The sequence below is a fragment of the Variovorax trehalosi genome (assembly GCF_051216415.1).
GTDB lineage: Bacteria > Pseudomonadota > Gammaproteobacteria > Burkholderiales > Burkholderiaceae_C > Variovorax.
This window is the reverse complement of record NZ_JBPJZG010000004.1, coordinates 223,411-279,466: the sequence shown is the minus strand read 5'-3', so window position 1 is coordinate 279,466 and position 56,056 is coordinate 223,411. Positions and strand designations below refer to the sequence as shown.

Sequence of the window (56,056 nt, the reverse complement as noted above, 5' to 3'; positions counted from 1 at the left end):
AGGCGGTCGGAGACGTTGTCTTCCACCAGCGTGACCGAGCCGCAGTGATCGCAGGTGTATTCATTGAGGCCGGTGCGCTTGAGCACGCTGCTGCCGCATTCGCCGCACTTGAGCGTCTGGAGATCGATGGTCATGAAGCGCTTTCGTCGTTCTTGTTGTCGTCGTCCGCGTGGTAGGCATTCTTCAATGCCGCACGCAGACCCTCCACATCGCCCGCCGCCACTTCGCGCACGCCGGGCAGTCCGGCGAGGCCGCAGGCGCTCGATGCCACCACCGGCAGGCCGGCCGCCAGGGCGCGCAGCAGCGCGCGCGGTGCGTGCTCGATGTGCGCGGGCAGCACCACCACGCGGGCGCCGCTCAAGCCGTCGACCCGCCAGTGCATGTGCTCGACGCTGTCGATGCCGCGCCAGAGCTGCGCATCGTCCGACGGCGATCCGAGCACGCGCAGGCGGCACGGCCAGCCTTGCAGCGCCGCGGCCAGTTCGCGCGCGCCCTTTCGCGCGAGCGCACTCGCGGCGAACACGATCAGCGGTGGCGCGGCAACCGCAACATCGATGCCGCGAGCGGCAGGCAGCATCCAATCGAGCCGCAACGATGCCGCCCGCGGCGCCATCGCGGCCAGATGCGCGCCCACCCCGGCATGCGGCGTGACCACCATCTCAGCCCGCACCAACGCCGCGGCCTCGGCCTGCACGAACGCGGCATCCGCACGAAAGTCGCGCAGCGTGGCGTCGTCGGGCCAGCGTCGTGCGGCCGCATCGAGCCGGCGTTCGATCTCCGCCATCGGCAAGGCGCTGGCCAGCACCGTGGTGCGGCGGCCGTCGAGCGCGCCGAGCTGCTGCAGATGCGGCAGCAGCGCTTGATCGATCACGAGTTGCGTGTGCTCGGGCTTCAGGCGTGCGGCGAAGGCCAGCGCCAGCCAGCGTTGCCCGTCGATCAGGCTGCCCTGCCGCCGGCCCGCGTGCCGCGCCCAAAGACGCTGCCACACGGTGCGGCGCAGGCTGGTCCACCACGGCGACTGAACGGAGGCGGCGCCATCCGCGACGGCTTCCCTGCGCCAGCCCGTGGCCGGCCCGGCGCGCCAGAACGCAAGCCGCAGCGGCACCGGCTGCATGCGGTCGGCGCCGGCATGGTGTTCGCCGAGATAGCGCGCGAACTCGGGCGTCCATGCATCGAGCAGGACGGCCGTGCGCCCCTGTTGCGCCACGGCAGGGAGCGAGCGATGCCGGAAGCAGGCCGTCTGGTCGCAGCTGAGGCAGCCACGCGCCAGCGGCAGTGGCGCTGCAGTGCTGGCGCCCTCTTCCCCCGCTCGTCGCAGCGCCATCGGCACAGCGGGCATCGCGAGCGGCGAGCGCGCGCGGATGCGCAGCACCAGCTCGTCGGAAGTCAGCTCGACCTCGAGCCGCCACGCGTGCTTTGCGCGCAGCTTGAGATCGACGTAGTTCCAGAACACCGTCGCATCCACGGCATCGCCCGGCGCATCGGCGGCCTGTTCGATGCGCGCCGTGTGCCCGTGGCGCTCCACCAGTTCGAGCCCGGCGCGGGACGCCACGGTGGCGAGCGCATTCGAGAGTTGGCAGAGGCCCCCGGCCAGCGTGGGCACCACGCAGCCGCCGCGCAGTTCGCGGCCCTGCACGAAGCCGCGCGAAGCGCTCGGCCGGCCCAGCTGGCGCCAGAAGCTCAGCAGTTCGCCGGCCGGCACCTCGATGGCGTCGAAGGCACCGCGCGCCACGCGCAGGTTCTGCACCTTGCCGGCCACCAGGGGAAATTCGTCCGCGCGTCCGTCGGACCACAGCGGGGTGCGGTACTGCGCGAGCACCGGCGCGTCGGCCAATGCATGGGCATCGCCATGCCAGCGCCGGGCTGAAGGCCGCAGCGCCTCGCGCAGCGCGTGGGCACTGGCCAGCAGACGGGAGCGCAGCCAGAAATCGATGGCCTCGATGCGGCGCGGCGGCTGCCAGGCCCGCACGCTCACACCGAAGGGCCTCGCTTGCGCCATTGGCCGAGGTCGACCTCGATGCGTTCGTTGATGTTGCCGCTCCAGTGCGCCTCGAAACCGGCCGCGCGCAGTAGCTCGACGATGCGGTGGCCGATCACCACGGTGTTGGCCTCGCGCTGCTCGATCTCGGGAATCATCCCGCCGCTGAATGCCAGATGCAGACGGCCGGTGTGCACGGCCGTGTCCAGGTCCTGCGAGTGATAGAAGCAGCAGCCCCGAATGCCGGAGGCGAGGCGCCCCGCCGCACGCCAATGCTCGCGCACGTCGTCGTGGCCGTCGGAAAGCGTGTTGCCGGCGCGGTGCAGGGCGATGACCTTTTCGCTGCGCAGCTGGGCGAACACGGCTTCGAGCCGGTCGTACTCGGTCTCTGCCGGCCACTCGGCCTCGGCCGCGTGCTTGGCGGCGCAGATGCTGGCCGCCTCGGCCTTGACCCAGGCCCTGTCTTCGCTCGTGAGCTCGTCGGGGTCGAGATACTCGTCGGTGATCATCCACTCGACATCGGCATCGGGATAGAAGCCGCACCACACCAGATCGTGAATGCGTCCGCGCGTATCTTCAGGGGCTAGTGTTAGAGCCATGCGTGTTGGGTTGTCGCGTCACGGGCGACGGGTCATGCTTTCATTTTTCCTGGCGGAAACGTCGTCGTATTTTCGCGTGTCCGCACCACAGTGGCGCAGTAATGCGAAAGCATGAAGTCGGGAGGTCATCCCTTCCGCGTCGCCATCATGATTGATGCGCTGCGGCAAGGCAATGCGCCTTTTGGCCCCCTCGCCGTCCGCCGCACGGCCGGCCTGCACGAACTTTCGGCCTGGTGGCGCACCGGCATGGGGCCACATGGAAACGCCGGATGCATGGCTATGCTCGTCGCCTCTTCCATGGCCCGCCTTCATCCGTCCGTCGCACGCATCGCCCATCTGTCCACGCAGACGCCGGGGTACGGGTACGTCTCGCCCGATGGACGCTACCAGGCGGTGGAGGTCGGCGGCGACACGTTGATCGTCGATCTGCGGGAACGGCTGATGCACCGGGCGCCCGGCGTGTACCCGCGCGGCTTCGAGGAGGCGGCGGCCGATGGCGCGAAAGGCACCACGCTGCGGGTGGAAGGCGAGGAAACCGCCACCGCCTACCTGCCGGCGTGGGCCGATCTCCAATGGATTGCGCTGGAAAACGCAGCCGACGACTTCTGGACACCATGGCCCGATCCTCGATCGGCCAGCCTGCCACCGGTCGATGAAACGCTGCCCACCGAATGGACCTCCGATGCACCGCAAGCCATGGAACGCGTGCGCAGATCCATCGGCGACTGGGTGGCGTGGCTCATTGCGCTTGCGTTGCTGGCCTTTTTCGCGGTCTTCGGCCTCAGGGCGATGACCTGGGCGCTGGCCGGCGGGTGGCAGTGGCTCTGGATGGCGGTCGGCCTGCCGGTGTTCGCGATGTTCTCGGTGCTGACGGTGGTGTTCGTCGCCACGACCTGGCGCGAGCGGCGCCGCGTGCGCGTGGCATTGAGCGGCATGTCGCTGGAACGCGGGGAAGGCTTTCGCGTCGGCGAGCCGCTCGAACTGCGCCTGCTCGCGACCGTGCCCGAGGCCCACAGCGGCGAGCGCACGGTGGCGCCGGAGCGCATCGCCGTGCGGCTGATGCGGCGGGCGGTCCACAGCGAAACCGATGGCCACTGGACCCTGGCGGACGAATGCTGCGACGAGGCGGTTGCCGTGCGCGACGACACGACGCGCGCCGGCCGGGTGCTCTATGGGTGCGAGCTTTGCGCGCGCCCCGCTCCCAACGACGCGCCGGCGCAGTGGTTCGTCACGCTGCACGAAGCGGCCGGGCCGGACAGCGCGCCCTTCGTCCTCGCCGGCCTGCGGCTGCTGGCCGCGCGCTGACCCAGGCGTCCGAAACGAGACGACAAGAAAAAGCCGGCCCCTGCTTTCGCAGGGCCGGCTTCGACAAGAGCTGGTGCTCCTGGAGGATTACAGCGGCAGTGCGTCGCCGCGAGCGGCAGCGCGGGCTGCGGCGCGGACGGCATTGCGGTCCACGGTGCTGGCGACCAGCGGAGCCACGCCAGCCGATGCGCCTTCGGCGTACGGGTCGGCGCTGTGTGCGGCGGCAACGGCTTCCGAACGGACGGCAGCGCGGCTGGTCGACGAGACGAACACTTGCGCAGGACCTGCATTGGCGCCGGTGGCGTACGGGTTGGCGCTGTGCGCGGCAACCACGGCCTGGCTGGCGACGTCGGCGCGGCTGGCGGCCGAGGTCAGTTGGTGCACGCCGTCATAGCTTTCAGCGTGGGCGGCACCGGCAACAGCCATCAGGGCAACAGCAACGGCGGAGAGGATCTTCGAGGCGGTCATTTGGATTTCCTTCAATTCAGTTCAGTTTTTGCTTCGGATGATTTCGAACCGGTCTTGGGTGGGTCACCGTCCCTCCGGGGGCGGCCACCTCGCTCGGGGCCCTGTTCACCCAGATCGGCTTGGGGGCCGTCTGTGGATGTATTGTGCGACGCCATCTACGTGAAAACCCTTAGCAAAAGGAACCGCGGCGTTCACGGAACGGAAACAATCAATGCTCAAAGGTCAGCGAACTTCGGTTTGACCTACAGTTCGCGCATGGAAACGACGCCTCTCCCGCCCCTTGCCTCCTGGGGCACGCCGGACTCGGTCTTCGACCTGCTGGAAGGCACTTGGGACATGGACCGCACGATCGAGGGCAAGGCCACGATGGTCGGGACCGCCCGGTTCGCGCGGCTCGACACCGACCAGCTGAAATACCGCGAAGAGGGCCGGATTCAGTTGCCCGATGGGCAGGCGTTAGACGGGCACCGGGAGTACGTCTTCGAACGCAGCCCGGACGGTTTCTCGGTCTTCTTCGCCGAGACCCCGCTGCGCCTCTTCCACGCCATCGCCATCGTGCGAGAAGGCGACGAACTCGTGGGATCGGCCGGCCACCTCTGCATTGCCGACCAGTACGACAGCGTCTACCGGTTCCGTGCGGACGGCTCGTTCGTCATCGAGCACCTGGTGAAGGGCCCGCGCAAGGACTACCTCTCGCGCACCGTGTTCAAGCGGCGCGGCCTGTAGCGATCCGTCAATCCCGGTCGAGCCGCCAGCTCGGCATGCCGCGCATCACCGTCTGCACGAGCATGGCGCAGATGCCGCACTTGATGAGGTCGCCGGGAATGAAGACCAGCATCGCCAGCGCCGCCTGCGTGAGCGACATGTGGGCGATCAGCGAGAGCCCCACGATGCCGAAGGCATAGACCACGACGATGCCGCCGACCACCGACGCGAAAAACGCCGCGGCCAGCAGCCCCTTGCCGGTCGCGCCGGCCATGCGGCGCATCAGGAGGCCGCAGGCAAAGGCGCCGAACATCCAGCCAAACAGGAAGCCCCCGGCCGGCGCGACGAACACCGCCAGCCCGCCGCGCCCGCCCGGCAGCAGCGGCAGTCCGAGCGCCACCGCCAGCAGGAACAGCGCAATCGCGAAGAAGCCGCGCCGCGGCCCCAGCAGGCAGCCGGCCAGCATCACGCCCAGCGACTGCAGCGTGATCGGCACGCCGAACGGCAGATCGACCTTCGGGATCAGGCCGAACACCGCCATCAGTGCGGCGAACAGCGCGATGTACGAGAGCGAGCGGGACGAGGTGATGGAGCCGGTGGTGGTCATGTCGGATTCGGAAGAGGGGTGTTCGTCGGATTCTGCGCCGCGCGCGGGCTAGCGCCCCAGCCGCGCAGCCAGCGCATCGGCCACCCGTTCGGCGGTCTGCAGCGTGCGGATGGTCAGTGGCGCCAGCAGCCGCAGCCCGCCGCCGTGGCCCGCGCGAGCGCGGTAGGCGTCGTCCAGACGCTGCCACTGCACATAGAAGTTCTCGGCAAAGCGAAGCATCAGGCCGATGCCGAGAGCGATCCGCTCGGTCGGCACGCCGAAGCGCTGCAGCGGCTGCATCACGGTCTCGAGCACGGCCAGCAGGTCTTCGAAGCGCGTGGTGAGCGTCAGCATCAGCGCGAGCACGGTCGCGCTGGCCAGGCGCAGCGCGCTCGCCACGCCGAGCAAGGTCGTTCCCAGGAACCAGTGAAAGCCCACGATCAGCGCGCAGGCGATCGCGATGCCCGCCAGCATCCGCACACGCAGCCACGCCGTGCGGCCGAGCGATGCGAAGAGCAGCAGCACCACGATGCACGCGATGCCCAGGTGCACGGGCCGCTCGACCAGCACCAGCAGCGTGCCGCACACCGACAGCACCGCGAGCTTGACCCACGCCGGCAGCGCGTGCATCCAGGTCGGATGCGACGAATAGAGGCTACGCACGGCCGGCGCCCCGCTCGGCCTCGGCGCGCTGGCGCACGTTCTCGGCATAGGCCTCGCAGACTTCGCGCCCCGGCCCGTCGGCGCGCACCCTGCCCTGTTCGAGCCACAGCACGCGCTCGAAGTCGTATACGTGTTCGAGCAAGTGCGTGGAGACGACGATCTGCTGGCCGGTGGCTTCGAGCTGCGCCGCCAGCCGCGCCTGGCTCAGCAGGTCGAGGCTCGCGAAGGGCTCGTCGAGCAGCAGCGTGGCGGGCTGGCCGATCTGCAGCGCGAGCAGGCACACCTGCTGCCGCTGCCCCTGGCTGAGTTCGCCGATGGCGCGCCCGGCCCACGCCGCGAGCCCGCGCTGCGCCAGAAACTCACGCGCCCGCTCGCGTGCCACGTGCCGCGTTTCACCGCGCGCGGTGAGGCTGAACGCAAGCTCCTCGGCCACGGTGGGAAAGATGATCTGGTCGTCGGGGTTCTGGAACATCAGCCCCACATGCTGCGAGAGCTGGCGGCGGTCGGCCTGGGCCCCCTGTGTATCGCAGCCATGCACCACGACGCGCCCCTGCTGCGGCTGGTCGAGCCCGCTGATGAGGCGGAACAGGCTGCTCTTGCCAGCGCCGTTGTCGCCGACGAGGCCGATGCGCGCTTCGTCGAGGCTGAGCGTCAGGCCGTCGAAAACGCGCTGTTCGCCGCGAACCAGCGTGACCGATTCGAGGCGGATGCTGTACGGGACGAGGGGGTCGGTAGGGGTCGGCTGCGGCAAGGGGTCGCCACTGTACCCCAAGCCCTTCCTGCGCCTTTCTCAGGCCGCGCTGAAAAAAAATGCGTTGACCTCGCCTGCGGACAGCATCCCCGCGCCCATCGCACGAAAGCCGGCGTCGCTGCCGTCGAAGGCCTCGACGGCGATGCGGTCGAGCAGTCCGAGCGCCGCCTGCAGCGGGCCGCAGCCCAGGCTGATGCGGCGCGCGCCGGCACCTGCGAGCACCACGACCGACGGCGCCTGGCTGTGGCCGGCATAGACGTTCACCGGCAACGGCACCTCGGCAGCGAGACCTGCGATTTCATCGAGCTTCGACATGCCCGGCACGAAGATGCCGTCGGCGCCGGCCGATGCGTAGAGCCGGGCGCGCCGCAGCGTGTCTTGGTAGCGGGCGGCGGGATCGTCGTTGGCGACGAAATAGGTGTCGGTGCGGGCGTTGATGAAGAAGCGCGCATCGAGCCGGCGCAGCGCCTCGATGCGTTCGCACAGGATCTCCGGCGGCGCGAGCTCCCGCGTTCCGGGCAGCGTGCCGTCTTCGATGTTCACGCCGACCACGCCCATGTCGATGAGCGCGCGCACCACCTCGCATACGGCCTGCGTGCTGTCGCCGAACCCGCGTTCGATGTCGACGGTGACTGGCAGGCTGGTCACGCGGCAGATGCGCGCGGTGGCCGCGAGCAGTTCGTCCACCGGCATGCGCTCGCCGTCCGAATAGCCCAGCGCCCATGCGATGCCTGCGCTGGTGGTGGCGATGGCCTTGGCCCCGGCGCGCTCGACGATGCTCGCGCTGACCGCGTCCCACGCGTTCACGAGCACCAGGGGCGCGGGGCCTGCATGCAGCCGGTGGAAGGTTTCCGTTCGCTGTTGTCTTGTTTCGATGGAGGGCATGGTGTGTCGTCTGGATCGATGGATATGAGAAGGAGCGTAGCGGCGCCCAGCCCCTGGAACTTGGAGAAAACTGCGGCCCGGCGCGCTGCGGCTACAGTAGTCGCCCCGAATCGAAGGAACATCAGCCATGGGCGCACAGTGGAAAGCAAAGCACAAGGACCTGGCCGCCAATGCCAAGGGCCGCCTGTTCGGAAAGCTCGCCAAGGAAATCATGATGGCCGCGCGCAACGGCGCCGACCCGGCCTCCAATTCGCGCCTGCGGCTGGTGGTGGAGCAGGCCCGCAAGGTCTCGATGCCCAAGGACACGCTGGACCGGGCCATCAAGAAGGGTGCGGGCCTCACGGGCGAAGCGGTGCATTTCGAACACGTGATCTACGAAGGCTTCGCGCCCCACCGCGTGCCGGTGATGGTCGAGTGCCTCACCGACAACGTGAACCGCACCGCGCCTGAAATGCGCGTGCTGTTCCGCAAGGGGCAACTGGGCACCTCGGGCTCGGTATCGTGGGATTTCGACCACGTCGGCATGATCGAAGCCGAGCCCGCGAATGCGACGGCCGACGCCGAAGTCGCCGCCATCGAGGCCGGTGCGCAGGACTTCGAGCCGGCTGGCGAAAGCAACGCCGCCGTGTTCCTGACCGACCCGACCGACCTGGACCTCGTGAGCCGCGCGCTGCCGGCGCAAGGCTTCACCGTGCTGTCGGCCAAGCTCGGCTACAAGCCGAAGAACCCGGTCGATCCGGCGAGCCTGAGCGCCGCGGACCTGGAGGAAGTCGAAGTCTTCCTCGCGGCCATCGACGCGAACGACGATGTGCAGAACGTGTACGTGGGCCTGGCGGGCTGAAGCCCTCTGCTGTTGTTGCGGGAGATGCAAGTGACGAGCCCCGACGCATCGACCGCCCGCACCCTCGCCGGCAAGTGCCTGTGCGGCGCCGTCCACTACGCGGTGGCCGACGAATTCACCTATGCCCTCAACTGCCACTGCGCGGACTGCCGGCGCGCGACGGGCTCGGCCTTCAAGCCCTTTGCCGGCATCGAACGGCACAAGCTGGCGCTCACGCAGGGCGCGGACCAGATCCTGATCCACGGCGAGGCAGACGCCGGCGACATCCACTGCGGCAAGTGCGGCTCGTTCCTTTATTCGGTGGTGCGCGAGGGCATGTTCGTGCATGTCACCCTGGGCACGCTGGTCGACGATCCGGCCATCCGCCCCAGCGCGCACATCTTCGTCGGCTCGAAGGCGCCTTGGTTCACCATCCACGACGACCTCCCCCAGCACCAGGGGCACGCGGGCGCCGACTGAGCGCGGGCTTCAAGCCTTCCGCGGCTTGCGCTGCAGCGGCAGCCACAGCGTGAACAACGTGCCCGTCGGCCCCGAGCGCCAGCTGACGCCCCCGCCTACGGCCTGCGCGCGGCGCAGCTGGTTCTGCATGCCGCGCCCGCCGGCCTCGGCCATCGCCTTGTCGACGTCGAAGCCCTGGCCGTTGTCCTGGATGGTCACGCGCACGCCGTCGGCCTCGGGCATGGTGCCCACGCGGATCTCGGTGGCACGCGTGTGGCGCAGGATGTTGGCGATGCTCTCCTGCACGATGCGCAGGATATGCAGCGCGCTGGTCGGGTCGAGCCAGTCGATCGGCGGGATCTCCTGCACCTCCCAGCGCAGCACGACGCCGGAGCCCTCGAGCCGGGGACCGAGGCGGTAGCGCAGCGTGGCCAGCAGGAGCAGCAGGTCTTCCTCGAGCGGCTCCATCGAATCGATGGTGAGCTTCAGGTCGTCCAGACAGCTTCTGAGGATGTGCGACACCTTCTCGTCGCTGAGGCGCCCGTTCTCCACCGAACGGATCGCGCTGATGAGCGATGAGCCCAGGCCATCGTGCATGTCCTGCATCAGCCGCTGGCGCTCGTCGCCGATGGTCTGGCGCTTCTCCACCTCGCGCAGCCGGCGGTGGCTCTGCTCGAGCTCGGCCTCGCGGGCCTGCAGGCGCTCGGCGAGGCTGGCGTTGACCAGCTCCACCTCGGCGATGGCGTTGACGTAGCGCCGGTACATCAGCGTGCCGAAGACTGCGAAGGTCACGGCGTTGGTGTAGGACCCCAAATACCAACCCTCGGGGCTCGCGAAGTTGTTCTGCAGCAGCCAGTCGGACAGGCCCAGCAGCACGCACACACCGATACCGGCTGCCACCAATCGGCCCTCGTTCGAGCGGCGCCAGGCGCTGATGCCGCCCACCAGCGCAACGGCACCTCCCATGAAGGCCGCACCGATGTAGATGATCGGTGTGACCTGCGGGGTGTTCGTCAAGATGCCGAGGCCCGGCAGCGTCAGCACGCCGATCAGCGCGGTCCAGCCGACCACGCCGTACGTCAGCCACTTGAGCCGGCGGCCGTGCAACTGGCGCAGCGCGAAGTGCACCACCGCGACCAGCCAGAACAGCGAGTTGACCGTGAGCCACGCGAACCAGTCGTTGGCCACCGGCAGGCCTACGTAGAAATGCAGGCTGCGCAGGAACGAGGTGGTCGCGAGGTTGAAGAAAAGCAGGTAGCCGGTTTCGTGCCGGCGCCGGAACCACACGAACAGCGCGAACAGGCCCACGGCCATGAAGGCAGCGCCGAGCATGGCGGGCAGGTCCTGCTGGAACCACAGGCGCTTGTCATAGCGGTCCTTCAGCGAATCGACCGGGCCCAGCCACAGCGAGGACACCGCCACCTGTGCATTGCGGGTGTGCTCCAGGCGGATGAGGATTTCCTTCAGCGGCACCGCATCGGGCGTCTTCTCGATCACCACCCACAGCGGCGTGCGGGTGCTGTTCCACAGCGGCCCGTTCTCCTGCGCGCGGTGGACCAGCCGGCCGTCGGCATACACCGCGATGGTGCCGTCGGTCTTGATGCGCACGCCGTACAGCGCGAGCGGACCGGTGGAAACGGGCAGGTCGCGCACCGACACGCGCAGCCAGGTGGTGCGCGTCGCGCTGGCGATGAAGCGGCCGTCGGCCTGGCGCAGCAGCGCGATGGGCAGGGACAGGGGCAGCTCGATGGGCTGCCAGGTGTCGGGTAACGCCCGGCTGTCCATGACGATCGAGGGTTCGCGAAAGCCCGGCGCCTCGGTGACCTGCCAGTCGGCGTGGGTGATCCGGGTCGCCGGCACGCCCGGCGCGGCGGAGGGGCCGCCGAAGAAGACGATCATGACCGCCAGGAGGGCGATGGAGACGGCCAGCACCACGTTGGCCCAGAGGGGAGCCGCGCGGTATTTCGAGAAGCCGTCGAAGAACCACGCATGCAGTTGGCGCACCACGGGGAAGTTCATCGGGGCGCGGACTGCGGGACGGGGTTCAAGTTATTGCCGGGGACGAGGATGTCCGGGGCAAGACGCATGACCGAAGCGGCAATGAGGGGGCTTCGGTCATGCAGGAGAGAGCCGTCGGATCAGAACGGGATGTCGTCATCCATGTCGTCGAAGCCCGACGACGACTTGGCCGGTGCCTGGCGCGGCGCGGCCGAGGGCGCCCGGGGTGCCGCAGCCGGAGCGCGGGGAGCGTAACCGCCGCCGCCGCCACCATTGCCACCCTGCGAGTAGCCACCGCCCCCGCCGCCTTGCGAATACCCGCCGTCATCTTCCGGACCGCCCGACGGGCCGCCCTGGCCCTGGCGGCTGCCCAGCATCTGCATCTGGTCGGCGCGGATTTCGGTGGTGTACTTTTCGATGCCGTCCTTGTCGGTCCACTTGCGCGTGCGCAAGGAGCCTTCGACATAGACCTGCGAGCCCTTGCGCAGGTACTGGCCGGCGATTTCGGCCAGGCGGCCGTTGAAGACGATGCGGTGCCACTCTGTGGCTTCGCGCATTTCGCCGCTTTGCTTGTCTTTCCAGCGATCGGTGGTGGCCACTGTGACGTTCGCGACCTGGTCGCCGCTCGGGAAGGTACGCATTTCGGGGTCGCGCCCCAGATTGCCGACGACGATGACTTTATTGACCGATGCCATATGCACTGCCCCTGATAAGTAGATGAAGGAGGAGGAAAAAGAACCGGAGATTGTGCCCCAAGGCAGCCGGCCGGAGCCTGCGCCATCGCGCCCGGATGCCAGAATGGACCGCACCGATGAACCGAGAACCCGACTTTTTCGAGCATCTGCGCGCCGAGCTGCGCGGCGGCCGCGTCTGGCTCGACCGGGCCATCGTGTTGGGCTACGCCATTGCGGCCGGGCTCTTCGTGGTGGGCTTCACCTTCGCGAGCGACTGGGTCTTCGGCCAGTTCCACGCCTTCTACCGCACCTGGCCCTGGGCCGTGCTGCTGACGACGCCGCTCATCACCGCGGGCGTCGTCTGGGCCACGCTGCGGTTCTTTCCCGGCGCGGGCGGCTCGGGCATTCCGCAGATCAAGGCAGCACTGCACCCGGCGCTGCCCGAAGAACGGCGCTTCGTCTTCGCGTCGCTCCGGCTCACGGTCGCCAAGATCGGCCTGGGCGTGGCCGGCTTCGCGGCGGGCCTGTCGATCGGACGCGAGGGGCCTTCAGTGCAGGTCGCGGCCGGCGTGATGCAGCACGCGCGGCGCTGGCTCTCCCCCAACACCGCCATCGACGGGCGCGCGCTGCTGGTGGCCGGCGGGGCGGCCGGCATCGCGGCGGCCTTCAACGCGCCGCTCGCGGGCGTGGTGTTCGCCATCGAGGAGCTGTCGGGGCGGCTGGAGGCGCGCTCCAGCGGCCTGATCATCACGGCCATCGTGCTGGCGGGCCTGGTGGCGGTGTCGGCCTTCGGCAATACCAGCTACTTCGGCGTGATCCGCGTGCCACGCCTGGGCTGGGACGCGCTCGGGCCCGGCCTGCTGGTCACCCTCTTGAGCGGCGCGGCCGGCGGATTGTTTGCACGGCTCCTGACCGCTTCGCTGACCGGGGCGCCGGGGCGCTTCAACCGCTGGCGGGCGCGCTTTCCGGTGCGCTTCGCGGCCTGCGGCGGGCTGGCGGTGGCGGTCATCGGGCTGGCGACGGGCGGCGTCACCTTCGGCGCGGGTTCGGAGGCGGTCAAGCAGATGCTGCAGGGCCACGACGAACTGACGCCGCTCTACACGGTGCTGAAATTCATCGCCACCTGGCTCACGGCCTGGTGCGGCGTGCCGGGCGGCATCTTCGCGCCTTCGCTGTCGATCGGCGCGGGCATCGGCGACGCGGTGGCCCGGCTGGCCAGCAGCGACCTGGGACCGGCGCTCATCGCCATGGGCATGGCCGGCTTCCTGGCCGCGGTGACCCAGGCCCCGCTCACCGCATTCATCATCGTGATGGAGATGGTCGACGGCCATTCGATGGTGCTCAGCCTGATGGCCGCGGCCATGCTGGCCAGCCTGGTCTCGCGGATGATCAGCCGGCCGCTGTACGACACGCTGGCCGAGTACATGGTGGGCAAGGCGATCGGCAGCTCGGAACCCGTGCATCCGCCGCCGGAAGCCCCCACGCCCGAACCGCCGGAACCCGCCCGCTCGCCATGAAATCGCCGGCGGTCTATCATGTCCGGTTGCCCTCGGACGATCGCCCCCTTGAATTCCAAAGCCACTGAAGACTCCGCGGAGCGCGCACGCGACGCGGAAATCGAACGCGACACCTACCTCGGCGCGGTGCTGGCGCAGCAGCGCATCAGCATCCGCGGTGCGCGCACCCACAACCTGAAGAACGTCGATCTCGACATTCCGCGCAACAAGCTGGTGGTGATCACCGGCCTGTCGGGCTCGGGCAAGTCGAGCCTGGCCTTCGACACCCTGTATGCCGAAGGGCAGCGGCGCTACGTCGAGAGCCTCTCGGCCTATGCGCGGCAGTTCCTGCAGCTCATGGACAAGCCCGATGTGGACGTGATCGAGGGCCTGTCGCCCGCGATCAGCATCGAGCAGAAGGCCACCAGCCACAACCCGCGCTCCACCGTGGGCACGGTGACCGAGATCCACGACTACCTGCGCCTGCTGTACGCGCGCGCCGGCACGCCCTACTGCCCCGACCACCACCTGCCGCTGCAGGCGCAGACGGTCTCGCAGATGGTCGATGCGACACTGGCCATTCCCGACGAGCCGCGCCTGATGATCCTCGCGCCCGTGGCGCGCGAGAAAAAAGGCGAATTCCTCGAACTCTTCGCCGAGATGCAGGCTGCGGGCTACGTACGCTTTCGGGTCGACGGCCAGACCTACGAATACAACGATCTCCCCAAGCTCAAGAAGACCGAGAAGCACGACATCGACGTGGTCATCGACCGCCTGCGCGCGCGCCCCGACATGCAGCAGCGCCTGGCCGAGAGCTTCGAGGCCGCGCTGCGCCTGGCCGAAGGCCGGGCGATTGCGCTGGAGCTGGGCGCCGAAGGTGTCGCCGACAAGGAGCACCTGTTCAACGCCAAGTTCGCCTGCCCGATCTGCCATTACTCGCTCTCGGAACTGGAGCCGCGCCTCTTCTCGTTCAACTCGCCCGTGGGCGCGTGCCCGAGCTGCGACGGCCTCGGCCACCGCGAGGTGTTCGACCCGGCGCGCGTCGTCGCCTTCCCGTCGCTGTCGATTGCCAGCGGCGCCATCAAGGGCTGGGACCGCCGCAACGGCTATTACTTCAGCATGATCGAGAGCGTCGCGAAGCACTACAAGTTCGACGTCGACGCACCCTTCGAATCGCTGCCCGCCTCGGTGCAGCAGGTGCTGCTGAACGGCTCGGCGGCCGAAGAGATCAAGTTCAACTACACCATGGAGTCGGGCAACTTCGCGGGCAAGAAGCTCACGAAGAAGCATCCCTTCGAGGGAATCATTCCCAACATGACGCGGCGCTACCGCGAGACCGATTCGGTGATGGTGCGCGAGGACCTCGCACGCTTTCGCAACCTGCAGCCGTGCCCCGACTGCGGCGGCTCGCGCCTTCGGCGCGAGGCGCGCAATGTGTTCCTGGTGGATGAATCAGCACGCCCGGCCGATGGCGGCGAGCCGCCGCGCATGGCGATCTTCGAGCTGAGCCACCTCACGCTGCGCGATTCGCTCGCCTGGTTCCAGACGCTCAAGCTGCGCGGCGCCAAGGCCGACATCGCCGACAAGGTGGTGCGCGAGATCGGCCTGCGCCTGAAATTCCTCAACGACGTGGGCCTCAACTACCTGAGCCTGGACCGCAGCGCCGAGACGCTCTCGGGCGGCGAGGCGCAGCGCATTCGCCTGGCCTCGCAGATCGGCTCGGGCCTCACGGGCGTGATGTACGTGCTCGACGAGCCCAGCATCGGCCTGCACCAGCGCGACAACGACCGGCTCATCGGCACGCTGAAGCACCTGCGCGACATCGGCAACAGCGTGATCGTGGTCGAGCACGACGAGGACATGATCCACGCCGCCGACCACGTGATCGACATGGGCCCCGGTGCCGGCGTGCACGGCGGCCGCGTGATGGCGCAGGGCACCTATGCCGAGGTGTCGGCCAACCCCGATTCGCTCACCGGCCAGTACCTCTCGGGCACGAAGAAGATCGAAGTGCCGAAGCACCGCACCGCGTGGCTGCCGGCCGTGAAGAAGCCGGCTTTCAACGAAGGCAAGAAAGCCTCGCGCTTTCCACAGAGCCCCGCGGCCGAGCGTCGCGCGGCGCGCGAAGCAGCGCACATCGCTTCGCAGACCGACCTGCAGGAGATCCGCGTGGTCGGCGCCACCGGCAACAACCTGAAGAAGGTGAGCGTGGCCTTCCCGGTCGGCCTCCTGACCTGCGTGACCGGCGTCTCGGGCTCGGGCAAGTCGACGCTGGTGAACGACACGCTTTACACCGCCGTAGCGCGCACGCTGTACCGCGCACATGAAGAACCGGCCGCGCACGAGTCGGTCGAGGGCATCGAGTACTTCGACAAGGTCATCAACGTCGACCAGAGCCCCATCGGCCGCACGCCGCGCAGCAACCCGGCCACCTACACGGGCCTCTTCACACCCATCCGCGAGCTGATGGCCGAGACCAACACCGCGCGCGAGCGCGGCTACGGCCCGGGCCGGTTCAGCTTCAACGTGGCGGGCGGGCGCTGCGAGGCCTGCCAGGGCGACGGCGTGGTGAAGGTCGAGATGCACTTTTTGCCCGACGTGTACGTGCCCTGCGAGGTCTGCCACGGCCAGCGCTACAACCGCGAGACGCTCGAGGTCCAGTACAAGGGCAAGAACATCGCGCAGATCCTGGAGATGACGGTCGAGACCGCGCACGAGTTCCTGAAGGCCGTGCCGACCATCGAGCGCAAGCTGCGCACGCTGCTGGACGTGGGCCTCTCGTACATCAAGCTCGGCCAGTCGGCCACCACGCTCTCGGGCGGCGAGGCGCAGCGCGTGAAGCTCGCGCTCGAACTCAGCAAGCGCGACACGGGCCGCACCCTCTACATCCTGGACGAGCCGACGACCGGCCTGCACTTCGCCGACATCGAGTTGCTGCTGAAGGTGCTGCACCAGCTGCGCGACGCGGGCAACACCATCGTCGTGATCGAGCACAACCTGGATGTCATCAAGACGGCCGACTGGCTCATCGACATGGGCCCCGAAGGCGGCGCCGGCGGCGGCACGGTGGTGGGCGAAGGCACGCCCGAGGACATCGCGGCGAACGAAGCGAGCCACACGGGGCGTTACCTGAAGCGTTTGCTGTAAGCCTCACAAGATGCCCTCCTTCACCCCGCGCCAGTTCGTCCTGCTCGTCCTCCTGACCCTCGCCTGGGGTTTCAACTGGCCGGTGATGAAGCTCGGCGTGGCCGACTATCCGCCGCTCACCTTCCGCGCGATCTCGATCTGGCTGGGCCTGCCGGTGCTGGGCCTTGCGCTGGTGTGGATGAAGGTGCCGTTCCGCGTGCCGCGCAGCGCCTGGCCCGAGCTGGTGTGGCTGGGCGCGACCAACATGTTCGTCTGGCACGCCTGCATCATCCTTGCGGTGAAGGCGCTCTCGGGCGGGCGCGCGGCGATCCTGGGGTACACGATGCCGGTGTTCTCGGCGGTGATCGGCGCGGTGCTGTTCGCCGCGGTGCTCACGCGGCGCGCGTGGCTCGGCGTCGGCGCCTGCGCCATCGGCGTGGGGTTGTTGCTGTGGCACGAACTCACGGACTTCGCGGGGCGGCCCGGCTACGTGGCGCTTGCTCTGGTGGCCGCGGCGACATGGGCGCTGGGCACGCAACTGCTGCGCCACACGCGCATCGGGCTGCCGACGCTCACGCTCTCGTTCTGGATGACGGCGATGACGGCCGTCGTGATGACCGTGCTCTCGCTGCTTTTCGAGCGCGACCAGTGGCGCTGGCCGGGCTCCGTGACCTGGGGGGCAATCCTCTACAACGCAGTGCTGATCTTCGGCTTCGCGCACGCCGCATGGTTCTATCTCGCGCGCGGCCTGCCACCCATCGCCTCGACCCTGAGCGTGATGTTCATCCCCGTGCTCGGCGTGTTCAGCGGCGCGGTGTGGCTCGGCGAGGTCGTGCACTGGCAGGACTGGGTCGCCGTCGCGCTGATGATGGTGGCGATCGCCTCCGTGCTCTGGCCCTCGCGCAGCGCCGTCAAGGCCTGAAGCAGAAAACTCAGGTCGTCGTCTGCACGTGCAGGCGGCTTTCCTTGCAGCGGTGCAGCGCGCGGTAGTGCTCCAGCGGCCGGCCGTTCGCGCCGTAGGCAATCGACTCGATGCGCAGCAGCGGCTCGGGATGCGGCAGGTCGAGCAGTTCACAGGTCGCCGCATCGGGCAGCACCGCGTCGATCCAGCGCTCGGCGCGCACCAGGCGCAGGCCGTATTGGCGGCGCAGCACGTCGTAGAGCGAGCGGTCGTCGAGCCGCGTGCGATGCAGCCCGGGCGCGAGGTCCGCGGGCACCACCGTCTCAACCAGCAGGCGCAACTCGCCGTCGACACTGCGAAGACGCTTGAGCGCAACGACCTGCGCGTCGGGCTCGGTGAGCCCCAGCGACGCCGCCTCTTGCTCGGTGGGCGCGCGCAATTCCTGCGTGAGGATCTGCGTGCGCACCGAGCGGCCCTTGCGCTCCATCTCGTCGGAGAAGCCGAGCACGGTCGAGACGAAATCCTCGTCGCGCTCGCGCGCCGACACGAAGGCGCCACGGCCCTTGATCTTGTAGATGAGGTTGTTGCGCACCAGGTCTGCCAGCGCTTCGCGCACCACGATGCGCGAGATGCCGAACTGATCGCCCAGCTCCGCTTCGGACGGCAGCTTGGCGCCGATGGGCAGCACGCCCTGCAGGATCTGCAGGCGCAGCGCATCGCGGAACTGGGCCCACAGCGGGGACTCGGATTTGCGGTCGAGCACGGTCGAGATGTCGTTGGGACTGTTCACTTTTAGGACTGGCCGAGGGCGGAGCTGGCCATCAATGATGCATCGAAAGAAGGTGCCACGTCGGGCGCCACGGCTTGCAGGCGCACGTTGTGGCGTTCGCGCAGGGCGGTGGCGCAGGCGCTCAGTTCCTTGTGCGCGCGCGCCGCGTCCCAGCCCAGCGCCTCGGCCGCGATGCCCGAGATTTCAGCGAGCGCGGCATCGGTGACGAGGCCGCGAATGGCCAGCAGCGTGCGGCGAATCACGAGGTCATCGAGATGCACCACGCCGGTTTCCAGGCACAGGTATGAGAGCTCGGCGGTCGAGTAATCGGGCGCGTGTTGCAGCGGCACGTCGCCCGAGGCGGCGAGGCGCTGAGCGAGCGGCAGCGCCTTCGAGCCGTAGCGTGCGAGCAGGTTCAGCGCGCGCGTGCGGCCCATGCCCGAGGCCGTCATCTTCTCGATGAAGCGCTCGGTCGCGGCCGCATCGGCCGGCAGGTCCGCGCCGCCGCCGATGGGCAGCAGCTCGGTCGATGCGGTGCGCGAGCGACCCAGCAGTTGCAGCACTTCGGTGGTCGCCTCTTCGGCGAGCGAGCGGAAGGTGGTCCACTTGCCGCCGACGAGGCCGACGATGGGGATGTCGCGCGTCGCGTTCGGCGGATCGATCACCACCGAATGGTCGCGCGAGATCTGGCCCGGCTTGTCGGCATCGGAGCGCGCGAGCGGCCGCACACCGACGTAGGTGTAGACCACGTGGTCGCGGCCGAAGGCCATGTTGGGGAACACCTCGCGCAGCACGTCGATGAGGTAGTCGACCTCGGCGGGCTCGGTGACGATCTGGTCCGGGTCTTCGACCGGGATGTCGGTGGAGCCCACGAGCACGCGGTCGAGGAACGGATAGACGATGCACACGCGCCCGTCGACCGCCTCGAAATACGCCATGCGCCCATCGAGCGCATCGCGCAGCGCGGGATGATCGAGCACGAGGTGCGAGCCCTTGGTGCCCATCACGCGCGGGCCGGCGCCGCCGAGCACGGCCGCGCTGCGGTCGAGCCATGCGCCGGTGGCGTTCACCACGGTGTCGGCCGTCACGCGCACAAGCGCGCCGGTGAGCTCGTCGCGCAACGTGAGGATGTTGCCCGCGCAGCCCATCACGCGGCAGTAGTTCGCGGCGGCCGAGCGCGGCTGGTCGCGGCAGGCATCGCCGATGAGTTCGAGGATGAGCCATTCGGGATGGCTGATCCACGCATCGAAGAAGGTCGCGGTCCAGCGGATCGCCGCGCGGAACAGGCTCCGGTCGTTGGTCGACACGCGGCTGATGCGGTGCCCCGGCATCACGCGCTGGCGGCGGCCGAGGATGTCATAGAGCCGCAGGCCCAGCGCCACCGCTAGCAGGCCGCGCGTGCGCTGCGGCGGCGTGCGGCCGAAGAACTTGAGCGCGCTGCTCATGAGGCCGCCAAAGAAGTTCGCAAGCGGCACCACGGTCTTGAGCGGGCGCACCAGGTGCGGCGCGTTGCGCAGCAGCAGGTTGCGCTCGCGCGTGGCCTCGGCCACCAGCGAGAAGCTGCCGTTCTCCAGGTAGCGCAGGCCGCCGTGGATCATGCGCGAGGGCGCGCTGCTGGCGCCGGCGCCGAAGTCGCCCTTGTCGACGATGAGGCAGTCCACGCGCTGCAACGAGAGATCGCGGAACACGCCGACGCCGTTGATGCCGGCGCCGACGATCACGGTGGAGAAATGGCGGTCAGCCAACGAGGCCGGGCGCACGAAAGGAAGTTGCCATGCGCTCATTGCGCACCGCCCGCGATGTGGGTGAATACAGGTGACATGCTGTCGATCAGTTCGTTGAAATCGGCGTTGAAATCCGCATGGGCGCGTGCGTCCCGTGCATCGGGTTCGATGAGGTCGCACGGCGCGAGCAGGGCGCTGCCCTCGGCCGCGTCGTCCAGGCCCTGCGACATGGCCGCGTAGAGCGCGGCGCCACGCGCGCCGGTCTCGTCGTCGGCGCAGCGCTCGACCGGGCGACCCAGGAACGAGGCGAGCAGGCGCACGAGGCGCGCATCGCTCGCGCCGCCGCCCAGCACGGTCGAGGCGGAAACCGCGAGGCCGCCGGCCGCCAGGCGCGCCGTCTGGCGCACATGCAGCGCCGCCACGGCATCGACCACGGCGCGCGCCATGTCGGCACGGGTGTGGTGGCTCTTCAACCCGACGAAGCCCGCCGTCACGCCACCGCCGCCGTTGATGAAGGGCGCGAAGCGCAGGCCGTTGGCGCCGAGCGGCACGGTCATCGCGAGGTCGACGACTGCGCGCGCATCGGGCAGCGCGAGCACGCCGGCGAGCCACGCGATGTTGGCCATCGAGGACGGGCTGTTCTCCATGTAGAGCCGCTCGTGCGTGCGACCGAAATTCACGACGGACGCGACGGCGGGCTTGGGTTCCATGACCGGGCCGATGACCGCGTTCACGCACCAGGTGCCGAACACCTGCACCGCACGGCCGCGGCCTTCGGCGCAGATGGCGGTCATCGAGGCGAGCAGGTCGATGGCGCCCATCGCGACGGGAATGCCCGCGGGCAGGCCGCACAGCGCCGCCTCGGAAGGGCGCAGCTTGCCGAGCACGGTGCCGCTCGGCAGGATCGGGCCGAAGTTGTGTGCGCCCAGGTCCAGGAGACCCGAGGCATCGAAGGCGATCTGTGACCAGCCGCCGGTGGCGAGCGACACCAGGCCGGCGGTGCTCGCATCGCTCGCGTCGGTGGCGATCTCGCCGGTGAGCAGGAAGCCGAGGTAGTCCTTCGCAAACAGCAGGCGGCGCAGCTCGCCGCGCTGCACGGCATCGGCGCCCAGCAGTTCGGCGGCGATCACCGTCGGCTGGCCGGGCCAGGGACCGCAGCCCACGTCTTCGAAGAGCCGCGCGCCCTGGCTTTTGGCCAGCGTCCGCGCGCGGGCATCGGCGCGCTGGTCGGTGGAGGCGACGGCGCGGCCGCCGACCAATTCGTTGTTTGCATCGAGCGCGTAGAGGCCGGCACCGTGGCCGGTGCAGGCCATGGCGCGGACCTCGGCCGCGCGCGGCCCGAGCTGGTGAGCCACGTCGCGCAGTACGTGGGTGAGCGCGGCGCGGATGGCTGCGGCGCGCACTTCGCAGCCGCCACCGGCGAGCCGGTCGTGCGGCAAAGGCATGCGGGACAGGGCAACGGCGCGGCCGCTTCCAGCTTCGAGGGCGAGCGCCTTCAGGCTGCTCGAGCCCATGTCCACGCCGATCAGTATGTTTGGCATCATGTCATAACAGCTTCGGCGGAAAAAAAGCTCGTCGCCAGTAGCGTTTCCCCTAGTACTCGACCCAATCGGGCCGCGATTACATTCTAGCCTGTCATAACAACTGATGTGACACTGAGGTCCCAAAGACCTGCTCGAAAAGCAGGTCGCAAGCTCTGCCAGTCAACGTGAGGAGACAAAGAATGAGGCGTAATTTCCTGAAGTCCGCAGCCGCTGCCGGTATCGGCCTGGCCGGTGCGAGCGCGTTCGCGCAACAGCAAGCAGCTGCCCCTGCTGCAGGCACGGGCCTGCGCGGCAATGCCAGCGACGTCTACGTGATGAACGTGATGGTCTCCGGCGTGGAGTACTGGTTTCCGGTCTACGAAATGATGAAGCAGCTCGGCCGCACGCTGGGCGTGAAGACGCGCTACACCGGCACGCCCGAGTACGACGTGAACAAGCAGCTCGCGTCGTTCGAGCAGGAGCTGGCGCGCAAGCCCGCGGGCATCCTGCTGCACCCGATGAACCCCGATCCCTTCATCGAGCCGATCAACCGCGCGGCGGCGATGGGGATCCCGGTCGTCACCTTCGCGGCCGATTCGCCGAACTCGAAGCGCACCTCGTTCGTCACCTCCGACAACGACCGCGAAGGCACGCAAGCCGCCGACGCGATTGCCGCGTCGCTGGGCGGCAAGGGCGAATACGCCGTGCTGGAGAACCCGGGCCAGGACAACCACGACCGCCGCATCGCCGCCTTCGTGAACCGCATGAAGACCAAGCACACGGGCATGAAGCTGGTCGGCCGCGCCGCCAGCAACCAGGACCCGAACAAGGCCTACCAGGCGGTGCTGAGCCTGGCGCAAGCCAACCCGAACTTGGGCGCGCTCTTCATGCCCGAGGCCAACTCGGCACTCGGCGCGGCGCAGGCCAAGGTCGAGACCAAGAAGAACATCAAGGTGATGTGCTGCGACGTGAACGCCAAGATCCTGGACATGATCAAGTCCGGCGACGTGTTCGGCGCCATCAACCCGAACCAGGGCATGCAGGGCTACATGGGCATGATGATGTTGTTCCTGGCGAAGAACCCCTCGCTCATCGACCCGATGAACGATGCCAAGCGCAACGGCACGAACCCGATGTCGGTGCCTTTCCTGGACAACGGCTTGGCCGTGGTCAGCAAGGCCAACGCCGACGACTTCTACTGGGACAAGTACCTCGCCCGCCGTGGCACCAAGGGAATCGGCGAGTGAGCGCCTTGCTCGAACTGCGCGGCATCAGCAAGCGCTTCGGCGCTTCGCGCGCGCTCTCGGGCGTGGACTTCTCGCTGCACGCGGGCGAGATCCACGCCCTGTGCGGCGAGAACGGCGCGGGGAAGTCGACGTTGATGAACATCATCGACGGCATCCACCGCCCCGACGAGGGCGAGATCCTGCTGAACGGCCAGAAGGTCGTGATCGACGGACCGGCGCACGCGATGCGCCTGGGCATCGGCCTGGTGCACCAGGAAATCGCGCTGTGCGCCGACGCCACCGTCGCCGAAAACATCTTCATGCCCGAGATCAACGCCGGCAAAGCGGCGTGGATGAACTACGCCAGCTTCAACGAACGCGCGGCCAAGGTGCTGCGCCGGCTGGGGCAGGACATCGACCCCGCCACGCCGGTTGGCGACCTCAGCATCTCCAGCCAGCAGCTGGTGGAAATTGCCAAGGCGCTCACGCTCGACTGCAAGGTGCTGATCCTCGATGAGCCCACGGCCGCGCTGACCGACAACGAGTCGGCGGCGCTGTTCCGCGTGCTGCACGACCTGAAGGCGCAGGGCATCGGCATCATCTACATCAGCCATCGCATGGCAGAGATCTTCACGCACGGTGACCGCGTCACCGTGCTGCGCGATGGGCGCAACGTGCATTGCGGACCGTTGGCGGGGCTCACGCCCGATGAACTGGTGCGCCGCATGGTCGGGCGCGACCTGGGCAACTACTACCCGCCCAAGCAATCCGTTGCCGACTCCTCCGGGCCCGTGCTCGAGGTGAACGACATCGCCGATGGCGAGCGCGTGCACGGCGTCTCCTTCGCGCTCAAGCGCGGCGAGATCCTCGGCATCGCGGGCCTCATGGGTGCCGGCCGCAGCGAACTCGCCGAAACCATCTGCGGCCTGCGCGTTGCCAAGCGCGGCACGGTGCGCCTCGCCGGCAAGGCGCTGACCATCCGCAAGTACAGCGACGCGCTGCGCGAAGGCATCGCTTATCTCAGCGAAGACCGCAAGGCCGCTGGCGTGTTCCTCGACTTGCCGATCGCGCAGAACGTGTCGTCGATGGCGCTCGGCCGCGTGAGCTCGGCCTGGGGCCTCTTACAGCGCTCCGCCGAGCACAAGCTCGCGAAGACGCTCGGCGCCAAGCTGAACCTGAAATCCGACGGCGTCGCCATCGAAGTCTCCAGCCTCTCGGGCGGCAACCAGCAGAAGGTGGCCATCGCCAAGCTGCTGGCCACCAACCCGTCGGTGCTGCTGATGGACGAGCCCACGCGCGGCGTCGACGTGGGCGCGAAATCGGAGATCCACCACATCCTGCGCGAGCTCGCGAACCAGGGCGTGGGCGTGATCGTGATCTCTTCGGAGCTGCCCGAAATCATTGGCCTCTGCGACCGGGCCCTGGTGATCCGCGACGGCCAGGTCGCGGGCGAACTGGAATCGAACGAAATGACGGAAGAGGCGCTGCTCCGGCTGGCTTCCGGACTCTGCGAACAGGAAATAGCATGAACTACCCGGCACAACTCGATGCGGGCCTTCCCCCACGGCAATCTGGACAGTCAGGAGGCGACCCCGTGAAGCCCGCCAACAAATTCACGAGCATGCGCGAAGCAGGGCTGCTGCTGATCATTGCGGTGCTGTGCATCGCGATGAGTTTTGCATCGCCCTACTTCCTCACCTGGGACAACGTGCGCGCGATGCTGTTGTCCTTCTCCATCGAAGGCATCGTGGTGGTGGGCATGACGATCCTTTTGATCGTCGGCGGCATTGACCTCTCGGTGGGCTCGGTGGTGTGCTTTGCGATGGTGGTGACGGGCAAGCTCTTCCTGATGGGCGTGGACCCATGGCTCGCGAGCCTGGTGGCCATCGGCATGTGCGGGCTCATCGGCGCCATGATCGGCGGCTGCGTCACGCGCATCGGCCTGAACCACTTCATCGCCTCGCTGGCCTTCATGGTGATCGTTCGGGGCCTGTGCCTCGCGCTCACGCAGGGCACGCCGCAGTCGCTGTTCTCGCTGCCGGCAGAGTTCAAGTTCATCGGGCAGGGCACGCTCTTCGGTGTGCCGGCGGTCATCCTGATCTTCCTGGCGATCGTGGTGGTGAGCGACTTCGTGCTGCGCCGCTCAACGCTCCTGCGCCGCGTGTTCTACACGGGCAGCAACGAGAAGGCGGCGCTCTATTCGGGCATTCGCGTGGGCCGCGTGAAGTTCTGGGTCACGGTGCTGTGCTCCGCTTCGGCGGGTCTTGCGGGCGTGATCTACACGGCGCGCTTCGGCGCCGCCACGCCGACCTTCGGCATGGGCATGGAACTGAACGTGATCGCTGCCGCGGTGATCGGCGGCGCGAGCCTCAAGGGCGGCTCGGGCACGGTGCTGGGCGCGGTGCTCGGCCTGGCCCTCCTCTCGGTGGTGACCAGCTCGCTGATCCTGCTGGACGTATCGCCCTACTGGCAGGACGTGATCAAGGGCCTGATCCTGCTCGCGGCCGTGACCATCGACCACATCATGAACACGAGAAAGAAGACGAGATGAGCCGCGAAATGAAGAAGACAACGCTGGGCCCCTCGGGCATCGAATGCTCGGCCATCGGCCTGGGCACCTGGGCCATGGGCGGCTGGATGTGGGGCGGGGGCGACAACGCCGCCGCCGTCATCGCCATCCAGGCCTCGCTCGACGCGGGTGTGAACCTGATCGACACCGCCCCGGCCTATGGCCTCGGCCGCTCCGAAAGCATCGTCGGCACCGCGCTCAAGGGGCGCCGGCAAGAAGCGGTGATCGCCACCAAGTGCGGCCTCGTCTGGCACACACAACAGGGTACGCACTTCTTCGAAGAAGACGGCCATCCGGTGTACCGCTTCCTCGGGCGCGAATCGATCTTCCATGAGTGCGAAGAGAGCCTCAAGCGCCTGCAGACCGACTACATCGACCTCTACATCACGCACTGGCAGGACAGCACCACGCCCGTGGCCGAGACCATGGACGCGCTGCTCGACTTGAAGAAGCAGGGAAAGATTCGCGCCATCGGCGTGAGCAACGTGAGCCCCGAGACGCTCGCCGAATACCTGCGCTACGGCCCGGTCGATGCGGCGCAGGAGCGCTACAGCCTGCTCGACCGCGAGATCGAGGCAACGCTCGCCCCCTTGTGCAGCGAGCACAACGTCGCGGTGCTCGGCTACTCGTCGCTGGCGCTCGGCCTGCTCGCCGGCCCCATCGACCCCGAGCGCGAGTTCAAGGGCGACGACCAGCGTGCGAGCAACCCGCGCTTCAGCGCCGCCAATCGCGCGACGCTCAAGGCCTTCTTCGAAGAGCTCGAGCCCATTCGCGCCAAGCTTGGTTGCTCGTTCGGCCAGATGATGATCGCCTGGACCGTCGCGCGCGGCACCGTGGCCGTCGCGCTCTGCGGCGCGCGCGTGCGCCAGCAAGCCATCGAGAACGCCGGTGCCGGTGCGGTGGAGCTGGGCGACGAAGCCCTGCGCCTGATCGACGCCGCGGCGAAGCGCCATCTCTCCGCGCTCGCCTGAGACCCCTCTTCATTTCCGACCCCAACAAGGAGTTCTTTCCCATGTCGAAAGACAAGACAGCACGGCTCAACCGCCTGCTCACCAACGGCCGTTGCCTGGACATCGCCCTCGATCACGGCGTCTGCAACGAGCCCTCGTTCCTCGACGGCCTGGAGGACATGCCCCAGGTCATCGACAAGCTCGTGGCTGCCGCGCCCGATGCGCTGCAACTCAACTACGGCCAGTCCGACCTGCTGCAGGACCGCCCGGGCCGCGACAAGCCCGCGCTGGTCATGCGCATCGACATGGGCAACCCCTACAACGCCACGCTGCACCGCGTGATGTGGGCCCAGCTGCAGAACGAACACGACCCGGTGCTGCCGGCCGTGCAGCGCGACGCGGCCTGCGTCGTCGTGAACCTGTTCATGCTGCCGAACGAGCCCGACCTGTTCCGCCAGTGCGTGCAGAACATCGCACGCGTGCGCGCCGACTGCGACCGCTACGGCATGCCGCTGATGATCGAGCCGCTGGTGATGCAGTCGCCCACGCCCGGCAGCCGCTACATGGTCGACGGCGATGCCGAGAAGATCGTGACGCTGGTGCGCCTCGCGCGCGAGATGGGCGCCGACATCGTCAAGGCCGACCCGACCAGCGACCCCAAGGATTTTCACCGCGTGGTGCAGGCCGCGCGCTGCCCCGTGCTCGTGCGCGGCGGCGGACGCGAAGACCTGCCGCAGGTGTTCGCGCGCTCGCGCACGCTGCTGGACCAGGGCGCGGTCGGCATGGTGTACGGACGCAATGTCTACCAGCACGGCAATCCGTCCGCGGTGGTCAGTGCGCTGATGGCCATGATCCACCGCGGCGCGAGCGCCGAGGCGGCCTTGGACATCTACGAATCGGGCGGCACGAAGCAAGGCAAGTAACGCCGCTGCCAAGGGAGAGGGTTTTTACGGCAGGCGATCACCCGTCGCCTGCCGGGGTGCGTGCTGCGCGCGCACTTTGCAAGTCGAGCCAGAGAAGAAGAAACGAGTCAGTGGGTCCCCCTGCGAACTTCTAACAACTTGGAGGCAACGATGAAGATCCGGTATTACGTGATGGCATTGATGGTGCCGTTCGTCACACTGCTGACGCACGCGGCAATCACCGGGGTCAGTCCGATGACGACCCTCAGCAACATGGCGACGGCGGTCTCCGCAGCCGTCGCCGACCCGCTCCCGCTTCAGGGACCGGGCCTGGGCAACCTCACCTACACCTCGGCCGAACTGTTCAAGCCGGTGTCGATGATCACCAGCCCCAACCACCCGCTCGATCCGGCGCACAGCAGCGCCTACGAGTCGCGCGAGGTGCCCGCCACCTATCCGGGCCGCAAGGACTACGGCATGAATGCCGGCATCATGGTCAACGGCTACTTCCTCACCTCCTTCGCGCCGGACAGCGGCCTCGGCCCGGGCGGCTTTTTGCTGTACGACGTGTCGAACCCGCGCCAGATCCAACTCGTGAAGAAGATCTACGAGCCAGAGGCGCGTACCAAGGAGTTCCGCGAGACGCACTCCTTCGGCACTGCGAAGATCGGCGGCAAGACCTACGTCGTGCTGCCCAGCATCAACGGCGTGGAGTTCTGGGACTTCACCGACGTCAACGACATCAAGCAGGTGAAGAAGCTCGCGCTGCCCGGCGTCAACGCTGGCGACTACGAGAACGTGGCCTGGCAGCTCTGGTGGCAGGCGCCCTACCTTTACGTGGCATCGGCGGGCCGGGGCATGTTCATCGTCGACGCGACGGACCCCGCGAACGCCGTGGTCGCCAACCGCGGCGCCGGCAAGCCCAACCCGGTGCCTACGGGGGAACTCGGCGGCTTTCGCCTCGGCCCGATCTTCACGATGGGCAACCACATGGTGCTGACCGCGATGGAAAGCAACGGCGGCTTCGCGAGCCTGGACATCTCCGATCCGCTCAACCCCAAGGTGCTCGATTCCATCGTGGGCACCACGCCGTTCTATTACGCGACCTGCTTCGACGGCAGGAACCTGCACGTCTCCACGCGCAACAGCGGCGCGAAGATGTACAGCTACGACCTCTCCGACCGCTCGCGCTTCGTGGCCGAGGACAACCGGCTGGTCATCGACGAGCAGCTCTATTGCGCCACGCAGGACAACTACGTCATTCAAGGCGCGCAAACCCGCATCCACAAGGTGGACGTGAGCAATCCGCTGAACCACGTGGAGGTGGGCCGCGGCAGCATCCTGCGCGAAGACGACCCGAACTTCTCGCACTCGGACAACGGCCAGGTCGCGATCTTCGGCAACCTGGTCTTCGTGGGCAACGACCACGGCTCGGGCAGCGGCTTCGTCGTGCATTCGGTCGACCCCGACATCACCAAGCCTGAAGTCAAGCAGGTCTCGCCCGCCAACGGCGCGAAGCAGCAGGCGCTGACCTCGCGCATCGGCCTCGGCATGACGGACAACATCCGGCCCGAGAGCGTGAATTCCAACACCTTCATCGTGCGCCCGGTGGGCGGCAACACGCTGGCGGGCACCTACAGCGTGCAGCTGGGCATCGTCAACTTCCACCCCGAGCAGCCGCTGCAACCGGGCACGAGCTATGAAGTGTTCCTGCCGGCCAACGGCCTGAAGGACTATGCGGGCAACGCCATCGGCGCGGACTACCGCTCTACCTTCAACACCGGCAACGCGACCGACATCAACCTGATGCACTACTGGACGCTGGCGGGCAACCTCTCCGACCAGATCGGCAACAACAACGGCACACCGGTATCGGGCGACGCGTTCGAGAGCATCGGCATGAACTTCGCGAACCGCACCGCCGGTGTGCCGCTGAAGAACGATTCCGTGGCCACCGTGCTCGGCGGCACCGCCTCGCTGAGCTTCTACATGAAGACCACCCAGGCGGGCGGCCCGAATTCGTGGACCGCGCCCGGCATCTTCGGGCGCGACCAGTCGGGCGGCGCGGACGACGTGTTCTGGGGCTGGCTGGACAACAGCGGGCGCATCAAGCTGTCGGTCGGCAATGACGGCGGCACCACCTCCACCGCGGCGGTGAACGACGGCAACTGGCACCACGTGGTGCTGACGCGCGACGCAGCCTCGGGTGCGCAGGCGGTGTACGTCGACGGCGTGAAGACCACCTCCGCAGGCCTCACGGGCACCAAGGGCCTGTCGAACAAGTTCAACGTGCTGGGCCAGATCCAGGGCAACGCTGCGCTCTTCAAGGGCACGCTGGCGGAAGTGCGCGTCTACGGCCGCGTGCTCTCCGACACCGAAGTGAACACGCTGCGCGGGCAGGCCATCATCGGCGACCCCGGCATCGGCGGTGGACCGAAGCTGGTCAACGGCCAGCTGGTGTTCAACCCCGGCACGCTCGGCAGCAGCGGCGCGCAGTTCCGCTGGAACTTCGGCGACGGCACGCAGACCGCCTACTCGAGTCAGCCGAACTACACCTACACCTACACGCGCCCCGGCCATTTCACGGTGACGCTGACGGTGAAAGACGCGAACGGCCGCGAGACCTTCTACACCTACAACCTCACCGTGATCGTCCCGACCACGGCGCGGCCGCCCACGCACACCACCAACATCGCGGGCGATGCGAACTCGGTGTACTCGGTCAACCCCGACAGCGGCACCGTCGCCGCCATCAACGCCGAGACGCTGGCCAAGCGCTGGGAAGTGCGCGTGGGTGAAGAACCGAAGACGCTGGCAGTCGGTCCCGACGGCCGCATCTGGGTCACGGTGCAGGGCGAGGACAAGCTGGTGGCGCTCAATGCGGCCGACGGCAGCGTCTCGGCCACCGTGCCGCTCGCCTATGGCAGCGGCCCCTACGGCGTGGCCTTCACGCCCGATGGCGCCAAGGGCCTGCTGACGCTGGAGAGCAAGTCGGTGCTGATGAGCTTCGACCCGAGCAACGGCGCCACCACCGGTGCGGTCGCGCTCGAAGGCAACCTGCGCGGCATTGCCGTCAACTCCGACGCACAGGTGGCCTACGTCACGCGCTTCAAGTCGAAGATGACCGGCGGCCAGCTGCACAAGGTGAACCTGCAGAGCATGAGCGCGATGACCACCATCGCCTTGCCGGTGGACACCACCACGGTGGACACCGAAAGCCGTGCGCGCGGCGTGGCCAACTACCTGAGCCAGGTGATCATCTCGCCGGACGGCACGCGGGCGGTGCTGCCTTCGAAGAAGGACAACATCGTGCGCGGCAAGTTCAGGGACGGCAACAACCTGGTGCACGACCAGACGGTGCGTTCCATCCTCTCGCAGGTCAACCTGCAGACGGCCGCGGAAGTGTTCGCCGAGCAGATCGACTTCGACGACCGGGCACCGGCACGCGCCGCGCTGTTCTCGCCGTCGGGCGACTACCTGTTCGTCGCGCAGATGGAAGGCAACCGCGTGGCCATCGTCGATCCGTACAGCCGCTCGGTGCGCGGCGAGATCAACGCCAGCAGCGCGCCGCATGGCCTGTACCTGGACGCGACGAGGAAACGGTTGTTCGTCAACAACTTCCTCGCGCGCTCGGTGTCGGTGCACGACGTGGCCTCGGTGCTGGCCTCGGAAACGGCGGCGCCGGTCTTCCTGCAGAACGTCTCGACGGTCGCGCAGGAACCGATGTCGCCCGCGGCGCTGCGCGGCAAGCAGGTGTTCTACAACGCGTCGGACCGGCGCATGAGCAAGGACAACTACATCTCCTGCGCGAGCTGCCATGCGGATGCCGGCGACGACGGCATGGTGTGGGACTTCACCCAGCGCGGCGAGGGCCTGCGCCGCACCATCAGCCTCATGGGTAAGCGGGGCCTCGGCCACGGCAAGCTGCACTGGACGGCCAACTTCGACGAGGTGCAGGACTTCGAGAACGACATCCGCAACGAGTTCGGCGGCACCGGCTTCCTGAGCAATGCGGACTTCACGGCTACGCAGGACCCGCTGGGCGCACCCAAGGCCGGCAAGAACGCGCAGCTGGACGATCTCGCGGCCTACCTGACCTCGCTGAACAAGTACATGCGCAGCCCGGCGCGCAACGCCGACGGCAGCCTCAGCGTCGACGCGGCGCGGGGCCAGGCGCTGTTCGCCTCAGCGCAGTGCGTGACCTGCCACACCGGCGCGACCTTCCGCGACGGACAGCGGCACGACGTGGGCACCATCCAGCTCTCGTCGGGCAAGGGCATGAACCAGCCGCTGGCGGGCGTGGGCTTCGACACGCCGACGCTGCTGGGCACCTGGAACACCACGGCCTTCTTCCACAACGGACAGGCCGCGACGTTGCAGGACGTGCTTGCCGGCGGTCACGGCAACGCCAGCAGCCTACCGGCGGCCGACGTGGTGGCGATTCGCGAGTACGTGCGCTCGCAGGACAGCGACCCGACGCCGACGATCACGCGCATCCGTTCGAACCTCAGCAACCTGTGCGTGAACATCAAGGGCGTGTCGACCGCCAGCGGCGCGACGGCGGTGCAGTGGCCGTGTGGCAATGCGAACAACGAGAGGTTCAGTGTGACGAGCCTCACGGGCGGCTACCTGCAGTTCAAGGCCGAGCACAGCGGCCTTTGCCTGGCGCAGAGCGGCACCGCGACGACGAACGCGGCGGTGGTGCAACTGGCCTGCTCCGCCGGCGACACGACGCAGTGGAGCCTCGTGGGCGGCGCGATCAAGAACCGCGCCTCGGGTTCCTGCCTCGACGTGCCGAACAGCTCGACGACGCAGGACACGGCGCTGATCACCTGGACCTGCAACGGCGGCACCAACCAGAGCTGGACCCAGCTCCCCTGACGCGCTGACGCTTCCCCTCGAAAGCCGGCCGCCTTCCGCGACCGGCTTTTTTTCGTCCTGCCCATGACCTCCCACGTCATGGACCGTGCGCACCCGTTGCGAGAAAGTACGTCCATCGATCAACCAACCACCAGGAGAAAACACCATGACCGGCTTCAACATCCTTCCCCTCGCAGTCGCCCTGCTGATCGGCATTGCAGCGCTCGGCTCTTGCCTGGGCATCGGACTGGTCGGCCAGAAGTTCCTCGAGAGCACCGCACGCCAGCCCGAGATGGTCGACGTGCTGCAGACCAAGTTCTTCCTGATCGCGGGCGTGACAGACGGCGCCTTCATCATCGCCACCGGCATCGGCCTCTGGTTTGCGACCGCCAATCCCTTCGGCTGAACGGGCGCCGCAGCCCCTGAAAAACGGGGCCTGCGCACCAGGAAGTGACACGATCCACTGGCACCATTCGTGCTAGCACCGTTGACACTGAATCGTTTATGGTTAAAGTATTTAGCTATCAACGGTTCGATGTCGTCGGTGCTGCATGGCGCGGTGCCGGTGCCTCGTTTCATCCTTCCTCCCTCGGAGAACCCATGAGCCATCTGTCCCCGAAGTCGCCCGCGCTGCCGCGCACCCTGCTCTCGCTGCTGCTGTGCGGCGCAGCCCTTGGTACCGCGGCGTCGGCCATGGCCGCCCCTGTGAAGGTGGGCTTGGCCCTTGATATCTCGGGGCCTTTCGCGGCATTGGGCGCCGAGGCGCGCGACGGTTTCGCGCTCGGCATCAAGCAGTTGAACGGCAAGCTCGGCGGGCAAGACGTCGAATTCGTGCAGGCCGACATGGCCGGCAGCCCCGACCAGGCCAAGCAGCTGGTCGACCGCATGATCCAGCGCGACAAGATCGACATCTTCAGCGGCCCCATCGGCTCCAACGTGGCGCTGGCCGTGGGCCCCACGCTCTTCAACGCCAAGGTGCCGTACCTCTCGGCCAATGCCGGCCCGAGCCAGTTCGCCGGCGCACAGTGCAATGCGTACTTCTTCGGCACGGCCTACCAGAACGACCAGTTCCACGAGGCTGCCGGCAAGTTCGCGCAGGACCGCGGCTTCAAGAAGACCGTGCTCATCGCCCCCAACTACCCGGCCGGCAAGGATGCGCTGGGCGGCTTCAAGCGCCAGTTCAAGGGCCAGGTGGCCGACGAGCTCTACACCAAGCTCGGCCAGATCGACTACGCCGCCGAACTCGCGCAACTGCGCGCGGCCAAGCCCGACTCGATCTACTTCTTCCTGCCCGGCGCGATGGGCATCAACTTCATCAAGCAGTTCGTGGGCGCGGGCCTGTCGAAGGACATCACGCTCGTGACCAGCGGCTTCTCGGCCGATGAAGACGTGATCGGTGCCGTGGGCGAGCCAATGCTCGGTTTGTTCAACACCTCGCACTGGGCGCACGACCTGGACAACCCCGCCAACAAGGCGTTCGTGGCCGCGTTCCGCAAGGAATACAACGGGCGCTACCCGTCGGTGTACGCGGCGCAGGCGTATGACGCGATCCTCGCGATGGACGCGGCCGTGAAGCAGTCGGGCGGCAACGCGCAGAACCGCGAAGCCGTGGTCGCCGCGCTGAAAAAGGCCAACTACGCCTCCACGCGCGGCGCCTTCAAGTACGCGAACAACCACTACCCCATCGAGAACTTCTACCTGCGCGTGATCGGCAAGGATGCACAGGGCAAGGTCACGAACAAGCTGATCAACACCGTACTGACGAACTACGGCGACAGCTACGCCGACAAGTGCCCGCTGAAATAAGGCTCGCCCCCAGGCTGCGCGCACTTCGTGTCGCTTCTCCTTCCCCTACCGGGGGCAACACCTGAGGCCCGGCAAAGCCGGTTCCTCGGTGTTTCTTGAATGAAACCACGGGCAACGCTCTTCATCCTATGAGTGGAATTCTTGTTCTCGAGCAGTTGCTCAACGGCCTCGGCTACGGCCTGATGCTGTTCCTGCTGGCGGCGGGCCTCACGCTGGTGTTCGGCATCATGGACGTGCTGAACCTCGCGCACGGTTCGCTGTTCATGTCGGGCGCGTATGTGGCAGCCGAGGCGCACACGCGCACCGGCTCGTTCACCGCCGCCATCGTGATCGCGGTGGCGGTCACCGTGGTGGTGGCGCTGCTGCTCGAAGTGCTGCTGATGCGCCGCCTCTACACACGCGACCATCTCGCGCAGGTGCTCGCCACCTTCGGCGTGATCCTGGTGGCCGACGACATCGTGACGATGGCCTGGGGCCCCTCGCCCGTGATGGCGCCGACACCCGCCGCGCTCTCGGGTCCGGTCAACCTGATGGACGGCCTGCCCTACCCGGCCTATCGCCTCGTGATCCTCATCGGCGGTCTGCTGGTGGCCCTCGCGCTCTACCTCCTGGTGAACCACACGCGCATCGGCATGCGGGTGCGCGCGGGCGCGTCCGACCGGCCGATGGCCGAACTGATGGGCGTGCGCGTGGGCCGCATCTTCAACGGCGTGTTCCTGCTCGGCGCGGCGCTCGCAGCACTGGCCGGCGCGCTGATGGGGCCGATCGTCGCGGTGCAGGTGGGCATGGGCGAAGCCATCCTGATTCCGGCGCTCGTGGTGCTGGTGATCGGCGGCATCGGTTCGGTGCGCGGCGCTTTCGTGGCAGCCCTCCTCGTGGGCGTGGTCGACACCATCGGCCGCGCATTCGTGCCGATGCTGCTGCGCGCCACGCTGCCGCCCGCCACGGCTGCGGACCTCGGCCCGCTCTTCGCCGAAGTCGCGATGTACGCGCTGATGGTGATTGTTCTGATCTTCCGCCCCTCGGGCCTCTTCTCGGCGCGCGCATGAAGCTCTCCTCACGCTCCATCGGCCTCGGGCTGGTCTTCGTGCTGCTCGCGGCGTTTCCGCTGGTCGCACCGCTGTTCGGGCTCGAGTTCTACATCGGCTTCGTGCGCCGCGTGCTCATCGTGGCGCTGGCCGCGGCGAGCCTCAATTTCATCCTCGGTTTCGGCGGCATGGTCGCGCTCGGGCACGCGGGCTTCATCGGCATGGGCGCGTACACGGTGGTGGCGCTCAGCGATGCGGGCGTGATGTCGGCGTGGGTGATGTGGCCGCTGGCCGCGCTCGTGGCCGGCCTTGTCGCCGCGCTGATCGGCACGGTGGCGCTGCGCACGCGCGGCGTGTACTTCATCATGACCACGCTGGCCTTCGCGCAGATGCTGTACTTCGTGGTGGTGTCGCTGCGCCGCTATGGCGGCGACGATGGCTACACGCTCATGAGCCGGCCCACGCTGCTGCCCGGGCTCGACCTCGGCAACGAATCGAACTTCTACTGGGTCGTGCTGGTCATCGTGGCGCTCGCGCTCTGGTGGCTCCACCGCGCGACGCAATCGCGCTTCGGCCATGCGCTCATGGGCATCCGCGACAACGAGACACGCATGCGGGCGCTGGGCTACCCGGTGTTCCGGCTGCAACTGGTGGCGTTCGCGATCGCCGGCGCCATCGCCGGGCTCGCGGGTGCGCTTCTTGCAGGCGGCAACGGTTTCGTCAGCCCCGCGACGATGCACTGGACGCAGTCGGCCACGCTGCTCGTGATGGTGGTGATCGGCGGTCTCGGCCGCAGCTGGGGCGGGCCCGTGGGCGCCATCGTGTGGCTGCTGCTCGAAGAGTTCTTGAAGCAGCACACCGAGCACTGGCACATGCCCCTGGGCCTGCTCCTGATCGCCGTCGCATTGTGGGCGCCCAAGGGACTGGCAGCACTCGCGCGCCGCCGTCGTGCGACGCCACTCACCAAGGCAACACCATGAGCCTTTTCAGAATCGAAGGATTGGTCAAGCGCTTCGGCGGCCTGCTGGCGACCGACCATGTGAGCCTCACCGTCGAACGCGGCGAGGTGCATGCGCTGATCGGCCCCAACGGCGCGGGCAAGACCACGCTGGTGAACCTGATCACGGGCCTCCTGAAGGCCGACGCGGGCCGCATCCTGCTCGACGAGATCGACATCACCAAGCTGCGCGACCACCAGCGCGTGGCGGCCGGCATGTCGCGCTGCTTCCAGGTGACGCGCGTGTTCGCCAAGGAAACCGTGCACGACAACCTGATGCTCGCGGCGCAGGCCCATGCGGGCAGCAGCCTGCGCTTCATGGCGCCGCGCGCAACCGAGCGCGACCTGGTGCAGCGCGCCATCGCGCTGGCCGATCGCGTGGGCCTGGGCAGCGAGCGAGACCGCATCGCGGGCACGCTACCGCACGGTGCGCAGCGCGCGCTCGACGTGGCGCTCGCGCTCGCGGCCGAACCCAAGCTGCTGCTGCTCGACGAACCGATGGCCGGCATGGGCCCGGACGAATCGGCGCGCATGGTGGACCTGATCGAATCGCTGCGCGAATCGATGGCCATCCTCTTGATCGAGCACGACATGGACGCGGTGTTTCGCCTCGCCAACCGGCTCACGGTGCTGGTACAGGGCCGCGTGCTGATGAGCGGCACGGCCGACGAAGTGCGCGGACATCCCGACGTGCAGGCGGTGTACCTGGGTACGGAAGCAGAAGGACACGCATGAGCACGGCCACGACCACACAGACCTTGCTAGAGGCAAAGTCCATCGAGGCCGGCTACGGCGCGAGCCAGGTGCTCTTCGGCATCGACCTGAAGATCGGCGCGGGCGAAGTGCTCGCGCTGCTGGGCCGCAACGGCATGGGCAAGAGCACGCTGCTGAAGGTGCTGACCGGCACGCTCTCGCCGATGCGCGGCGACGTGCAGTTCGGCGGCGCGGCCATCGGCGGGCACAAGCCCGATGCGATCGCACGGCGCGGCGTGGCCATCGTGCCCGAGGGGCGCCATGTGTTCCCGAACCTCAGCGTGGATGAACATTTGCGCGCCTTTGCGCGGCCGCGCCCCGGCAGCGCGCCACGCTGGACGGTCGAGGCGCTCTACGGCCTGTTCCCGCGCCTGGCGGAACGCAAGGCCAACGCGGGCAACCAGCTCTCGGGCGGCGAGCAGCAGATGCTCGCGATCGCGCGTGCGCTGTCCACGCACCCGCGCCTCCTGATCCTTGATGAAGCCACCGAAGGCCTGGCTCCGGTGATCCGCGAGGAGATCTGGCACTGCATCGCCACGCTCAAGTCCGAAGGCGAAGCGATCCTGGTGGTCGACAAGTACGTGCAGCGCCTGCTGCCACTGGCCGACCGGCATGTGATCCTCGAACGCGGTCGCGTGGTGTGGCAGGGCGATTCGGCAGCGCTCGACGCCGACCGCTCGCTCTGGACGCGCTACCTGGGCGTGTAGGCCGCGTTCACTCCCGCGGACGGCACGCGAGGAAGCCGGCCCACCTCACGTCCTTGCGGCCGATCCATTGCGTGTCCCATTGCACTCGCAGGCCGGCCGCTGCAAGCGCTTCGGCGAACCGGTCTTTCTCCCAGTACACGGTCTGGTAGTTGCCGTTCGTCTCGCCTTCGCCGATGCGCATGCCCGCGAGGAAAACCCCGCCGGGCTCGAGCGCGTCGAACACCTTGCGCAGGACCGGTGGGACCTGCTCGCGATCGACATGGATCAGCACGGCCATTGCAAGGACAGCGCTGTAGGGTCCGCCCAACGCGTCCGTCACGACGTTGAGCAGCTCGCCCTTCTTGCCGCGCTCGGCCTGCAGGTCGAGAAAGGCCTGCGCCGCGTCGGTGCGCCTGACGACGCCACCCAGGGACTCGATGAAGTCGGCGTCCTGCCCCGATCCGGAACCGATCTCCAGCACGGTGCCGCCGGCGGGCACGAACTGCATCATCCGACGCAGTGCGTCCACGATCTCGGGCGGCCGGTGGCCCGCCACGATCGCGTTGTATTCGCGGGCGGAGTCTTCGTAGGACTGGATGGTGCGATCCATGTTCTTCAACACCGAGGCGGGAATTTCCATGGGAGCCTTTCCGCTCCATCGGACATCCGACGGGAACCGCCAAGGCTAGGTCCGGGGCACCGCCTGCTCACGGGGAAAACTACCTAGGCCCCAAGCATTACTCGGGCGTGACGTCGAGCTGCTGGATCAGGTCGCGGCTGGCCTGGTTGAGCCCTGTCACTTCCACCGCGCTGCCGTGCTTTCGCAGCCGCTCGACCACCTTGGTCAACGCCACGACCGCAGTGACGTCCCAGAAATGCGCCTGTGACACATCGATGCGCACCGACGCGCCGTCGATCTCGCGCACGTCGAAGGCATCCACCAGCATGTCGGCCGAGGCGAAGAACACCTGGCCCATGATGCGGTAGGTGCGCAGGCCGCCTTCGTCCACCTCGGCATGTACATGCAGCAGCCGCGCCACCTTGAAGGTGAAGAACACGCCGCTGAGCAGCACGCCGACGGCCACGCCCGCGGCCAGATTGTCGGTAGCGACGGTGACCGCCACCGTCGCGAGCATCACCGCGCTCGACATGCGCGGGTGGCGCACCAGCGTGCGCAGCGATCCCCAGTCGAAGGTCGATGCCGACACCATCACCATGATCGCGACCAGCGCAGCCACCGGCACCTGCGACACCCAGGGCTTGAGCAGCACCATGAGGATCAGCAGGAAGGCGCCCGCGAACAGCGTCGACAGCCGCCCGCGCCCGCCGTAGCGCACGTTGCTCACCGTCTGGCCGATCATTCCGCAGCCCGCGATGCCGCCGAAGAAGCTGGCCGCCACGTTCGCCACGCCCAGGCCGCTGCACTCGCGGTTCTTGGAACTCGGCGTGTCGGTGAGCTCGTCCACCACGCTCGCGGTCATCATCGATTCGAGCAGCCCGACCATCGCGATCGCGAACGCGGGCAACGCGATGATGCGCAGCGTGTCGAGCGTGAACGGCACCGAGGGGAAGGCGAATGCGGGCAGCGCATCGGGCAGGTGCCCGAGGTCGGCCACGGTCTTGAGCGGCAGGTCGAGCCAATGGCCAACCAGCGTCACCACCACGATGCACACCAGCGGCGAAGGCACCGCGCGCGTGATGCGCGGCAGCAGGTAGATGACGGCGAGGCCGAGCCCCACCATCGCCCAGGTGGCCGTGTTGGCGCCGATGAAGTGCGGCATCTGCGCCGCGAAGATCAGGATGGCGAGCGCGTTGACGAAACCCGTGCGCACCGAGGTCGAGACGAAGCGCATCAGCACGCCCAGGCGCAGCAGGCCGAACACGATCTGCATCGCGCCGGCCAGCACGCCCGCCGCCAGCAGGTACTGCAGCCCGTGCGCATGCACCAGCGGCGCGGCCACGAGCGCGACCGAGCCCGCGGCGGCCGACACCATGGCCGGGCGCCCGCCGGTGAAGGCGATGACAAGGCTGATCACGAACGATGCGAACAGCCCGACGGCCGGATCGACGCCCGCGACGAAAGAGAAGGCGATGACTTCGGGAATGAGCGCGAAGGTGGCGACGGCGCCGGCCATCAGTTCGCGCGGAATGCTCGGGCACCACTCGGTGCGCAGGCGGCTGTGGGAGGAGGACATGGAAAAGGAAAAACAGCCCGCATGCACCGGCAAGGCGATGCGGGACAGGGGCAGAAGGAAGAGAGGCCGGCGCTGCGGCCCCGGGTGTCGCCGTGGCCGGAGCCACGGCGCGTCACTGCGCCTTCGTCAGGGAGGCGTAGGCCGCGAGCAGCCGGACTGCCGGCGGCGGATGGGAAAGCGGGGCATCCTCGGACACATGGGGCGCGATTGTAGAGAGCGGCCCGCCCTATGCCTTCACACCGAGCGCGTGATGCCGCCGTCCACGCGCAGGTTCTGCCCGGTGATGTAGCCCGCGCCTTCGGACGCGAGGAAGCCGATGGTGGCGGCGATCTCGCTGCTCTTGCCGTAGCGGCCCATCGGGATGCGCTCGCGGAACACGTCCTTCTCGGGCAGGCTGTCGATGAAGCCGGGCAGCACGTTGTTCATGCGCACGTTGTCGGCGGCGTACTTGTCGGCGAAGAGCTTGGTGAAGGCCGCGAGGCCGGCGCGGAACACGCCAGAGGTCGGGAACACGGGATCGGGCTCGAAGGCGGCGAAGGTGGAGATGTTGATGATCGTGCCGCCGCCTTGCTTCACCATCAGCGGCGCCACGAGGCGGCTGGGGCGCACGGCGCTCAGCAGGTAGACGTCCATGCCGCGGTGCCAGTCTTCGTCGGTGATCTCCAGGATCGGCGCGCGGGGGCCGTGGCCCGCGCTGTTCACCAGCACGTCGACGCGACCCCATGTGTCCGTCACCTTGTCGACCAAGCGCTTGATGTCGTCGTTCGACTGGTTCGAGCCGGTCACGCCGATGCCGCCGAGCTCCTGGGCCAACGCCTCGCCCTTGCCCGATGACGAGAGGATCGCGACGCGGAAGCCGTCGTCCGCGAGCTTGCGCGCCGCCGCGGCGCCCATGCCGCTGCCACCGGCGGTGACGATGGCTACTTTCTTTTGTGCTTCAGAAGACATGCATTGGTCCTTGGTTTGAATTCATGCGAGGGGTGCATTTAGCCAAGATTTCGGGGCGGGTGCACAGGCCACCGGGTACTCCCCTCCGCGAATGTCCTCCGGGCTTCGCCCTCCCCCTTGATTTCGCTGCGGGGAGCACCCGATGCCCTGCGCACTTGGACACGCTGCCGGTGATCGGCAATCAACCACCGCTCGGAAAGCGCTCGCGCTGATGGTGGGCTCTGTTTCGCGAAATCAAGGAGGAGGCGAAGCCGGGGGACATTCGCGAAACAGAGCCCACCGTCGGGGCGAGTGCCGCCCTGAACGGACTCAGGCGACAGCCGGTAGCGTTGCTTGCATCGACGCGCGCTGGTTGAACACCTCGAACCACTTCGCCGTGTTCGGCGCATCGGCACGCCAGTCGACCGATGGAAAGCGGAAGTCCATGTAGCCCAATGCGCAACCGAAGGCGATGGTCCCTATATCGACGCGGTCGCCGAACGACGGCGCCGCCGTTTCGAGCCATTCGAGACCGGTGCGCACCTTGGCGAGCTGACCCTCGGTCCAGTCGTTCCAGCGCAGGGCTTCGGGGCGGAGCATGGTTTCGTAGCGCGCGAGCAGTGCAGCAGCGGTCATGCCGTCGGCGAGGGCCAGTTCAGTGAGGCGGGCCCAGCGCTGAGAGCCATCGGCGGGAAACAGCGAACCCGAATGCGTGGCGTCGAGGAATTCGCAGATCACGCGGCTGTCGTACAGCACCTGCCCGTCGTCGCACAGGAAGGTCGGCACCTGGCCGAGCGGGTTCTTCGGGAGGATGGTGGCGTCGCGCTTCACCGGGCCGGCGGCGCTAGGCAATTTCTCGATGCGGTCGGCAATGCCGAGTTCGTGCGCGACGACCATGCACTTGCGCACGAACGGCGAAGCGGGCGAGTGGAAGATCTTCATTCGGTGTGTCCTTGGATTGCAGGTCTCATCTCAACGCACGATCCGCAGCATGCCCTCTTGCGCCGTGGACGCCACGAGCCGCCCGTCGCGCGTGAACAGGCTGCCGCGGCACAGGCCCCGCGCACCGCTCGCGCTGGGCGAATCGAGCACGTAGAGCAGCCAGTCGTCCATGCGGAAATCGCGGTGGAACCACATCGCGTGGTCCAGGCTCGCGGGGCGCACCTGGCCGCTCATGAAGCTCAGGCCGTGCGGCAGCATCGCGGCGCGCAGCAGACCGTGGTCGGAGGCGTAGGCGAGCAGCGCGCGGTGCACGACCGGGTCATCGGGCAGCGGCGCGATGGCGCGCATCCAGATCGCACTTTCCGAGGGACGCACGATGGGCGTGAGCAGGTCGTCGGCCTCGACGCGGCGGTATTCGATGCCGTGCGGCTCCAGGCCCTTGATGCGCCAGCGCTCGGGCAGGCGGTCGCCCAGGGCGAGGCGCTGGTCGAGTTCGCTGACCAGGCCTTCGGGGCCTTCGACCTCGGGCATCGCGAGCTGGTGTTCGACACCGTCGTCCACCGTCTGGAACGACGCCGACATCTCGAAGATGATCCGCTCCCCCTGGCGCGCCACCACATGGCGGGTGGTGAAGCTGCGGCCGTCGCGCACGCGGTCGACGCTGTACTCGATGGGCGCATGCTCGCCCGGCAGCAGGAAGTAGGCGTGCATCGAATGCACCGGCCGGTCGGCACCGACCGTGAGGCTCGCGGCCGCGAGCGACTGGCCGAGCACCTGACCGCCGAAGACGGCCGGAGTGCCGATGTCTTCGCTCTGGGCGAGAAAGCGATCGCCGCCGAGCGGTTCGAGCTGCATGAGGGCGACGAGTTCGTCGACGAGGCGGGCGGCGGTGGCGGGATCGGTGGTCATCGGCAAAGGGCAGTCGGTGCAGGAAAAAAGCAGCCCTCGACCATAGCAAAGGACGGGCCGGCGAGCTGTCGCGGCCCGGTCAGCGGGGCGCTGCTATTTGTAGAAGCAGATGTCCATGAAGCGCGCGCGGCAGCGGTAGTCCGTGCCGCCTTGCACGATGAACATGGGCACGCCGCCCACCAGCAGCTTGCCGTCGTCGTCATAGATCAGCGGCGACGGGGCGGGTTGGGCGGCGGGGCCGGTGGCGGTTTCCTGCTCGACAAACCTGATGAGGAACGAACGGGAGAAGTCGAGCGTGTCGGCGGGTTTGAGCGGCGCAGCCGCGTAGCGCGTGCCGTAGACGGTGCCGAAGTAGCGAAGCGCCGGGCCGGTGCGGTCGCCGTATTTCATGTCGGTTTTCGCGAAACCGGTCTGGATCAGGAAGACCCGGTCTTCGGGTGCCAGGTCCGCGTCGAAGGCGAGCAGCGTGTACGTCCCTTCGAAGCTGTTGTTGCGCGCCACCTTGAGTTCGCCGTTGAGGCTTGGCGTGATCTTGGCGCGCCCGCTCCAGCGCAGCAACGCGGCCACGGACGGGTCGCCATCGAACACGTAGTGATATTTCTCCGCGGCAATGACAACCTTGCGGCCGTCCTTGGCGGCAAGGAAGCTCACCACCTCGTCCTTGCCGTGGACGGGTTCGCCTTCGGGGGTGTTGGCGCAGCCCCATTGCATGAGGCCGAGCGCGGCACAGGAAAGGGCGAGGAGAAGACGACGCGCAGGGGTCGAAAACGAAAGGAGGTGCACTTTTCGTCCGGGGTTGGAGTTCATCAAGCCCCGGACTCTAGCGCCATACCGCCGATTCGGTGTCTTCAGCGGTCGAGATCCGCGCCGTCGGCGACCAGCTTCTTCTGCAGCGCCGGCACATCGACATCCGCGAAATTCGCGCTGCCCAGCGATGCCGCCGCAGTGCCAGCCGCCTGCCCCATGACGAAGCAACCGCCGCTCGCGCGCGCGGCCGACTGGCCTTCGTGCGTCATCGCGGCGCAGCGGCCGGCCACCAGCAGGTTGTCGACCCGGCGCGGCACCAGCATGCGCCAGGGCAGCTGGTTGTAGGTGCGGTTGTCGTCGCGCGGAAAGGCCCATTCGATGCGGCCGTCGGCGTGCATCTCCATTGGCCAGGCGTTGATGCCGATGCTGTCGTCGAACCTGGCCGACGAGAGGATGTCCTCGCCCGCGAGCGCATAGAGGCCTTCGATGCGGCGCGTTTCGCGGATGCCGACCTGCGGCGCGATCTCCACGATGGCCGAATGCGCGAAGCCCGGCACCTCGGCCTTCATGAACCTGAAGTACTCGGCGATCTGGCGGCGGCCTTCGAGCTCGCCCTCGGTGAGCTCGCGCGCATCGACACCATTCATCGCGCGGCCGGCCGCGTTGCGGATCTGCGTGACGTTGGCGCGCCATTCGCGCGGGTCGATGTTGGGCCGCAGGATCGCGCCTTCGCGCGGGAACTTGTAGGTTCCCGGCTTCTGCTGCTGCACCTTGGCCATCAGGTCGTTGATGGCCTTGAACTCGCCCACGGCTTCGAGCGCCGGTTGCGCATCGACCTGGCCGACGCGGAACATCGTGGTCGGAAAGAGTCCGCTGCCGTGGCCGTCGCCCACCTCGAAGGGGACGCCCGCGAAGGCCGCCACGTCGGCGTCGCCGCTGGCGTCGATGAAGGCGTTGGCGCGGATCGCCTGGCGGCCCGACTTGGTCTCGACCACAAGGGCCGCGATGCGGTCGCCGTCGCGGATCACCGCCGCTGCCCACGCATGGAACAACAGGTTCACGCCGGCATCGAGCAGCAACTGGTCGGCCGCGATCTTGTAGGCCGAGGTGTCGTAGGAGCGCACGCGGATGCGACCCTGCATGCCGTCCTGCGGCTTGTTGAGGCCGCCGAGCGCGCCGATGCGATCGAGCAGGTCGTCGGCCACGCCGCGCACCAGCAGCGTCATCTCGCCGTTGCGTTTGCCGTACAGGCCCGCGAAGTTGGTCACGCCGCCCGCGGTGCCCATGCCGCCGAGGAAGCCGTAGCGTTCCACCAGCAGCGTGCGCGCACCATGGCGCGCGGCACTCACGGCGGCAGCGATGCCGGCGGGGCCGCCGCCGACCACGACCACGTCGTATTCGCCGAAGACCGGCAGCTCGCGTGCCGGTTCTGTCAGAGTTGTCTGCCGGACTGCCATTACTGCAACTTGATGCCGCGGGTGGCAATGATCTTGGTCATGATGGCCGCCTCTTCGTTGACGCGCGTGCGCATGCCGTCCGGCGACGTGCCCACGGCCTGCCAGCCTTGCTCGAAGAGCTTGCGGCGGACCTCCGGGTCTTTCATGACGATGGCGAGTTCATGGCCGATGCGCGCCTGCGCCGTCTTCGAGAGGTTGGCCGGGCCGAGCAGTGCCACCCACACCTCGAGGCTGAAGTCCTTCACGCCGGCTTCGGCCAGCGGCGGGATCTCGGGCACCAGCGCGCTGCGGCCACCGGTCAGGCCGATGGCCTTGAGCTTGCCGGCGCGGATCTGGGGCATGGCCACGCCCGGCGGGATCAGTCCCATCTGCACCTGGTCGCCCAGCATGGCGGTGACGACCTGCGGGTTGCCCTGGTAGGGCACGTGCTCGGGCCTGAAGCCGGTGACTCGGCTCTTGAGCAGCTCCATGCCCAGGTGGCCGACGGAGCCGATACCGACCGAGCCGTAGTTCCATTTGTCGCCGGCCTGGCGGCCCGCATCGAAGAAGGCGGTGCCCGAGGGCAGGTTGTTCTGCGCCACCAGCACCAGCGGCGCGGTCGCGATCAGCGAGAGGTACGTGAAGTCCTTGGCCGGGTCGTAGGGCAGCTTGGGGTACAGCACCTTCGACGACGTGAGGTTGCCGTTGATCACGAGGCCCAGCGTGTGGTCGTCGGTGGCCTTGGCCACCTGGTCGGCCGCGATGTTGCCCGAGGCGCCGGCCTTGTTGTCCACCACGATCGGCTGGCCCAGCGCCTTGCCCAGCGGCTCGGCGATGGTGCGCGCCGCGATGTCGGGCGTGGAGCCACCCGGAAAGCCCACCAGCAAACGGATGGGCTTGGTCGGCCAGGCGCTGTTCTGTGCACTTGCGGCGAGCGGCAGGAGGGAGGCGGCTGCCAAGCCGCAAGCGATCAAAAGGGCTCTCTTTTTGGCGTGCATGGCGAAAAGAAGTGAAAAAGTTAACAAAAACCGAAGAAAGCCAGCTTAACTGCCGAGGGGAACAGCGGGCAAGGCGCGCTCCCGCTATTCGAGGCTGATGTTGCCCCTGCGCACCAATTCGCCGTACACCTTCGACTTGGCCTCGGCGTTGCGCTGGATCTCCTCGGGCGACCACGCCAGCGGCTCGAAGGCGAAGGTGTCGAAGCGGGCGCGGATCTCGGGGTCGGCGATGACCTTGGCCACGTCGGCGTTGATCTTCGCCTTCACCGCCGCCGGCACGCCCTTGGGCGCGAGCAGCGAGACGAAGGAATTGACTTCGAGCGAGGCCGGCCCGCCCGCCTCCGCCATGGTCGGCACGTCGGGCATCTGAGGAATGCGCTTGGGCGCCGCGACCGCGATGTAGCGCAGCTTGCCCGCCTTGTAGATGCCCTGGCTCGACGGGATGCTCGCGAAGGCCCACGGCACTTCGCCGGTGCCCACGTTGGAATAGAGCTGCGACACCTCGCGGTACGGCGCGTGGCGCATGCGGATGCCGGTGAGCGCTTCCAGCTGCTGCGCGCCCAGATGGCCGGGGCTGCCGACGCCCCACGAACCGTAGACGACACCTTCGGGCTCGGCCTTGGCGGCGGCGATGAGATCGCCCATGGTCTTCCACTTCGAATCGGTGCCCACGGCCACGAAGAAGGGTGTGCGGAACAGCGAAGCCACCGGGTCGAAGTGCTGCAGCGTCACGAAGTTCTTCGACTTGTACAGGTGCGGCAGCGCGGCGACGTGCTCGCTGTCCAGCTGCAGCAGCGTGTAGCCGTCGGGCGCGGCGCGGCGGGCCTGGTCGATGGCGATGAAGCCACCGCCGCCCGGCTTGTTGTCGATCACCACGCGCTGGTTCCACAGGCGCGAGAGCTTGTCGGACACGAGGCGCAGCACCGCGTCGGGGCCGCTGCCGGCGGCGAAGGGCGTGACCAGCGTCACGGGCCTGTTCGGGAAGTCGCCGGCCTGCGCCAGCGCGCCGGTGGTGGCGATGGTGGCAGTGAGGGCGAGGACGCCCGTCAGCAATGCGCGCGAGAAATTCATGGTGCTTGTCTCCTGGGCCTTCGGCCTCGAATGGTGATGATGAAAGAAATTCGTTTCAATGCAACGAAAGCTCGGCGGCGGCAGGATGCAGCGAGGCCGGTGCATCGTCCAGGCAGTGCTCGGGCCGCCACGCATAGAGCCACTCGACCGCATCGTAGAAACGCTCCGGCGTGCGCCCGACCCAGAGGCTGTTGCGCACCAGCCGCTCGACGCCCCTCGCGTGATACAGACGCCCCATCTCGCGCACCGACAGCACCACCCGCGCCGTGCGGGCGACGCGTGCGGCTTCGTACAGTTTGAATGCGGCGGTCATGTCGAAATCGCAGGCCTTCACCGCGGCGCCCAGCGTCACCGCGTCTTCCAGCGCCATGCAGGCGCCCTGCGCGAGGTACTGCATCATCGGATGCGCCGCATCGCCCAGCAGCGTGGCCGGGCCCTCGCTCCAGCGGTCGACCGGGTCGCGGTCGGCAGTGCTCCATCGGCGCCACGAGGTGGGACGGTCGAGCAGTTGGCGCGGGCGCGCGTGCACACCCTCGAAGTACGAGAGCACTTCTTCCTTGCTGCCGTCGGTGACGCCCCACTCTTCTTCTTCGCGGCTGTGGAAGGTGACGACCAGGTTGTATTGCTCGCCGTGGCGCAACGGGTAGTGCACCAGGTGGCAGTTCGGACCGGCCCAGACAACGGGCGCGTTCCAGCGCAGATCGGCCGGCATGTCGGACGCGGGCACGACCGCGCGGTACACGACGTGGCCCGAAACGCGCGGTGCATCGCCGATGAGCTTGGCGCGCACCACCGACTTCACGCCGTCGCAGCCCACGATGGCGTCGGCCTGGAAGCGCCTGCCGTCGCGCGTGACCGCGGTGACGCCGTGCGCGCCGGTGTCGATGGACTCGACCTGCGCCGAGGTGTGGAAGCGGATCAGCGGATGCTGCTTCACCGCCTCGTGGATCGCGCCATGCAGGTCGGCGCGGTGGCTCACCGCGTAGGGATTCCTGAAGCGCGCGCGGAAGGCTTCGCCGACCGGCACCGAGGCCACTTCGCTGCAATCGACCGCATCCATCATCACCAGCCTGTCCGTGAAGACCGAGCCCCGGCGCACTGCCTCGCCCACGCCCAGCGCGTCGAGCGCCGCGAAGGCGTTGGGGCCGAGCTGCAGGCCCGCGCCGATCTCGCCGATGGCCGCGCTCTGTTCGAGCAGGTCGATGGATACGCCCAGGCGCGCGAGCGCGAGCGCCGCGGCCATGCCGCCGATGCCGCCGCCGACGAGCAGCACGCTGGGCGGGTTCTTCGTGGGAGATGTGCTCATCGGGTGGCCTCTGCGCTTCGGAGAAATCAGTCGATGCGGACCGTGAGCGAAGGCAGCCGCTCGATGCTGACCTTGATCGTCTGCCCCGCCTTCACCGCACCCACGCCTTCGGGCGTGCCGGTAAAGATCAGGTCGCCGGGCTGCAGCGTGAAAAGCGTCGAGAGATTGGCGATCACTTCGTTCACCGACCAGATCAGGTGCGCGATGTCGCTGTTCTGGCGCACCTCGCCATCGACCGTGAGCGTGATCGCGCCGGCGTTGATCTCGCCCACATCGGCCAGCGTGCGCAGCGGCGCGATGGGCGCCGAGAAGTCGAAGGCCTTGCCGATTTCCCACGGACGGCCCTGCTCGCGCATCTTCATCTGCAGGTCGCGGCGCGTCATGTCCAGGCCCACGGCGTAGCTGTGGATGTGGCTCGATGCCTGGTCGACCGGGATGTCGCGACCGCCCTTGCCGATGGCGACCACGAGTTCGGCTTCGTAGTGGTAGTTGCTCGTGAGCGGCGGGTACGGAATCGAGCCGACCTGGCCTTCGGCCACGGGCACCACCGATGCGTCGTCATTGGGCTTGCAGAAGAAGAACGGCGGTTCGCGGTCGGGGTCGAACCCCATCTCGCGGGCATGCGCCGCGTAGTTGCGGCCGACGCAATAGACGCGGCGCACTGGGAACAGCTTGTCGGAATCGACGATGGGCAGGCCAACGATGGAAGGAGGTGTGAAAACGAAGGACATGGAAAGCTCCTGCCGCACGCGGCGGCACACGGTCAAACAATGAAAAGAAAGAGGTCGGCCGCCGTTCAGGCGTCTTCGAGGAAGGCTTCGCGCAGGATGCCCATGGCCTGCTGCACGGGGCGGTCGGAGAAGCTGAAGAGCACCACGTCCTCGACCGGCGACAAGAGGCGCAGCGGCGCCCACGACGGCACGACGAAGGTGTCGCGCGGTCCGAACTCGAAGCGCTGGCCCGCGATCTCGGCGATGCCGTGGCCCTCGAGCACGCTGTAGACGGCGCCATCGGTCGCGCGGTGCGTCTTGCCCGCAAAGCCTTTCGGCAGCAGCTGCAGGTTGGTCGAGATCGTCGGCATCGGCGAGCCGCCCGTCAGCGGGTTGATGTAGCGCAGCTTGTGGCCCAGCCACGCATCGGGCGCTTCCTGCTTCTGCAGTTGTGCCAGCGCCTCGCGGCTGCGCGCATAGGGGTAATTGAAGATCGGCGAGGTGGCCGACACGTGGTCGTGCCGCACCGGCACCATGTTGTGGCCGAAACGCGCGAGGCTGTGGCCCTCCGGGCGCGCGACGTGCTGCACCTTGGCGTCGTCGTTCTCGGCAAAGCCGGCATCGAAGAAGCGCAGCATCGGAATGTCGAGCCCGTCGAGCCACACCACCGGCTCGCTCACGCCTTCGATGCCTTCGTTGCCATGGTCGTGCCAGGCCCACGAGGGCGTGATGATGAAGTCGCCCGGGTACATGGTGGTGCGCTCGCCGCCCACCGTGGTGTAGGCGCCCTTGCCGTCGACGATGAAGCGCAGCGCCGACTGCACATGGCGATGCGACGGCGCCACCTCGCCCGGCATGATGAGCTGCAGGCCTGCGTAGATCGACTGCGTGATCGACGAGTTGCCGGGCAGCGCCGGGTTCTCCAGCACCAGCACGCGGCGCACGGCCTCCTCGGCGGTGATGAGCTCGGCCGACTCCATCAGCAGCGGGCGGATCTCGTCGTAGCGCCACAGGGCCGGCACGCACGGCGTCTGCGGCTCGCGCGGCACCAGGGCGTGCAGCGATTCCCACAGCGGGGTGAGGTTCAGGGGGCGGATGCGGGCGTAGTAGTCGCTGCGTTCGGCGGCGTTGGCCGGGGCGCTTTTCGGGGCGCTTGCGGAAGCGGGATTCATGCGTGGTTGTCTCCGTTGCGGGCATTGTTGACCCACCCCACTATTTCCTCAAGACCGGCAGCCAATACACAGAATTCTAAATTTCGATAATGGTGTCTTTCGCCCTAAGCAAAGAACGCCGGAAAAACACCATGTCCAAGCTCGATCTCGAATGGCTCGCCGTGTTCGACGAGGTCTACAAGACCGGCAACGTCTCCAAGGCGGCCGAGCGGCTGGGCATGGCGCAGGCCGCGGCCAGCACCGCGCTCAACAAGCTGCGGGCGCACTTCGACGACCGCCTCTTCACCCGCACCGCGCAGGGCATGCAGCCCACGCCACATGCCGAGCGCATCTACCCGAACCTGCGCGAGGTGCTGGCCCAGCTGGCGCAGGCCCAGGGCAACCGCAGCAGCTTCGAGCCCGCCGAGGCGCAGCGGCGCTTTCGCATCTGCATGACCGACATCAGCGAGGTGGTGCTGCTGCCCGGCCTGCTCGACCACCTGCGGCACGTGGCGCCGGGGGTGCACATCGAGACCGAGATCATCTCCACCAACAGCGGCCGCCGGCTGCAGGACGGCGAGGTCGACCTGGCCGTGGGCTTCATGCCGCAGCTGGACGCGGGCTTCTACCAGCAGACGCTGTTCATGCAGAACTTCGTGTGCCTGGCTGCGCAGAACCATCCGCGCATCGGCACCAGGCTCACGCGCAAGCGCTTCGAGGCGGAGGCGCATGCGGTGGTGTCCACATCCGGCACGGGACATGCCATCGTCGATACGACCATCGCGCGGCTGGGGCTCAAGCGCGACGTGGTGGTGCGGCTCTCCAGCTTCCTGAGCGTGGCGCGGATCGTGGCGCACACCGAACTGCTCGTGGTGGTGCCGCGCATCCTGGGCAAGGTGCTGGCCACGCAGGAGCCGGTGAAGCTGCTGGAGCTGCCCTTCGCGCTGCCGGACTATGCGGTCAAGCAGCACTGGCACGAGCGCTTCCACGCGGACCCGGGCAATGCATGGCTGCGGCGCACGCTGGCGCAATTGTTCAGCGGCGGCTGAGCGTGCACGCCCGGGCGACGGGCGGCGCGGCCGGAAGCGGGCGCCCGCTCGCATAATCGCGGCTCCCCACCCACAGCCACCCCTATAAGGCGCCCCATGTCCTCGATCACCCTGCGTTTTCTGGCCGAGCCCAGCACCGTCAACTTCGGCGGCAAGGTCCACGGCGGCACGGTCATGAAGTGGATCGACGAGGCCGGCTACGCCTGCGCGACCAGCTGGGCCAAGCGCTACTGCGTCACCGCCTTCATCGGCAGCATCCGCTTTCACCGGCCGATCATGATCGGCGACCTCGTCGAGGTCGAAGCCCGCCTCGCCTACACGGGCACCACCAGCATGAACATCTCGGTCGAGGTGCGCAGCGGCGACATGAAGGGCGGCTCGATGGAAAAGACCACCGAGTGCCTGATCGTCTTCGTCTCGGTCGATTCGCACGGCCGGCCGCTCCCGGTGGTGGCCTTCGTGCCCGGCACGCCCGGCGAAATGGCGCTGGCGGAACGGGCGAAGGCGCATCTGGACGCCAGCCGCGCAGCCGGCGCCACGCCGTAATCCTCGTAGAGGCGAAGCTCTAACGGGAGCGCCGCCCAGCGGCTAGAGTCAGGCGACAAGTTTTCAAAGGACTACTTCGCATGGCGACTCAAGACGACGACGGCAACAGCAGCAAATCCTCCGACCGCATCAAGGATTCCGCCCAGCAGATCTGGCTCGCCGGTCTCGGCGCGTTCGCCAAGATGCAGCAGGAAGGCAGCAAGGCCTTCGAGGCGCTGGTCAAGGACGGCGCCGGCATGCAGAAGAAGACCCAGGCTGCCGCCGAAGAAACCCTCGCCCAGGCCCAGCAGCGGATGGCCGGCTTCGCCAGCGAATTCGGCACCAAGGCCGCGGGCCAGTGGGGCAAGCTGGAGAACATCTTCGAAGAGCGCGTGGCGCGCGCCCTCGAAAAACTCGGTGTCCCCTCGGCCGCCGACATGGCCGCGCTGCAGGCGCGCGTCGAGGCCCTCGAAGCGCAATTGAAGGGCAATGCGAAGGCGGCGGCGACCACCCGCAAGACCACCGCGCGCAAGACCGCCGCATCCACAACCGCCGCGAAGAAGACACTGCGCCGCCCCAAGGCCGGCTGACGCCAACTAAATTGCGGCACTGCACAAAAATTAAGCGCCGCAAAACATGTCCTGCACCGTTCATGGTGCAGTGCACATACGCTAGAGTGTTCCCAAGACCAAGAGACACACCGGGGGCACCGACATGGCAAAGAAGGCGCCACGCCGCACAGCGCAACGCATCCTCGAAGCCGCACTGGACCTGTTCAACCGCTTCGGGGAACCGAACGTCTCGACCACGCTGATCGCGGGCGAGCTCAACATCAGCCCCGGCAATCTCTACTACCACTACCCCGCCAAGGAAGAGCTGATCAACAAGCTCTACCAGGGCTACGAGGCCGAGCTCAACGAGCTGCTGCATGCGAGCGAAGGCGTGCACGACGTGGAAGACGCGTGGTTCTTCATGCACACGCTGTTCGAGCTGATCTGGCGCTACCGCTTTCTCTACCGCGACCTGAACGACCTGCTGAGCAAGAACCGCCACCTGGAGACGCAGTTCCAGCTGGTGCTCAAGAACAAGACCCGCGCGATCCGCCAGCTGATCTCCGGCCTCGGCCGCGCCGGCCACCTGGACATCGACGCGCACGAGATCGATCCGCTGGCCCAGAGCATGGTCGTGGTGCTCACCTACTGGCTGAGCTACGAATACGTGCGCAACCCGCGCGAGGCGCTCGAACCCGCGCATGCGCAGGGCGCGCTGATGCGGGGCGGCCACCACACCCTGCACCTGCTCGCGCCCTACCTCGGGCGTGAACAACGGCGGCATCTGCTGACCCTGAGCAATGCCTACAACGGCGAAGATGCCACGCACAACGTGGCTCCCACTGTCGACATGGCGGCCTAGGGCCTGTTCACACCATGCCCCACCCCGACTTCAAACCGCTCTCGCTGATGTCCGCCAGCCCGGTTGCCGCGAACGCGGAGCCCTGGACGCCCCTTCCCTATGCCGACGTGCCGCGCTTCGACGCGCGCAGCGTGTTGCCCCACTGGCCGCGCCTGCATGCCGGCCACCACCTGCCGCCGCCGGACGCCGATGCGCCGCTGGCCGAAGGCTGGGCGCTGTACCACAGCGGCGATTTCGAACGCGCCGCCGCCATCGGCCTGCTGCACGGCTCCGAGGGCCTGGTGCTCGCCAACCAGGCCACCGCCATCTATGCCAACTACCTCGAGCCGCGCGAGGCCACCCGGCTCGCGATGTTCCGCCAGGTGATCGAGCGCGCGGGTGCGCAGGCCGCCGCCGAGCCCGACAACTGCCAGGCGCTCTACTGGCAGGCCTATGCGCTGGGCCGCTACAGCCAGGGCATCAGCGTGGCGCGCGCGCTGGCGCAGGGCCTGGGCACCAAGCTCAAGGGCGCGCTGGAACGGGTGATCGAACTGCAGCCGGCGCACGCCGACGCGCACCTTGCGCTGGCCGCGTTCCACGCCGAGGTGATCGACAAGGTGGGCGCGCTGGTCGGACGCATGACCTACGGCGTGCGCGCCGAAACCTCGGTGGAATTGTTCGAGCGCGGACTCGAACTGCACCCGCATTCGCCCGCGGGAATGATGGAGTACGCCCGTGCCCTGCTGATGCTGCATGGCGACTCGCGCATGGCCGAAGCCACCCGGCTCTACGAAAAGGCCGCCGCGATGACACCGGCGGATGCGCGGGAGCGGCTGGACGTGGAACTGGCCCGGGCGGGGCTGTCGGACTGAGCGGCGCGCGTCACCGCCGCTGGCGAATCAACCCAACCTGCTCCAGGAACGCCCGCACCCGCGGCTGCCACACCTCGGGATAGCGCGAGAACAGCGCATGTCCGTCCTCGCCGTACGGCGGGAACTGGGTGAACTCGCCCTTGCCGCCCGCCTCCCTGAAGGCCTTGAACCATTCCTGCGGATAGGTGGGTCCGAAATACTGGTCGTTCTCGGTGTAGATCCACAGCGTGGGCATGTGCGCCGTCTTGCCGTACTGGCCGAACAGCCGCTCCAGCGCCTCCGGCGAGCACGGGCGCTGCGGCTGGGTCTTCGGATTGCCGCCACCGCCGCCCGCGAAGTTGATGGCTGCCACCACGCCCGCCGGATTCTGCGCCGCCGCCGCGATGGCGATGGTTCCACCGAACGACTGGCCGACGATGACAGCGCGCGCGGGATCGACATCGGGCCTCGCGCGCATCAGCTGGAGCACCCGCAGCGTCTGTGCCAGCCCCGCTTCGTAGGCCGGTGCGTAGCGCCTGGCGCCGCACTGGCCGCTGGCCTCCACGTCTTCGCCGCCGGTCACGCCGTAGCCGATGCGGGTCGGCACGGCGACGACGAAGCCCTGCGCCACGAAGAAGCGCGACGCCACCGAATAGCGCGCGCGCCCCATGGCCGCGCGCTCCGCGGACTGCGCCGCCCGGCCATGGTTGAGAACGATCAGCGGAGCCGGCACCGGGTTCGTATCGTCCGAAAAGACGGTCACCCTGACGGACTGCTCGATGCGCCTGCCATCGATGCCGTTGACCTGTACCGGCACGTCGAGCTGTTCCTCGCGCAAGGCGCCATGGACGCCGGTCGCGGCCAGCAGCAGGAGCTGCAGCAGCACGGCTCGCCAGAGTACGGATGTCTTCTTCATGAATGTCCCTCGCGCTCGCGGTTATTAAGATCGCCGTTTCGACTCATCTTCTTCCCGCCGCCATGTCCGACCTCAACGCCCAATTCGAAACCGCCCAGGCCAACTCCAAGCTCCTGGCCGAGCGCCCCGACAACCCGACGCTGCTGAAGATCTACGGCCTCTTCAAGCAGGCCACCGAAGGCGACAACACCGCCAAGAAGCCCAGTTTCAGCGACATCGTCGCGCGTGCCAAGTGGGACGCCTGGACCGCCCAGAAGGGTGCGAGCAGCGACGAGGCCAAGCAGAAGTACATCGACCTGATCGAGTCCCTGCGCGGCTGAGCGGGCGAAGCGCTTAGGCCGGCAGCTTCGTGTCAGCGAGGCGCCGGATGGGCTGCACGAACGCGAGGTCCGCGCCGTCGAGCACGTCGCGCCCTTCGAGGCTTTCGAAGCGGAGCCCGGTCTCCGCTTCGACGAATGCGAGGGGGCGCTGCGAGGTGCCGAAATCTTCCAGGTCGCGCGCCACGCCCGAGTCGAGGTACGTGCCCTGGCTCATCAGGTAGGCGATGGCGCTCAGCTCGCCCGTCGCCTCGCTGATGAAGGCGACGACCTTCCAGAAATCCCGCGGAATCTGGATGCCGAATCGCTCCGGGTCGTCCGAGCGGAGGATCGGCCCCGTGAACACGCTGATGCGCTTGTCGTCGCCCTGCGCGTTGCCCAGGATGTAGTCCTCTAGGTCACCCCACAGCCCGTCGTTGAAGGGCTGCCACTGCGGGCAGGCATTGGTGGCGAAGAAGGTGTCGATGTTGGCGCGTTGCGCCGTGGCCAGCGAGCCCCAGTTCGGGTCCTGCCTGCGCGTCATGTGGCCGCGGGAGAACTTCTGGTCCTGCTCGGGGCCGTAGGCCTCGCGCAGCATCTGGTATTCCTTCCTGATGCGGCCGTCGTAGTTCCAGGTGTCGTGGCGCGGCACGTTCTTCGACTTCGATCCGTCGATGTTGCACGCGGAGTAGAGCGGCACGCGCCGGGAGATGCACTGCACCGTGCTGAAGTGCTGGTACTTGAGCTCGAAGGAGCCGTCATCGAGCGTTGCGATGTCGTCCATGGAAATGGCATCGCCCATCGACGGCAATTCGACGCGGTTGTCGTCGCCGAAGAACGTGGGTTCGTAGCCCTTGCGACCCTTGAAGAATTCCGGCGGCTTGGGGATGGCGGCGACGCGCTGGATGCCGGCCCACGAACTGCTCACGACCTGGATGTCTGTATCGGACATGAAGCTCCCTCTTCAGAAAAACACCGGTCACGGCCGACACCGACCATGCGCGCCTTGCGGCTACTTCGCGAGCTTGGCGCGTGCGTTTTTCAGATTGAAGACAGGCTTGCGGATTTCCGCGAAGGTGGGCTGGGACACGGCCCACTCGGGGTTCTGCTCGATGGCCGCCAGTTGCTCGTCGTCGAGCTGGGCCTCCACCAACTTGCCCGTCTTCGGCGTGAGCACGACACCGGGCACGCAGCGGCGCAGCCGCGCTTCCGCCGACAACTTCTTGCCGGGGCTGCCTGTGTAGGTCAAGACGACGCTGGTCACTTCTTCAGAACTCCAAAACCTTCATATTCGGCGGGCCACCCCACTCTTTGCGCTGCCTGCGACAGCATCGTGACGATGGCGTCGGCCTTTTCGGGACCGTTTGGCATGTTAAGCAGCTTCGAATTCCCTGACAACAGACGGGCCGCCATGCCCGAGGTGTAGGG

The 56,056-nt window shown here is 67.8% G+C and carries 54 protein-coding genes (2 of these 54 running past the window's edge); 25 read left to right on the top strand and 29 right to left on the bottom strand.

Annotation, left to right across the window (positions count from 1 at the left end):
- The 3 genes in view from ACSFA7_RS16960 to ACSFA7_RS16950 are tightly spaced (each overlapping or abutting the next) and all read right to left on the bottom strand, a layout consistent with a single transcriptional unit that may run on beyond the window.
- Positions 1-134 carry the beginning of an FxLYD domain-containing protein gene (locus ACSFA7_RS16960; RefSeq protein WP_435500458.1) on the bottom strand. It extends 1,540 nt beyond the left edge of the window, so 134 of the gene's 1,674 nt are visible here — the first part of the coding sequence; the start codon lies at positions 132-134; its stop codon lies off the left edge, out of view.
- On the bottom strand, positions 131-1,999 hold the full coding sequence (locus tag ACSFA7_RS16955; RefSeq protein ID WP_435500457.1) for a VanW family protein: 1,869 nt from the start codon (positions 1,997-1,999) through the stop codon (positions 131-133). Before ACSFA7_RS16955 ends, ACSFA7_RS16960 begins: the two co-directional genes overlap by 4 nt.
- On the bottom strand, positions 1,972-2,577 hold the full coding sequence (locus ACSFA7_RS16950; protein WP_435500456.1) for a DUF6891 domain-containing protein: 606 nt from the start codon (positions 2,575-2,577) through the stop codon (positions 1,972-1,974). Before ACSFA7_RS16950 ends, ACSFA7_RS16955 begins: the two co-directional genes overlap by 28 nt.
- Before the next feature lie 273 nt (positions 2,578-2,850).
- Between ACSFA7_RS16950 and ACSFA7_RS16945 the strand changes: the two genes are divergently transcribed.
- Positions 2,851-3,882, top strand: coding sequence for a hypothetical protein (locus ACSFA7_RS16945; RefSeq protein WP_435500455.1), 1,032 nt, complete (start codon positions 2,851-2,853; stop codon positions 3,880-3,882).
- An 87-nt stretch (positions 3,883-3,969) separates the two neighbouring features.
- On the opposite strand, the gene ACSFA7_RS16940 is transcribed toward ACSFA7_RS16945, so the two are convergent.
- Entirely contained in the window at positions 3,970-4,350 is a 381-nt protein-coding gene (locus ACSFA7_RS16940) for a hypothetical protein (protein WP_013538875.1), read from the bottom strand.
- Between the two features lie 255 nt (positions 4,351-4,605).
- Here ACSFA7_RS16940 and ACSFA7_RS16935 point away from each other — a divergent pair, with 255 nt between their 5' ends.
- Positions 4,606-5,076, top strand: a complete 471-nt coding sequence (locus ACSFA7_RS16935) for a DUF6314 family protein (protein WP_435500454.1) — start codon at positions 4,606-4,608, stop codon at positions 5,074-5,076.
- A 7-nt stretch (positions 5,077-5,083) separates the two neighbouring features.
- Here ACSFA7_RS16935 and ACSFA7_RS16930 read toward each other — a convergent pair whose 3' ends face one another.
- The 4 genes from ACSFA7_RS16930 to ACSFA7_RS16915 are packed head-to-tail and all read right to left on the bottom strand — an operon-like array spanning position 5,084 to position 7,940.
- The gene (locus ACSFA7_RS16930; protein ID WP_206176828.1) at positions 5,084-5,662 is read right to left on the bottom strand and encodes a biotin transporter BioY; all 579 of its coding nucleotides are present in this window, start codon (positions 5,660-5,662) and stop codon (positions 5,084-5,086) included.
- 48 nt (positions 5,663-5,710) lie between these two features.
- Positions 5,711-6,304 (bottom strand): energy-coupling factor transporter transmembrane component T family protein, encoded by a 594-nt coding sequence (locus tag ACSFA7_RS16925; protein WP_435500453.1) that lies wholly within the window; start codon positions 6,302-6,304, stop codon positions 5,711-5,713.
- On the bottom strand, positions 6,297-7,055 hold the full coding sequence (locus ACSFA7_RS16920; protein ID WP_435500452.1) for an energy-coupling factor ABC transporter ATP-binding protein: 759 nt from the start codon (positions 7,053-7,055) through the stop codon (positions 6,297-6,299). Before ACSFA7_RS16920 ends, ACSFA7_RS16925 begins: the two co-directional genes overlap by 8 nt.
- A gap of 39 nt (positions 7,056-7,094) precedes the next feature.
- Positions 7,095-7,940, bottom strand: a complete 846-nt coding sequence (locus ACSFA7_RS16915) for an isocitrate lyase/PEP mutase family protein (protein WP_435500451.1) — start codon at positions 7,938-7,940, stop codon at positions 7,095-7,097.
- A gap of 127 nt (positions 7,941-8,067) precedes the next feature.
- Between ACSFA7_RS16915 and ACSFA7_RS16910 the strand changes: the two genes are divergently transcribed.
- Both ACSFA7_RS16910 and ACSFA7_RS16905 read left to right on the top strand, forming a co-directional pair.
- Entirely contained in the window at positions 8,068-8,781 is a 714-nt protein-coding gene (locus ACSFA7_RS16910) for a YebC/PmpR family DNA-binding transcriptional regulator (protein ID WP_435500450.1), read from the top strand.
- 30 nt (positions 8,782-8,811) lie between these two features.
- On the top strand, positions 8,812-9,240 hold the full coding sequence (locus tag ACSFA7_RS16905) for a GFA family protein (RefSeq protein ID WP_435500449.1): 429 nt from the start codon (positions 8,812-8,814) through the stop codon (positions 9,238-9,240).
- A 9-nt stretch (positions 9,241-9,249) separates the two neighbouring features.
- Here ACSFA7_RS16905 and ACSFA7_RS16900 read toward each other — a convergent pair whose 3' ends face one another.
- Both ACSFA7_RS16900 and ssb read right to left on the bottom strand, forming a co-directional pair.
- Positions 9,250-11,238 (bottom strand): sensor histidine kinase, encoded by a 1,989-nt coding sequence (locus tag ACSFA7_RS16900; protein ID WP_435500448.1) that lies wholly within the window; start codon positions 11,236-11,238, stop codon positions 9,250-9,252.
- 119 nt (positions 11,239-11,357) lie between these two features.
- Positions 11,358-11,912, bottom strand: a complete 555-nt coding sequence (gene ssb, locus ACSFA7_RS16895; protein WP_206179318.1) for a single-stranded DNA-binding protein — start codon at positions 11,910-11,912, stop codon at positions 11,358-11,360.
- A gap of 116 nt (positions 11,913-12,028) precedes the next feature.
- Here ssb and ACSFA7_RS16890 point away from each other — a divergent pair, with 116 nt between their 5' ends.
- The 3 genes from ACSFA7_RS16890 to ACSFA7_RS16880 are packed head-to-tail and all read left to right on the top strand — an operon-like array spanning position 12,029 to position 17,435.
- Positions 12,029-13,408, top strand: coding sequence for a chloride channel protein (locus tag ACSFA7_RS16890; protein ID WP_435500447.1), 1,380 nt, complete (start codon positions 12,029-12,031; stop codon positions 13,406-13,408).
- 18 nt (positions 13,409-13,426) lie between these two features.
- On the top strand, positions 13,427-16,534 hold the full coding sequence (uvrA, locus tag ACSFA7_RS16885; protein ID WP_435500446.1) for an excinuclease ABC subunit UvrA: 3,108 nt from the start codon (positions 13,427-13,429) through the stop codon (positions 16,532-16,534).
- Between the two features lie 10 nt (positions 16,535-16,544).
- Entirely contained in the window at positions 16,545-17,435 is an 891-nt protein-coding gene (locus tag ACSFA7_RS16880) for a DMT family transporter (RefSeq protein ID WP_435500445.1), read from the top strand.
- 10 nt (positions 17,436-17,445) lie between these two features.
- On the opposite strand, the gene ACSFA7_RS16875 is transcribed toward ACSFA7_RS16880, so the two are convergent.
- The 3 genes from ACSFA7_RS16875 to ACSFA7_RS16865 are packed head-to-tail and all read right to left on the bottom strand — an operon-like array spanning position 17,446 to position 21,451.
- Entirely contained in the window at positions 17,446-18,204 is a 759-nt protein-coding gene (locus ACSFA7_RS16875) for a GntR family transcriptional regulator (RefSeq protein WP_435500444.1), read from the bottom strand.
- A gap of 2 nt (positions 18,205-18,206) precedes the next feature.
- Positions 18,207-19,967, bottom strand: coding sequence for a glycerol-3-phosphate dehydrogenase/oxidase (locus tag ACSFA7_RS16870; protein WP_435500443.1), 1,761 nt, complete (start codon positions 19,965-19,967; stop codon positions 18,207-18,209).
- Positions 19,964-21,451, bottom strand: coding sequence for an FGGY family carbohydrate kinase (locus ACSFA7_RS16865; RefSeq protein ID WP_435500442.1), 1,488 nt, complete (start codon positions 21,449-21,451; stop codon positions 19,964-19,966). Before ACSFA7_RS16865 ends, ACSFA7_RS16870 begins: the two co-directional genes overlap by 4 nt.
- A gap of 179 nt (positions 21,452-21,630) precedes the next feature.
- On the opposite strand from ACSFA7_RS16865, the gene ACSFA7_RS16860 reads away from it, so the two are divergent.
- From ACSFA7_RS16860 to ACSFA7_RS16805, 12 genes are all read left to right on the top strand, one after another.
- Positions 21,631-22,677, top strand: coding sequence for a substrate-binding domain-containing protein (locus tag ACSFA7_RS16860; protein WP_435500441.1), 1,047 nt, complete (start codon positions 21,631-21,633; stop codon positions 22,675-22,677).
- Entirely contained in the window at positions 22,674-24,185 is a 1,512-nt protein-coding gene (locus ACSFA7_RS16855) for a sugar ABC transporter ATP-binding protein (RefSeq protein WP_435500440.1), read from the top strand. The genes ACSFA7_RS16860 and ACSFA7_RS16855 overlap by 4 nt, the downstream gene beginning before the upstream one ends.
- A complete protein-coding gene (locus ACSFA7_RS16850) occupies positions 24,182-25,207 on the top strand; it encodes an ABC transporter permease (protein ID WP_435500439.1) in 1,026 nt (341 codons plus the stop codon). The genes ACSFA7_RS16855 and ACSFA7_RS16850 overlap by 4 nt, the downstream gene beginning before the upstream one ends.
- Positions 25,208-25,215: 8 nt before the next feature.
- On the top strand, positions 25,216-26,196 hold the full coding sequence (locus ACSFA7_RS16845) for an aldo/keto reductase (protein ID WP_435500438.1): 981 nt from the start codon (positions 25,216-25,218) through the stop codon (positions 26,194-26,196).
- Between the two features lie 41 nt (positions 26,197-26,237).
- The gene (locus ACSFA7_RS16840; RefSeq protein WP_435500437.1) at positions 26,238-27,098 is read left to right on the top strand and encodes a class I fructose-bisphosphate aldolase; all 861 of its coding nucleotides are present in this window, start codon (positions 26,238-26,240) and stop codon (positions 27,096-27,098) included.
- A 150-nt stretch (positions 27,099-27,248) separates the two neighbouring features.
- A complete protein-coding gene (locus ACSFA7_RS16835) occupies positions 27,249-31,958 on the top strand; it encodes an RICIN domain-containing protein (protein ID WP_435500436.1) in 4,710 nt (1,569 codons plus the stop codon).
- A gap of 145 nt (positions 31,959-32,103) precedes the next feature.
- Positions 32,104-32,343, top strand: coding sequence for a F0F1 ATP synthase subunit C (gene atpE / locus ACSFA7_RS16830; RefSeq protein ID WP_013538854.1), 240 nt, complete (start codon positions 32,104-32,106; stop codon positions 32,341-32,343).
- A 194-nt stretch (positions 32,344-32,537) separates the two neighbouring features.
- Positions 32,538-33,743 (top strand): ABC transporter substrate-binding protein, encoded by a 1,206-nt coding sequence (locus tag ACSFA7_RS16825; RefSeq protein WP_257864290.1) that lies wholly within the window; start codon positions 32,538-32,540, stop codon positions 33,741-33,743.
- 128 nt (positions 33,744-33,871) lie between these two features.
- Positions 33,872-34,792 (top strand): branched-chain amino acid ABC transporter permease, encoded by a 921-nt coding sequence (locus ACSFA7_RS16820; protein WP_307607075.1) that lies wholly within the window; start codon positions 33,872-33,874, stop codon positions 34,790-34,792.
- The gene (locus ACSFA7_RS16815) at positions 34,789-35,751 is read left to right on the top strand and encodes a branched-chain amino acid ABC transporter permease (protein ID WP_435500435.1); all 963 of its coding nucleotides are present in this window, start codon (positions 34,789-34,791) and stop codon (positions 35,749-35,751) included. The genes ACSFA7_RS16820 and ACSFA7_RS16815 overlap by 4 nt, the downstream gene beginning before the upstream one ends.
- Positions 35,748-36,503, top strand: coding sequence for an ABC transporter ATP-binding protein (locus ACSFA7_RS16810; protein WP_206176804.1), 756 nt, complete (start codon positions 35,748-35,750; stop codon positions 36,501-36,503). Before ACSFA7_RS16815 ends, ACSFA7_RS16810 begins: the two co-directional genes overlap by 4 nt.
- Positions 36,500-37,228, top strand: a complete 729-nt coding sequence (locus tag ACSFA7_RS16805) for an ABC transporter ATP-binding protein (RefSeq protein WP_435500434.1) — start codon at positions 36,500-36,502, stop codon at positions 37,226-37,228. Before ACSFA7_RS16810 ends, ACSFA7_RS16805 begins: the two co-directional genes overlap by 4 nt.
- A 7-nt stretch (positions 37,229-37,235) precedes the next feature.
- On the opposite strand, the gene ACSFA7_RS16800 is transcribed toward ACSFA7_RS16805, so the two are convergent.
- From ACSFA7_RS16800 to gtdA, 12 genes are all read right to left on the bottom strand, one after another.
- Entirely contained in the window at positions 37,236-37,847 is a 612-nt protein-coding gene (locus ACSFA7_RS16800; protein ID WP_435500433.1) for a class I SAM-dependent methyltransferase, read from the bottom strand.
- A 97-nt stretch (positions 37,848-37,944) separates the two neighbouring features.
- Complete coding sequence (locus ACSFA7_RS16795) at positions 37,945-39,402, bottom strand: SulP family inorganic anion transporter (protein WP_435500432.1); 1,458 nt, start codon at positions 39,400-39,402, stop codon at positions 37,945-37,947.
- 234 nt (positions 39,403-39,636) lie between these two features.
- On the bottom strand, positions 39,637-40,350 hold the full coding sequence (locus tag ACSFA7_RS16790) for an SDR family oxidoreductase (RefSeq protein WP_435500431.1): 714 nt from the start codon (positions 40,348-40,350) through the stop codon (positions 39,637-39,639).
- A 309-nt stretch (positions 40,351-40,659) separates the two neighbouring features.
- Positions 40,660-41,271, bottom strand: coding sequence for a glutathione S-transferase (locus ACSFA7_RS16785; protein ID WP_435500430.1), 612 nt, complete (start codon positions 41,269-41,271; stop codon positions 40,660-40,662).
- A gap of 30 nt (positions 41,272-41,301) precedes the next feature.
- Positions 41,302-42,180, bottom strand: coding sequence for an acyl-CoA thioesterase (locus tag ACSFA7_RS16780; protein ID WP_206176799.1), 879 nt, complete (start codon positions 42,178-42,180; stop codon positions 41,302-41,304).
- A 93-nt stretch (positions 42,181-42,273) separates the two neighbouring features.
- Positions 42,274-42,891, bottom strand: a complete 618-nt coding sequence (locus ACSFA7_RS16775; protein WP_435500429.1) for a hypothetical protein — start codon at positions 42,889-42,891, stop codon at positions 42,274-42,276.
- A gap of 137 nt (positions 42,892-43,028) precedes the next feature.
- Positions 43,029-44,384 (bottom strand): FAD-dependent oxidoreductase, encoded by a 1,356-nt coding sequence (locus ACSFA7_RS16770; protein ID WP_435500428.1) that lies wholly within the window; start codon positions 44,382-44,384, stop codon positions 43,029-43,031.
- Positions 44,384-45,361, bottom strand: a complete 978-nt coding sequence (locus ACSFA7_RS16765; protein ID WP_435500427.1) for a Bug family tripartite tricarboxylate transporter substrate binding protein — start codon at positions 45,359-45,361, stop codon at positions 44,384-44,386. The genes ACSFA7_RS16770 and ACSFA7_RS16765 overlap by 1 nt, the downstream gene beginning before the upstream one ends.
- 84 nt (positions 45,362-45,445) lie before the next feature.
- Positions 45,446-46,432: a Bug family tripartite tricarboxylate transporter substrate binding protein gene (locus tag ACSFA7_RS16760; protein WP_435500426.1), complete on the bottom strand. Its 987-nt coding sequence runs from the start codon at positions 46,430-46,432 to the stop codon at positions 45,446-45,448.
- Between the two features lie 55 nt (positions 46,433-46,487).
- Positions 46,488-47,738: a 3-hydroxybenzoate 6-monooxygenase gene (locus ACSFA7_RS16755; RefSeq protein ID WP_435500425.1), complete on the bottom strand. Its 1,251-nt coding sequence runs from the start codon at positions 47,736-47,738 to the stop codon at positions 46,488-46,490.
- A gap of 26 nt (positions 47,739-47,764) precedes the next feature.
- Entirely contained in the window at positions 47,765-48,469 is a 705-nt protein-coding gene (locus tag ACSFA7_RS16750; protein ID WP_435500424.1) for a fumarylacetoacetate hydrolase family protein, read from the bottom strand.
- 65 nt (positions 48,470-48,534) lie between these two features.
- Complete coding sequence (gtdA, locus tag ACSFA7_RS16745) at positions 48,535-49,620, bottom strand: gentisate 1,2-dioxygenase (protein ID WP_435500423.1); 1,086 nt, start codon at positions 49,618-49,620, stop codon at positions 48,535-48,537.
- A gap of 131 nt (positions 49,621-49,751) precedes the next feature.
- Between gtdA and ACSFA7_RS16740 the strand changes: the two genes are divergently transcribed.
- The 5 genes from ACSFA7_RS16740 (at position 49,752) to ACSFA7_RS16720 (ending at position 53,437) form a co-directional block, all read left to right on the top strand.
- Positions 49,752-50,648: a LysR family transcriptional regulator gene (locus ACSFA7_RS16740; RefSeq protein WP_435500422.1), complete on the top strand. Its 897-nt coding sequence runs from the start codon at positions 49,752-49,754 to the stop codon at positions 50,646-50,648.
- Between the two features lie 96 nt (positions 50,649-50,744).
- Positions 50,745-51,194, top strand: coding sequence for an acyl-CoA thioesterase (locus ACSFA7_RS16735; RefSeq protein WP_435500421.1), 450 nt, complete (start codon positions 50,745-50,747; stop codon positions 51,192-51,194).
- Positions 51,195-51,274: 80 nt separating this feature from the next.
- Entirely contained in the window at positions 51,275-51,763 is a 489-nt protein-coding gene (locus ACSFA7_RS16730) for a phasin family protein (RefSeq protein ID WP_435500420.1), read from the top strand.
- Positions 51,764-51,887: 124 nt separating this feature from the next.
- On the top strand, positions 51,888-52,586 hold the full coding sequence (locus tag ACSFA7_RS16725; protein ID WP_257864308.1) for a TetR/AcrR family transcriptional regulator: 699 nt from the start codon (positions 51,888-51,890) through the stop codon (positions 52,584-52,586).
- A 14-nt stretch (positions 52,587-52,600) separates the two neighbouring features.
- Entirely contained in the window at positions 52,601-53,437 is an 837-nt protein-coding gene (locus ACSFA7_RS16720; RefSeq protein ID WP_435500419.1) for a tetratricopeptide repeat protein, read from the top strand.
- A 10-nt stretch (positions 53,438-53,447) separates the two neighbouring features.
- Here the strand turns inward: ACSFA7_RS16720 and ACSFA7_RS16715 are convergent, their stop codons facing one another.
- Positions 53,448-54,332: a dienelactone hydrolase family protein gene (locus ACSFA7_RS16715; RefSeq protein ID WP_435500418.1), complete on the bottom strand. Its 885-nt coding sequence runs from the start codon at positions 54,330-54,332 to the stop codon at positions 53,448-53,450.
- A 62-nt stretch (positions 54,333-54,394) separates the two neighbouring features.
- Between ACSFA7_RS16715 and ACSFA7_RS16710 the strand changes: the two genes are divergently transcribed.
- The gene (locus ACSFA7_RS16710) at positions 54,395-54,652 is read left to right on the top strand and encodes an acyl-CoA-binding protein (RefSeq protein WP_435500417.1); all 258 of its coding nucleotides are present in this window, start codon (positions 54,395-54,397) and stop codon (positions 54,650-54,652) included.
- A 13-nt stretch (positions 54,653-54,665) separates the two neighbouring features.
- Here ACSFA7_RS16710 and ACSFA7_RS16705 read toward each other — a convergent pair whose 3' ends face one another.
- The 3 genes in view from ACSFA7_RS16705 to ACSFA7_RS16695 are tightly spaced (at most 60 nt apart) and all read right to left on the bottom strand, a layout consistent with a single transcriptional unit that may run on beyond the window.
- The gene (locus ACSFA7_RS16705; RefSeq protein WP_435500416.1) at positions 54,666-55,580 is read right to left on the bottom strand and encodes a DNA/RNA non-specific endonuclease; all 915 of its coding nucleotides are present in this window, start codon (positions 55,578-55,580) and stop codon (positions 54,666-54,668) included.
- Positions 55,581-55,640: 60 nt separating this feature from the next.
- Positions 55,641-55,892 (bottom strand): hypothetical protein, encoded by a 252-nt coding sequence (locus tag ACSFA7_RS16700; protein ID WP_435500415.1) that lies wholly within the window; start codon positions 55,890-55,892, stop codon positions 55,641-55,643.
- Positions 55,889-56,056 carry the 3' end of a S8 family peptidase gene (locus tag ACSFA7_RS16695; protein ID WP_435500414.1) on the bottom strand. Its footprint extends 1,482 nt past the window's final position, so the window shows 168 of its 1,650 coding nt (coding positions 1,483-1,650); its start codon lies beyond the right edge, outside the window; it ends in the stop codon at positions 55,889-55,891. Before ACSFA7_RS16695 ends, ACSFA7_RS16700 begins: the two co-directional genes overlap by 4 nt.

Bases quoted from the DNA above. Each gene is read 5' to 3' on its own strand.
- ACSFA7_RS16800 (WP_435500433.1), bottom strand. From the start codon at position 37,847: ATGGAAATTCCCGCCTCGGTGTTGAAGAACATGGATCGCACCATCCAG.
- ACSFA7_RS16805 (WP_435500434.1), top strand. From the start codon at position 36,500: ATGAGCACGGCCACGACCACACAGACCTTGCTAGAGGCAAAGTCCATC.
- ACSFA7_RS16765 (WP_435500427.1), bottom strand. From the start codon at position 45,361: ATGCACGCCAAAAAGAGAGCCCTTTTGATCGCTTGCGGCTTGGCAGCC.
- ACSFA7_RS16795 (WP_435500432.1), bottom strand. From the start codon at position 39,402: ATGTCCTCCTCCCACAGCCGCCTGCGCACCGAGTGGTGCCCGAGCATT.
- ACSFA7_RS16835 (WP_435500436.1), top strand. From the start codon at position 27,249: ATGAAGATCCGGTATTACGTGATGGCATTGATGGTGCCGTTCGTCACA.
- ACSFA7_RS16705 (WP_435500416.1), bottom strand. From the start codon at position 55,580: ATGTCCGATACAGACATCCAGGTCGTGAGCAGTTCGTGGGCCGGCATC.
- ACSFA7_RS16725 (WP_257864308.1), top strand. From the start codon at position 51,888: ATGGCAAAGAAGGCGCCACGCCGCACAGCGCAACGCATCCTCGAAGCC.
- ACSFA7_RS16730 (WP_435500420.1), top strand. From the start codon at position 51,275: ATGGCGACTCAAGACGACGACGGCAACAGCAGCAAATCCTCCGACCGC.
- uvrA (WP_435500446.1), top strand. From the start codon at position 13,427: ATGTCCGGTTGCCCTCGGACGATCGCCCCCTTGAATTCCAAAGCCACT.
- ACSFA7_RS16870 (WP_435500443.1), bottom strand. From the start codon at position 19,967: ATGAGCGCATGGCAACTTCCTTTCGTGCGCCCGGCCTCGTTGGCTGAC.
- ACSFA7_RS16755 (WP_435500425.1), bottom strand. From the start codon at position 47,738: ATGAGCACATCTCCCACGAAGAACCCGCCCAGCGTGCTGCTCGTCGGC.
- ACSFA7_RS16715 (WP_435500418.1), bottom strand. From the start codon at position 54,332: ATGAAGAAGACATCCGTACTCTGGCGAGCCGTGCTGCTGCAGCTCCTG.
- ACSFA7_RS16910 (WP_435500450.1), top strand. From the start codon at position 8,068: ATGGGCGCACAGTGGAAAGCAAAGCACAAGGACCTGGCCGCCAATGCC.
- ACSFA7_RS16890 (WP_435500447.1), top strand. From the start codon at position 12,029: ATGAACCGAGAACCCGACTTTTTCGAGCATCTGCGCGCCGAGCTGCGC.
- ACSFA7_RS16845 (WP_435500438.1), top strand. From the start codon at position 25,216: ATGAAGAAGACAACGCTGGGCCCCTCGGGCATCGAATGCTCGGCCATC.
- ACSFA7_RS16930 (WP_206176828.1), bottom strand. From the start codon at position 5,662: ATGACCACCACCGGCTCCATCACCTCGTCCCGCTCGCTCTCGTACATC.
- ACSFA7_RS16815 (WP_435500435.1), top strand. From the start codon at position 34,789: ATGAAGCTCTCCTCACGCTCCATCGGCCTCGGGCTGGTCTTCGTGCTG.
- ssb (WP_206179318.1), bottom strand. From the start codon at position 11,912: ATGGCATCGGTCAATAAAGTCATCGTCGTCGGCAATCTGGGGCGCGAC.
- ACSFA7_RS16760 (WP_435500426.1), bottom strand. From the start codon at position 46,432: ATGAATTTCTCGCGCGCATTGCTGACGGGCGTCCTCGCCCTCACTGCC.
- ACSFA7_RS16860 (WP_435500441.1), top strand. From the start codon at position 21,631: ATGAGGCGTAATTTCCTGAAGTCCGCAGCCGCTGCCGGTATCGGCCTG.
- ACSFA7_RS16790 (WP_435500431.1), bottom strand. From the start codon at position 40,350: ATGTCTTCTGAAGCACAAAAGAAAGTAGCCATCGTCACCGCCGGTGGC.
- atpE (WP_013538854.1), top strand. From the start codon at position 32,104: ATGACCGGCTTCAACATCCTTCCCCTCGCAGTCGCCCTGCTGATCGGC.
- ACSFA7_RS16770 (WP_435500428.1), bottom strand. From the start codon at position 44,384: ATGGCAGTCCGGCAGACAACTCTGACAGAACCGGCACGCGAGCTGCCG.
- ACSFA7_RS16850 (WP_435500439.1), top strand. From the start codon at position 24,182: ATGAACTACCCGGCACAACTCGATGCGGGCCTTCCCCCACGGCAATCT.
- ACSFA7_RS16785 (WP_435500430.1), bottom strand. From the start codon at position 41,271: ATGAAGATCTTCCACTCGCCCGCTTCGCCGTTCGTGCGCAAGTGCATG.
- ACSFA7_RS16750 (WP_435500424.1), bottom strand. From the start codon at position 48,469: ATGTCCTTCGTTTTCACACCTCCTTCCATCGTTGGCCTGCCCATCGTC.
- ACSFA7_RS16840 (WP_435500437.1), top strand. From the start codon at position 26,238: ATGTCGAAAGACAAGACAGCACGGCTCAACCGCCTGCTCACCAACGGC.
- ACSFA7_RS16780 (WP_206176799.1), bottom strand. From the start codon at position 42,180: ATGACCACCGATCCCGCCACCGCCGCCCGCCTCGTCGACGAACTCGTC.
- ACSFA7_RS16880 (WP_435500445.1), top strand. From the start codon at position 16,545: ATGCCCTCCTTCACCCCGCGCCAGTTCGTCCTGCTCGTCCTCCTGACC.
- ACSFA7_RS16825 (WP_257864290.1), top strand. From the start codon at position 32,538: ATGAGCCATCTGTCCCCGAAGTCGCCCGCGCTGCCGCGCACCCTGCTC.
- ACSFA7_RS16740 (WP_435500422.1), top strand. From the start codon at position 49,752: ATGTCCAAGCTCGATCTCGAATGGCTCGCCGTGTTCGACGAGGTCTAC.
- ACSFA7_RS16865 (WP_435500442.1), bottom strand. From the start codon at position 21,451: ATGATGCCAAACATACTGATCGGCGTGGACATGGGCTCGAGCAGCCTG.
- ACSFA7_RS16955 (WP_435500457.1), bottom strand. From the start codon at position 1,999: ATGGCGCAAGCGAGGCCCTTCGGTGTGAGCGTGCGGGCCTGGCAGCCG.
- ACSFA7_RS16945 (WP_435500455.1), top strand. From the start codon at position 2,851: ATGGCTATGCTCGTCGCCTCTTCCATGGCCCGCCTTCATCCGTCCGTC.
- gtdA (WP_435500423.1), bottom strand. From the start codon at position 49,620: ATGAATCCCGCTTCCGCAAGCGCCCCGAAAAGCGCCCCGGCCAACGCC.
- ACSFA7_RS16820 (WP_307607075.1), top strand. From the start codon at position 33,872: ATGAGTGGAATTCTTGTTCTCGAGCAGTTGCTCAACGGCCTCGGCTAC.
- ACSFA7_RS16915 (WP_435500451.1), bottom strand. From the start codon at position 7,940: ATGCCCTCCATCGAAACAAGACAACAGCGAACGGAAACCTTCCACCGG.
- ACSFA7_RS16900 (WP_435500448.1), bottom strand. From the start codon at position 11,238: ATGAACTTCCCCGTGGTGCGCCAACTGCATGCGTGGTTCTTCGACGGC.
- ACSFA7_RS16950 (WP_435500456.1), bottom strand. From the start codon at position 2,577: ATGGCTCTAACACTAGCCCCTGAAGATACGCGCGGACGCATTCACGAT.
- ACSFA7_RS16940 (WP_013538875.1), bottom strand. From the start codon at position 4,350: ATGACCGCCTCGAAGATCCTCTCCGCCGTTGCTGTTGCCCTGATGGCT.
- ACSFA7_RS16935 (WP_435500454.1), top strand. From the start codon at position 4,606: ATGGAAACGACGCCTCTCCCGCCCCTTGCCTCCTGGGGCACGCCGGAC.
- ACSFA7_RS16710 (WP_435500417.1), top strand. From the start codon at position 54,395: ATGTCCGACCTCAACGCCCAATTCGAAACCGCCCAGGCCAACTCCAAG.
- ACSFA7_RS16735 (WP_435500421.1), top strand. From the start codon at position 50,745: ATGTCCTCGATCACCCTGCGTTTTCTGGCCGAGCCCAGCACCGTCAAC.
- ACSFA7_RS16720 (WP_435500419.1), top strand. From the start codon at position 52,601: ATGCCCCACCCCGACTTCAAACCGCTCTCGCTGATGTCCGCCAGCCCG.
- ACSFA7_RS16775 (WP_435500429.1), bottom strand. From the start codon at position 42,891: ATGCAATGGGGCTGCGCCAACACCCCCGAAGGCGAACCCGTCCACGGC.
- ACSFA7_RS16810 (WP_206176804.1), top strand. From the start codon at position 35,748: ATGAGCCTTTTCAGAATCGAAGGATTGGTCAAGCGCTTCGGCGGCCTG.